This is a genomic window from Candidatus Sungiibacteriota bacterium (assembly GCA_016432465.1).
GTDB lineage: Bacteria > Patescibacteriota > Minisyncoccia > Sungbacterales > HO2-52-23.
On the sequence record CP066690.1, the window covers coordinates 575,957 to 630,462 of the forward strand.

Here is a 54,506-nt window from a genome sequence, read left to right on the forward strand (position 1 = left end):
CGCGCATGTATGTCAAGAAAGGATATGTGCTCTTCAATGAGGACACCAGCTAGTTTTGGTTTGACCCCTCTTACGTAATTGTCCCAGTCCTCGTATTTTTCTTTGGTGGCTTTCATTAGCCATTCGTATTCTTTAGGGTAAACGTAAGGAAAAGCCAAGTCTTCTAGTTTTCCTGAAAGTTCTTTGATACCTAGCCTATAGGCAAGCGGCGCATAGATCTCCATGGTTTCTAAAGCAATACGTCGTTGTTTTTCCGGCGCCATAGAATTTAAGGTTTCCACGTTGTGGAGGCGGTCAAGTAATTTGATTAGTACAACGCGTATATCTTCAGCCACCGCAAGAAACATTTTTCTTAAAGACTCGGCCGATCTTTCTGTGCCTTTATAGCGTATTTTGTCAAGTTTGGTGACGCCCTCCACTAAAAACGCAACATCTTCACCAAAACTTTTCCGGATGACTTCTTTGCTGCAGGTGGTATCTTCACAAACATCATGCAGTAGTGCTGCAACAATAGTGGTTGTGTCAAGTTTCAACTCCGCAAGATACAAAGCCACGACCAAGGGATGAGTAATATAAGGCTCACCAGATTTCCGGGTTTGTCCTTGGTGGGCTTGGTAGGCTAACTCATAAGCCTTTTTGACGGTTTCCAAACTTTCGTCCGACTGCGCCTGAATCTTTATTTTTTCCAGGAGATTATTGATCGTCATCTTGCGCATATTTTAGCCCAAAAACTTAATTTTTTCAAGTTTCGTTACGAAGGCGTATTTCGCAACAAGCCCTTAGTTATAAAAAACCGGTTCTGCTGAAGGACCAGTCAATCGCTCTTGGCTTATTGCTCTTTGTCCGGGACTGCCCGATGAATTGTGATATATTCGTCAGGTTCCAAAAGACGGCCCCCGATGACCTCCTTCAAAAAAGCGCATTTTCCAAGACGTTCGGGCGTATACTTTCCGCCGACCTCTGGGCCGCGCGCCTTTTCAATGGCCTGCTGGATAAAAGTAATCATAGCCTCTACAGACTCCACAAACCAAGGGCATGTTATTTCTACCTGCACGTATTTCCCCCTTTTTACTTATTACAACATTTATATCGATCGTTTTAGATGTTGTAATAAACTTTTTCTCTCTAAATTGTGCCAGTCGCACTGAGCGATACGATATGGATATATTTGCTCATACGGCGGGCGTCAATACTTTTAATAAGCGTTTCGGGCAGGGGGCGTTTCCCAATGTAAACGCTTTTTTGAAGCGGCTCGAATCCGCAGGCTAGAAGTTCCTTACGCAGCCACGAGCGTTTTTCTTTCTCGTCCTCGGGGATATCAAAGGTAACAAGACGCGTCAGGCCGTCAGCGGGTGGGAGTATATGCGTCATCCTTGGTTCTGCCGGTTTTGTATCTTTTAACTTGTGCAGCCCTTTCTTGGTGATGCGCCACCTTGCTTTTTTCTTAGGACCCGCACATACCACCAAACCTTCTCTTTTGAGGCGATTTAGAATACTTGAAAGCGAGTGTTTGGCTTCGGGGACGGAGGAGTATCGTACGTGGTCGAGTCCGAACAAACCGCGGATTAATCCCGTACCCGGGTAGTATTTAGGGAAGAAGGCGTCGATCATAAGCGGTCCAGCTTCTGCCAGCTGATCAAGAAGAGCGCGTGTTATGGATTTTAACACCTTTTTCATGATATTTCCCCAGCATATTTTATTACAACATTATAAACGATCGCTAGGAATGTTGTAATAAAATTATAATGGGCGTGGCACGGAATGTAAATAGCAAGGAAGGCAAGTTTGGATTTTTTATCCAGACGCGGGTCTACCCAGGAGGCATGATCATACTCGGGCGAGCCTCGCTGCCCCCTTGTATATATTAAGAAGTTTTCTCCTCGTTACTTTTTCTAGGGTCTTTCCAAGATGCGTACTCACAGGCGGGATACCGCGAACAGCCGTAAAAAACTTTTCCACGTTTTGTCCGTCGTATAACCATGTCGCCAACGCTGCACTTGGGGCACTTCAGGTCAAGTTTTTCCGGCTCCGCATTGGTTTTTAGCGATTTTGTATTTTTGCATTCCGGAAAACCGGAACAGGCCAAAAATTTTCCAAAGCGCGAGAGTTTTACCACCATGGCTTTTCCACAGCGTTCGCAAACCTCATCAGTGGTTTCCTGCACCTCGTGTTTTTTAACTGTTTTGTATTTTTCTTCCAAGTGTTTAGCAAATGGATCATAAAACTCTTGCACCACCGGTCGCCATTCTTTTTCACCAGTAGCAACTTCGTCCAGTTCTTCTTCCATTTTGGCCGTAAATTGCACATCAACAATTTCGGGAAAGTGCTCGACCAGGAGATCGTTTACCAAAAAGCCGGTGTCAGTCGGTCTAAGATATCTTTTTTCATGGCGCTCCACATATCCGCGTTCCTGTATGGTAGAGATAATGGGCGCATAAGTTGAAGGACGGCCAATGCCGTATTTTTCCAGAGTTTTGACGAGTGAAGCTTCAGTAAAACGAGCAGGCGGCTGGGTGAAATGCTGTAGTGGCTTTAGTTCCACCAAGCCAAGTCTCTCTTCCGGTTTTAGTTCGGGCAGTGTTACCTCGGCGAATTTTATCGGATATATTTTAAGAAATCCGTCAAACCTCATTACTTGACCAGTCGTGCGGAAAAAATGTTCCAGTGCGGCCTCTACATCTATAGTCGTGCTGTCAAAAACCGCGGGAGGCATCTGGCTGGCCACAAATCTTCTCCAGATAAGGCCGTAAAGTTTATACTGCCGTACGTCCAGAAAATTATTTACTGACTCGGGTGTCCGCCAAGGGTCTGTGGGGCGTATGGCTTCATGCGCCTCCTGCGCCCCCTTGGTTTTGGTTAGAAAGCGCCGCGGAGAGGGCGTGGTGTAGCTTTCCCCGACTTCTTTTTTAAGAAAATCGTGGGCCGCGTTAAGAGATTCTTCAGAAAGATTTACAGAGTCAGTTCTCATGTAGGTTATCAGACCAACCGCTCCTTCTCCCAGCTCTACTCCTTCGTAAAGCTGTTGGGCAACACGCATGGTTTGTTTAGCGGAAAATCCAAGCCTTCGGAAAGCATCTTGCTGTAGGGTAGAAGTGGTGAAGGGCGGCATGGGGTTTCTGGAGACAGCGCGTTTCTCCACATTTTTTACTACCCATTCTCCATTCTCCAGACTTTTAACAATTTTTTCTGCCGCCTCCTTATTTTTTACGGCAAATTTTTGCAGAGTTTCATCTTTGATTTTAAAAAGTGCGGCACTGAAGCGTTCTTTATTTCCGGTTTCAAGCAGTGCTTCAACCGACCAGTACTCGTCCGGCTTAAAGTTATGGATCTCCCGCTCTCGTTCAGCAATGAAGCGTACCGCCACCGACTGCACCCTGCCGGCTGAAAGTCCCCGGTATACCTTTTTCCACAAAAAAGGAGAAAGTTTATAACCCACCAGCCGGTCAAGAACCCTGCGTGCCTGTTGTGCATCAACCAACTTCATATTAATATTTCCCGGTTTTTTTAATGCGTCTTCAATGGCTCGCTTGGTAATTTCATGGAACACTATACGTTCAGTTTTTAGGTTTTTATTTTTTATTTTTAATTTAGCAAGTTCAAGCGCTTGTGTAAGGTGCCAGGCAATGGCTTCTCCTTCGCGGTCTTCGTCGGTTGCCAAGATAATTTTTTCTGCTTCAGCGGCCTCTGTTTTTAATTTTTTCACGTTGGGGGCCGCTTTTCTCGGAATCACATACTGCGGTTCAAAGTTGTGGTCTACGTCTACGCCAAGTTTTGAAACTGGCAGGTCGCGGACATGACCAAAACTTGATTCAACTACAAAATCGCTCCCGAGAAAGCGGGAGATGGTATGAGCCTTGGTGGGGGACTCTACTATGACAAGCTTATTGGCCATCAAACCATTTTTTGGTAAGTGTCGCCGCCGAGATTTTTTATAAACCCTTTAAGTTCCAGTAGAGAAAGCGAGGCCACAATGGCGGCGGTATCTAAACCGATTTTTTCTTTTATAAAATCTACGCTCTGCGGCTCTTCCAAAAGTTCAAGAATAATACTTTCGCGTTCTTCCAGCAAACCCCGCGGTTTGCCTTCTTTATTATCATTATACCCCATTCCGTACTCTTCCAAAATATCTTGGGCCGAGGCGACAATTTTGGCCCCCTCTTTAATAAGCGCATGCGGACCCGCAGAGGTTAAAGAAAAAACAGATCCGGGTACAGCAAAGACGTCACGGTTTTGCTCAAGCGCGAGTCTGGCCGTGATCAGTGCCCCCGATTTTTCACGCGCTTCCACCACCACTACCCCCCGGGAAAGGCCGGAGATTATGCGGTTGCGCATAGGGAAATGTTCTTTTACAGCAGGCGTGCCGGGAGAGTACTCGCTAATAACCGCTCCTCCGGCCTCTGCTATTCTTCGTGCCAGCCCAATGTTTTCCGGAGGGAATATGGAGTTGGGGTCAAGACCAGAGCCAAGCACCGCAATAGTAACGCCTCTGGCATCTAAGGTTGCCTCGTGGGCCCTGGAGTCAATTCCCGTAGCAAGTCCGCTGACAGTCACAACACCCGAAACCGCAAGTTCATGCACGATTTTTTCTGTCGCTTCTAATCCGTAGGTAGTGGGACGCCTGGTGCCGACCACCGCCAAATAAAGACTTTCTTTTTTAAGGATGTTTGGTACGCCGCGTCCGTAAAGCATTACTGGAGGATTTGGTATCTCTTTTAATATTGAGGGGTACTCTGGCTGGTCATCGGTAAAAACCCAGATTTCTTCCTTGACCAATCGCTCCATTTCTTTATCCGGGTTTATAGAGGGACGCTTCCAGGGAATAGAGCGTAAAGCCAACGTCGGCAGACCTGCGGATTCTAGGTCCTTTCCCTCCGCCCGCCAAGCCGCTTCGTAAGAGCCGAACTTATTTTTTAGCATACGTAAAGTTGCCGCCCCAATGTTGGGTATGGAATTTAGGGCATTCAAAAACTTTAAGTCGCGGCTGTTGGGCATAATATTTTTCTACAATACTTTTCTTTGCAAAGCAAATAGGTTAAAGTAAAAGCCAAACCACAGAGGAGGAAACGTCGTGTCCGTGAAAGAGCGAAACCCCCTTTATGATGCCGCACGGAGGGGACCGCCAGTAGCAATAGCTCTTTTCATTTTACTACTATTTGTAATCGCACTGGCCTCAATTGGGTTTCAGTATTATAAGTATTGGCCTCGCCACGGAACCTCCTACTACGTTCATCCTGTCGGCATACCCATTTATAATATGAGCAATGTTAAGATTAGTTGGGAAGAATGGACCAGCATGGTTAAAACCGTAGATAAGTCTTTGGAAACTCTTAAATCGTGTCTTGGGGTCGCAGATATGCTGGACGAAGACAAACTTCTTAGCGTTTCTATTATAGTACTGCCCCCGGAGACCATAACCCATTTTAAAGAAGCAGTAGAAGGATTTATCGGCCTAAAGTATATTTTTATTCGTCGGGATCTTTTTGACGAGTCTCGTTTGGTCCACGAATGGCTGCATGCTTATTTTTTCCTGGCCTATCGCTGGAGAAGCAATTTATTTCATCAGAGTCCTTTATTTAAAAAGTGTGGTCAATAATATATGTCCCGCCTTGACGGGGCATTTGATTTCTTGCGTTAAAAAGCGTAAGGTCAGATAAGATCGTTACCACTTTTTAGTGAGGCGAATCTCATGGCAGGAAAGAAGGGGTATGCCTATTATCGTAGTCTTGAAGAGGATCCCTCTTTGCACGAAAGGCATCGGGAAGTCATCAGGGTGGTTAATCTGTTATTAAACGGCTTGAGGGCGGTGATTGTAGGAAGGGAACTAGAGCGTGTTGCCACTTCTGTGGTGGTTGGTCTTTTTTCAGTCAGCGACTCCAAACCGGCGATGACTCACGTTAAACTTCGGCAGGAAGGGGATGAGCTTGTAAAAGAAACAGTTTTCTCCGAAGGTATCGTAGTTTCCGGAAATATCCTTTTGACTGGTCCTCCGGGTGGCGGTAAAACTTATCTGGCAGAGACTCTGGCTTCGTTAAGCGGTCTCTCCCTTGCTTTTGTGCAGATGACACCAGACCTTACGCCGCAGGACCTTATTGTTACTGATGTGCTGGAGGGAGATAAGGTATTCACGTACTATGGCCCTGTTTTCAGACACATACTTCTGGCTGATGAAATTAACCGCGCTACCCCCAAAACCCAGTCGGCTTTAATTCAGCGTATGTCAAGCGGCGCAGTAACTTTCAACAAGGATGGTAAAAATATTACCAAAGTACTTCCTACACCCTGTTTTACCATAGCTAGCCGGAACCCCATTGAACAGGAAGGGACCTATCCTTTGCCCGAAGCACAGCTTGATCGATTTCTTTATCACGTTTACTTTTCTCTTCCTTCGCGTCAAACCCTGGAGGATGTTGCCCGCTTTGTTCCGGGACAGCGCGATATGGCCCTGCAGCCAGTGACAGAGGAGGACGACATTTTAAAATCCAGAGATTTTATTGCGCGAGAAATAGAAGTTCCGGAGAAAATGATAAAGTATATGGCGCGGCTTATAGAAGCAACCTACAGTCCGTTGGATCATGGACTTTTTCCGGAGTTAAAGGAGAAGTTGGCCGGAGAGCCGTTGCTGTCACTTCCCCCGAACTCCAGAGCCATTTTGCATCTTCGCAACTCTTCGCAGACCCTGGCTTGTATTGCCGGAGAACGCGTGGTCGGGCCGTATAACATCAAGAAGCGTTTTTACGAAGCCGTAAACCATCGTTTTGTAATTAACCCCCGGGTGCGGGGACTGCTCATGGAGTATGGCGGGCCAGAGCGCTTTTTAAGGATTTTGATAAAAGGTGATCCGGATAAGCGCCAGCACGGTCTTTTGGATGTTATACCCATTGAGGAGTAAGAGGAACCATGAACGGTTTTTGCCGTGAGATGTTTTTGCGCTCACTGCAGGAATTTGAGTTAAGCGAACCAGCCTTTCGCGTCTGGACCCTTACTTTTGGTGAACACCGCAGCAAGCAAATTGGAGAAGGAATAGAATTTAAAGAGTACCGACCCTACGAGCCCGGACACGATGTACGCGCAATTGATATTGCAGCCACCTTAAGAACCGGTAAGACTCTGATGCGGATTAATTTAACCGAAGAAAAAGTTCGTTATGTTATAGTTTTTGATGATTCTCCGTCTCTTAATTATTATGGAATGCGCGAGGCGGCTCTGCTGGCTCTTGGATGCTATGCCCTCTCGGCCGTAAAAGAACGTGATCCGTTGCGCTTGGCCGTGGTAAACGGCGATAAACAAAAAATTTTTTCCGAGCCGCTTTACACCGCAGAAGAAGTAATACCTTTTCTTTTACGCCTCTGGGATGAACCCGGCAGAATTTCAGGACAAGCAACTTCCCTGACAAGATTTTCCGGGGAAGTCATGCGTCTGCCGCAGCTTGTCAACACCCGCGTTTTATTTGTTTCAGATTTTCTTTTCTCCGACGCCGGAGTCAAGTTTACGCGCAGGGGCGAGGCGCACCTTGAGGGCTATGGAGCGTTAAAACAGTTTACGGCCAGTGTTATTTCTTCGGGTGAGTCAACCGATCTTGCGTTTCTTGGAGTTGCCCCCTGTTGGAAAGAGTTTTTGGACCTGCGCGGGTTTGTGCCATTTACAGATTCGGAGGACCAAAGCAGGGGTCTGGTGCGGTTTACCAGAAAAAATACTAAGAAGTTTACGGATCGCGGCCGGAAGTTGGAAGAGCTCTGGAAAAGGACCGCGCTTGCGCTTAACATACCCATGGTCTGGATTCACGCCGGTGGTCCAGATGTGATTTTAAACGAACTGGCAAGACTATATACACCATAAATTTACTCCGCCACGAGGTGGAGTATTTTTGTTAAAGCGTGTGTATACTTGACAATATGGTGCTTTCTGTGCTAAGATGCTAACAGTTCCATCGTCGCTTCACAAGGAGAAGCAATGCCGCCTGAAAAAGAGCTTGTTTGCGGAGAGTTTGATAGAGTTGAATATCTTGAAAATCATACCATCTTTTATTTCAAAGAGGGTCAAACTTTTGTTTTTAAGGGTCTTATAAGTTCGTCGTACGTACGGGGAGAGATTTTGTCGGTGGTTGGTAATCCAGATAATCCTAGAATAGTATCTAATGGAATGGGCTGTATGATCTTCGGTGGAGGTTGTATATAGTGGCACGGTATATCTAGCCTGTGTTCTCGTTCTTCTTTTCCAGCATAGCCATCAAGATAGGATGGCTATTTTTTATTCTTACGCCCCATGACCCATGACACTTTTGCTTTTTCAATAACCAACCGCAGGGATTTTCCCCCGGCCTCCGTAGCTTTATGCGAAGGAGGCTTTATTTTAAGCCGTTTTTCAATCTGTGAATACTTCGAATTGGTCATTTTATAGAAAATGTCATGGTGATTCAAAAACTTGACAAATGCTATACTTTCATGCTATACTTTAGGCAGTATTCCAGTTAGTACAACCTTAACAGGAGGTGGGCCATGGCCAGCGAGATGACGGAGCACGGAGAGGTGTTCAAGTGCGAATCGGGGAACTTCGTGGGGTTCGGCGGATCCTCATCGCTTGCCAAGATTCTCTTGGCCGCAGAGAAGGAATTTCCTGGCGTACTCCCTGAAAACCTGGAAGTCTACTGCACTGATGACCGCGACCTCTACCTCGCTCCCAAGAGCAAGTCCAAGTGACTTGCTCTTCTTTTTTATTCCTCTACGCCCCATGACATCTCTTATACTTATTCCAGTGACAAAAATACCCTGCGGATTTGTCGCATTGATTTTTATGTTCAAGTATTGTACTATAAATTAGGTTGTCTTACCGAAGTGTGGCTTATGCGTAAATCCGTTCTGGTCTGGAGTATGGCAACTGTAATACTGATTGTGTTTCAGGCGTCGGCCCACGAAGATCACGTCTCTCCACTACCGAAAAGAGCCAACGAAACACTTAGCTGCACCGGGGGAGTCGCATTTGTTCCGGATACTGCCCGCGGCGAGGGAACAATCTTAGTGATCATCACAAATCGCGCTGACTACCGTCTTCGTTTGATGGGATCGGGAATCTTTAAAGAATCTCCATCCCTTGATCCGCGTCACTGCTTAAAGCGCTTTATACATTTCGGTAAGCATAGGATTGCCCTTTCTGCTTTCCGACTTAAAACCTACCCCTGGTTTAAATCGCTTGAGGAATGGTTTGACGTTGGCGGAGGGTTGGTTAGTCTCGCCACGCCTAATGTAGCGCAGGCAGTCGTATATGCCGAGATCACGAACGAAGATATAGTTCTTTATTCCGTTGGTGAGCATCTGCGGAAAAACTGGTTCAAATATTTCAGCATTGCAAGCCTGTATTTACTTACGCTTCTCACGTTAGCCGGATTACTCGTAGTGACCCGGATCGTACTCAAACTTAAAGGATAGACCAATTTTACCCCGTGATTCTTCACGTGGTATTTTAATAAGGTTCGTTTACCAAGACGGCATCAAAAAAGAACGGAAAACCCGTTCTTTTTTGATGGAAAAAACACTGATTGACAAGAGTACAAGATCAGGCTATACCATAGAGTAAGAACGTTGACATAAGAAAGGCAAGTCATGCAGCATATCAGAAGTCCGGTTCGGATGCTGGTTTTGCTTTTTTTGCTTCTTCTTGTCCCCGGTATTGGTTTTGGTCAGGATGGTTCTGATTATGGCATGGCGGCCCCGTCCCCACCAACCCCGCCGTCCTACTACACGCCGGCTGACTTTTACTATCTTGATAAAGAAGGCCGCCGGGTAACATTGGAAGTTCACCCCGGTGCGGTTATGCTTTGGTTTCCGGATGGGAAAAGTGAATCTGATATTACAAAATCTCTCTCCGAGATCGCTAACATGTTTCCACAAACGCAGATTGGGGTAGAGAAAATTCTTTTGCCGTTGGGGGTAAAGGAACTCAAGCGGATTTTTTTCAGTCGCACAGTATATGTTCTGCAGTTTTCGTCTCCGGTAAACATTATTTCGGCGTTGAATCTTCTTGCGACCCGGCAGGAGTTGATAGACGTTGCCCCTATAGTTTATCACGAGGATAGCTGGACTTTTCCGTCAGGTGTGTGGGCGCGTACTAAACCTCTGGCCAAGAAACAACTGGATGCTTTGCTAGTGCAAATTAGTGCTTTTGGTTACTCATCGCTACGTGCTACTAGGCCCGTTGATTCCGGTTGGCCAAACCGTCTTGAATACTTTAGCCGCGCTTTTTACTTCAAGGGAGAACCAATAAATCCCCTGCGTTTTAGCCGGTTGCTGGCCGAAGATATTAAGATTCTTTGGTCCGTGCCTGATTTTACTCCGCTTGTTCCGTGGATACGGATACGCTGCGAGGTTACGCGGCCCTCCGGAACCATTAACGACCCCTTTGTTTTTGGATGCGGAATTAAGTTTGATCCCAAGCGCATCAAGATAGATGTAGATCAGTTGAAGAAACTTAGCGGTATAAATCTTAAACCCGAATCAGTGCTGCCGGGTCTTTTCCGTACCGAGGCACCAGTAGTTATTGAAAGTCCGGGCGAAATAACCCTGAAAATTTCTTTCCGCGTATATCAGCCCAGCGAAAAACGTGTAGGAAATTTAAGCATCACTACTTTTGACTTGGGAAGTTTGCCCATTTACTACGCCATGGTGGGCGCGCCCCCCAACCTTCCTCCGCAGATAATCAACACCACCATGCTGCCTATTAGGATCTCGGCGTTGGTTCCGCGCGATAACGACGGTAATCCAACGGTGACCGATATTCTTGGTTGGAAGCGGATACCGGTAAGTGAGGCATTGTTACCCATCAAGCCGGAAAAATCAGTTTATTCCCAAACCGATCTGCGTTACTGGGCCTCACTTTTTAAGGAGTATAGTCCCAAGGCCTCTTTGAGGATGCGTCAAGCGGGCGGCGGAATCGTGATTTTGGTAGTTACGATGGTGCTCGCCACCGTGTCGCTAAAAACGATCAAGGCTAGTTTGCGGCGCAGGAAATATCCTTATCAACGGTTTCGTAGGGAGCTTGCAAGGATCCGTTCGGTATCTTATATCTGTTCATTAACCATTGAGGAACAGCATAAGGTGTTACTGTTGGCTAAATCTGTCCTGCGTTCACTCCTGAATCAGCCCCAAGGGAAAACCGATTCGGAACTGTTGCAGGAAAGTCCGGAGCCTGTTCGGGAACTGGTTGATAAAATCTTGTCTATACTCAACAACAGACACGAGGGGCAGGTTCTTCTTTCAGAAGAAATAGAGGAGATGGCGGGCCTCTTTAGAAAACTTCTCTGGGACATGCGGGTGGTTAGACTTTGGGGTAAATTATCTAAAATGGTCCGGAAGGGGGTCTGACATGTTTTCTGGCCTTGAGCTCTTTTTCTCCCGTTACTTTGAGACACCAGAGGTTCTTTTACTGATTCTTTTGTTGGTTTTATCACTGATAGTTAGCAGAAGGTCCAGAGTCAGCGTAAGTTCCCGGACACTTTTTCAGCTATTACCGCGCTCGTGTTTTACACGAGCTCTGTTTTTGCTAGGACCGCTGTTTTTGTTTCTGGGCACCTCCTCGGGTATTGTGGCTTTGGCCAAACCCCGCAGTGCTATAGTTGAGCGGATAAATCGTGAGGTCAGCGGGCAGATCGCTATTCTTATTGACGACATCTCCGGCAGTATGGGCATGCAGGCAAAAAGCGGAAAGTCTCGACTAGAAGTTCTCAAGGTTGCCAACGAAATTTTCCTGAACGAATTCTGTCGGGAAAAGATTAAAGGAGAAGGACTTGGTCTGAACATGGCGGGGCTTGTAGTTTTTGACTCTGATGCCCAAGTTTTAGTTAGACCTACCACTGATTGTAATTTGGTAAGAAGGGCGGTGCGGTCTTTAAAAGATACAACATCTACATCCGTTGAACAGGGCCTTTGGGCCGGGCTTAAACTTCTTTTGATTTTTGCTGATAAGGAACGAATCATACCCCTGACAGAGCTTACAGAAATTCAGACCTCGCTCAAAGAGCGGGCGGTTCGCATACCGCAGCGCCGCCAAGAGTTTTGTGAAAAAAATCAAGGTCTTTCCCTACTACTTTTTACTGATGGCGATTTCGCGATAGCCGGAAGCAGGCAAGCCTTATTACAGGAGCGCGAGACCACACGCGGAGGATACTTTAAAATAAATCCCTTCCACGTTCTTGACCTGGCCAAGGCTCTCTGTATAAAAACTTATTTTTGGAGCATGAATGAGATTTGGCCGGCTTTTGAGGAGGCGTTTTCCAACCCTCCCGGCACCGGAGAAGCAATGCTGGTCTCGGATCTTGACGAACGTACTCTGGGAGATTTGTACCGCAGAGTTGCAGAAAAGGAACGTGGAGGGTTTGTTATTCAGGAAGTAACGACTTATAATCCCCTAAGAAGATATTTTATAGCAGGTGCGCTGGTGGGTATACTTTGCGGGGCATTTCTTACGGGTCTGGGTCGGCTCCTTGTTCATAGCGGGAGGGCAAGAAAATGAAAAAAGTCCTGATTCTTTCTTTTCTTCTGCTTCTTGGTTTGGGACTATGGCTGGCCGGAAATCAGGTTGACGAGTGGGACGCCAAAAATAAACTGCAGCAGGAAAGGGCGGAAACTGCTTTTCAGGATCGGCTGCTGCAGCTTCGCGCCTTTCCGGATAAAGTGAAAAAGATTGATCAGTTTTTGGGTCGGGGGAAACTGAAGGAGGCGCAAAAAGAAACAGCGGAATTATTAAAAAACGCGCCGGTTGAGTTTGTCAGTTCCTTGAAATATCGCGAGGCTGAAATCAATTACCGTCTTTGCGAACAAAGGCTGATTAACTTTATCTTTTTTGTTTCCAGTCATACCGCCGAGAATCCCACTCAAGAGCAGGCAGCCGAGGAACGGGATAGGGCTCTTTCCTATTGCGACAAGGCGTTGGAAATTATAAAAAGTCTTAAACCCCAAACTAAAGAAGAGGAACTTTACTATCAATATGGACGCGGAAATTTGGAAGTGAGGCGTGCGGCTTTAGCGGCTTCCCAAGAAGAATTTACCGAAACCCTAAAAAGAGCCATGGAAGCCTATGTGCAGGCGTTGGTAGCCAAGGATGATTACCAAACCAAGTTTAACCTTGAACTTTTAATTTGGCAGTTTGAAAAATCAGGCGGAGGCGGATCTAATAATCAAACGCCGGCAGATTTACTGAAGCTGAAGCCAGTGCCGGGCGCGGGTCCGGGGAGACTTGGTAAAAGCAAACTATAACCTTACAGGGCAGCATTGCCCTGTTTTAATTTTTATGTTATAAATTCGGCAGACAACCATAAAGAGGCCAAGATGCAGCTTTTGGCTTCGTTCTTTGATACCATTGGTCCTACCCTGGCACGTATGGCCGGCGTAGATAAAATTTTATTTCACTTTCCGCAGGCTTGGTGGATGATCGGTGCTGTCCCCTTATTAGTACTTTGGTTTTTGCGGGCTCTGTATTTGCGAAGACGCGGCGCCTCCATATTGGGGGTCAGATCCGGGTTTGTTCGCCACGCCCCAAAGTACATTTTTCTGATAACAGCCATAGTTGGTCTTGTTGCCGCGTTTTCCGATCCTTACGGGATAAGTACTGTCCCGCGGCCGGTATACAAAGGCGAGGCGCTTGACTTTGTTTTTGATCTTTCGCCAAGTCAAAAGGCCACTGACGTATCTCCTAACCGTCTGGAAGCGGTGAAAATAAAAGTGGTTGGCGCCATAGACCTGCTAAGTAAAGAAGGCACGTGGATTATGTGCATAGGGTATTTTACCATGAGCTTTAACCGCTGGCGCAGCTGCGGGCCGGATCTGGCAGGAGTAAAATTTGATATCGCGCAGCTTGATACTTATTTTAGTTATGAAGAGGGAACCGACCTTATGGCTGCTTTCCCCACTGATTATAAAGAACTTCGCAAAGAAGGTTTAAGTCCGGGGACTCGTATTACACTTTTTATTTTTACTGACGGCGGAAAAGAAATGTGGTATGAGGCGGGTGGGGTGGTTAGGGTGCTTGAACCGGACTGGAACGAGGCCGAATTTAAAAAAAAGATAGCCGAATTTACCAAAGAGGGAATACGAGTTATTCCTGTGGGCATAGGCGGCGAGAAACCAGTTCCGGTGTATATTACTGACAACAAGGGGGTTAGCCGTCCTGCTACAAGACCCACGGGTGAAATAGTTTATACTATGCTGGACGAGGAGATTTTGCGAAAGATCGCAGAGTGGAGCGGTGCGCCGGGTAGATATTTTATTTTGCGCGAAGGCACCTCACTAGAGCGCTGGATTACGGATACCACTCTTTTGAGCCGGGAGGTTGACCACTACGTTAACGATAAAAAGGAAAAGGAACTTTGGCAGTATCCTTTGGTTGTCGGGATAATTTCAGGAGCATTAGCGCTGGGGGCATTAGGTTTTTTCCCGCGTATTTTTGAAATTTTAAGATTCAAATAATTCCCGCATATTTTGTTGCGGGGTTTTTTGTTACTTGATAACGATAAAATTACCCTTATACTGGTATTATTGAACCTTGACAGGGGTAGTTATGAAAATGTTGCTTTTGATTGGTATACTTTTGGCCGCCTTTTTGGGTGTTTCCCCAGAACCGCTTAATTCAGCCGAAGACGAGAGTAGTGACTTATCCGGCGCGAAACACGCTGTTGCTATCATAAAATATGCCGTCCAGCTTTCTGCTGTGGCTCAAAGCAGCGCCCAGGCGCCTTATTGTGTAGGCAGTAAAGAAGACAACGTACCTTCAGAAGTCGTAGCAAGTTGCGAGAATAGTTTTGTTACGATTTGGGTTGAAAATAAAAAAGTTGACGGTGTGGAGTATAGTGTTGGAAGCGGCGGATTTATTACTTCACGGCACATTCTTACCACCGATCACCTCTTGCTTCCATACCCAGCCATGATTCGCGACGCCAAAATTGTGGTTTATCACGGCAGTAGAGCATTAAAGGCTAAAGTCTTGGTTCATAGCTACGTATATCGCCTTGCTATTTTGACGCTGGTTGATTCAGATTATGATGCGATCCCGGTAACGATTTCCAGCGAGCCGACAATCAAGGGCTCAGAGGTATATATTGTAGGTAGCAGCCCTCTTGCTCAGCGCTATCAAAGGCCCGGAATTTTTTCCCTTGAACCGTCTATCTTAAAAAGAGTGGTGAACATGAGTGTTCCGTCTATGCTTAAAAAAGAGATTAATGGAAGTGTGACCTACTTGCCGGGGTACATGGCATTGATTGGAGGTGCAGAGTTTGGTTTTTCCGGCGGTCCGGGCTTGGATGAGAATGGCAGACTGCAGAGTATAACAGAAGCTCTTAGCACCAACAATAGATTCACCTTTGTTATAGGCGGCACCGCTGTCCTTGATTTTATAGAAGACGTTGCTCGTGAGTTAAGGAGTTCCGATACTGACAGTGAAGACGCCGCGTTTCTTGAAGACGCGCTGCTGAGTGCCTTGGAGCAAGGAAGATAAGGCGGACCAATGTCCGCTATTTTTATTTTTTGTTTCCACAATTAGTTATGGAAACAAAAAATAACCCCTCACCAATTTTGCCTATGTATAGATGTCATATATCTTTATTGGGTATGTGTATGAAAACACTTCACGAAGCGCGTGGCCGAATAGGCCAACCCTCAAGGGACGAAGCGCTTCGCCGCCTGCCCTCCCGCAAAATTGGTGATGGGGTATTCCACTAGACTTGACAGTCTTGGCGGCAGTGCTATACTGGAGATAACCTATAGAAAGAAAAGGGCAAGGGTGAAAACCCCCAGTCTATTCCTAGTAGGGATGGATTTTGGGTGTCGCTCTTGCTTTTTTTGTTCCTTGAAAAAGGAGAAAAAGATGAAACTAGGACGGGCAGGGCCAAGAGGTTTTGTCATATCGGTATTTATGCTTTTCATGCTCTCCGGATGCGCTACCATTTCTTTGCCGCGTGATAACGAGCCTATGGGGTATGACTACACTAACGTCCTGATAAATCGTAGTAATTTTTCTCTTGAGCGCATGGCCGATTCCATAATTTCTTTGAGGACAGTGGCGGAGTTTAAAAAGGGAAACGGCGAGATCGTAAAACGGGAGAGTTTTGGATCGGGGATTGCTGTTTTGGATAAGTATATCATTACTTTGCATCATGTTGCCTTTATCAAGGCCTTAGAGTACAACACGCCGTTTGGTGTATTAACTGAACCAGCCGAGAAGGTTTCAGAAAACTTGGTCTTAATAATTAATGGAAAGGAGTGGCCGTTGCAAAGGGCAATAATTTCCGAGAAAGAAGACGTCGCAATCTTTCTCTTGCCGCACGGAGTCAGTGTGCCGCAGTTTCCGCAACGGATTGGAAATAGTGATGACTTACGGATGGGCAACTTTATTTACCTCATAGGAAATCCAATGAACGGTGGTATAAATGTGCGTGAAGGTATCGTGTCGGGTTTAAAACCCCCTGAAGCTTTGAAAGATGTGGCGCAACTTGAGAATATTTTTATGGTTTCTAACGGTCTTAATCCGGGGGACTCGGGCACGCCAATTATCGCTCTGCGTGATGGCAGCCCCGAGATTGTTGGCCTTGCACAGGGTACGGTTATGAATTCTCAGCGTATCGGATGGGCCATAAAGATTAATGTAATTAAAAAACTGATCAGAGAGTACGAAAATAAAAAATAAGTTTCAGTTCGGTACGGCCGCGTGAGCGGCCGATTTTTCTTGCTCAACTGACTCGGCAAGCATCTGGCAGTAAAGATTAAGGCCAACTTTATTAATGGCGCCCGACTGTTCACGTCCAAGAATATTGCCAGCCCCCCTGATCTCTAAATCCTTTAAAGCGATCTCATAACCAGCTCCAAGTTCGGAATATTCTTTTAGCGCCTCCAGCCGCTCGGCCGCTTTTTCAGTCCCTAGGCTTTCAGCCGGGATCCCGGCCCCGTTGGGCTTAGGGGTAAGGTGACGCGCCCGGTAAAGAAAATAGGCATAGGCTTTAGTGTCGCTCCTGCCTATTCTGCCCCGCAGCTGGTGCGCTTCGGCAAGGCCGAGGCGCGTGGCGTCATCCACTATAAGAGTGTTGGCTGAAGAGATATCCAGACCGTTTTCAATGATGGTTGTTGCGAGTAAAATAAGGATTTCTTTGTTTCTAAATTTATCCATCACACGCATAATTTCTTTTTCTTTCAGACGGCCGTGTACAACCCCGATTAGGGCGTCATTCTTACCTTTAAAGGCGATGCCCCGACGACAACTTGATGACAGAAGCCGTTTCAGTCTATCTCTGACCACGTTGATCGTTTCTATTCTATTATGAAGAAAATACACCTGTCCTCCGCGGCCCAGTTCAAATTCAATTGCTCTTTTGATTGGGTTTTTAGAGTAAGGGAGGACAAACGTTTCAACCGGCAGACGCTCGGGCGGCGGTGTTGCAATTAGCGAAAGATCGCGGAGTTTAGCCAGTGCGAGAGAGAGCGTCCGTGGGATGGGAGTTGCGGAAAGCGATAATATATCTACTTCGGCGCGAAGTTCTTTGAAGCGTTCTTTTTGTTTTACACCAAAGCGCTGCTCCTCGTCTATAATTACCAGCCCCAAATTTTTAAATACCGTGTCTTTGGAAAGAATTCGGTGGGTACCTATAACACAATCAACCCGCCCCTCTTTAACTTCCTGCAAAATTTTTTTCTCGTCACAGCTTGGCGTTATTCTGGATAGCATTTCACACTCAACAGCCAGATCTTTAAACCGTTCACAGAAAGTTTTTTTGTGCTGTGCTGCCAACACAGTGGTAGGCGCAAGAAGCGCCACCTGTTTGCCGGAGCAGACTACGCGCAGTGCTGCGCGCAGCGCAAGTTCTGTTTTTCCAAAACCAACATCTCCGCACAAAATTCTGTCCATGGGCCGTGATTTTTCAAGGTCATGCAGAATTTCTCCCTCTGCTTTTAGTTGATCTTCTGTTTCTTGATAGGGAAAGGTGTATTTTAGTTCTTTTTCAAGCAGCGGATCGCCATAATAAGGGGGTCGCTCGGCGTGTTGGCGCGTGGTGTAGAGCTTCAAAAGTTCCTGTGCAAGTTTTTGGGCGTCCTCCCGGGCCTTGCGTTTGGTGGTCTCCCACAGCGTTCCACCCAGACGGTGTATGCGGGGTGTTTCAAAACCAACGTAAGGCGAAAGGCGGTTTTTTTGATCCACGGATACCAGCAAACGGTCTGGTGCAGACCTCATAGAAGGAGGGGCGTACTCTATTACAAAAAATTTTTCAGCGCCTTCCTCTTGGATTCCTTGAAAAATTCCAATGCCGTGGTCAACATGCACCACAAAGTTTCCCGGCAGTAATTTTTCTAGGGATCTTGAAGCTGAAAACCTCGGTTTAATTTTTTCTTGCGATTCTTCCCGCTCCTTGAGGGCGGTGATGCAGTTTCCGTGAAATTCCACGAGATATGGTTTGTTGGTATTGACCGGCCAAATTTCAATAACACCTCCGCGCACCGCAAATAAACCTCTGCCTGCCACCGAGGCGCTGCGCTCGTACCCAAAATTAGCCACTTGTCTTATAAATTCTCCCGGACGGAGTACAAGATCTTTCTCTAAAATTACAGCATTTTCACGCCACCACGGATTTATCAGGCGCGCTTTTTTTATGGCCGCGAAGTTTTCTTCAAACCACAAAGCGCCCCGTTCCAAATTCAGGGGGGTAAGGGAAACGATCAAAAGTTCTTCAGCGTTCTTTTCGGTGCGGTCGTTTGACATTTTGTATATAAAAATAATACTCTAATTCCAGAGATCTTTTCAAGGGACCAAAGGGTGGACACCAAAAAGCCGGGTAAGGAAATTTATATTTCGATTGATGTGGAAACCGCCGGCAGAATTCCGCCTGATTTTAGTATGTTGTCGCTTGGAGCCTGCGTGGTTTACGAAACCTCAAAAATTTTTATAGAGAGCTTGCGCCGTTGAATAATAATTACGTGCCCGAGGCTTTGGCTGTCTGCGGCCTTGATTTTGCAAAATTAAAAGCAACAGGGCAGGATCCTTGTTGGGCAATGTTCGCTGCCATTGAGCAGGCCCAGCTTTTTGCCGCTCTGCTGGAGTTTCAGAAAAAAATCCGCGCCAAAGATTGAATCGTTGACAAAGTCCACCAGTAATCTTATACTGCCTTTACACCCTAAAGAAGGGTAAGGAGGACAGGCCAAGTGAAAAAATGGGCAGGTGTGGCATTCTTAACTTTGATAATTGCTCTTTTCGCAGCTGGCGCGTATGCGTCTGGCCCACCACTACCGGATTATGAGAATTGGCCGAGCGCAAATATGGTCGTAGTCGCCGAAGATCCGGTAGTCATAGGCATTTTCTATTATGATAGTTTTGATAAAGCTTTACTGAAAAATCTTATTTTTGAGGTTCAGGCAGAAAAAGACGATCAACCCTTCGTCATTGGGTGGCTTGAGATTCTTGAGAAAGACGGAAAGGGAGAACCAACCGTTGGTGTTATACGACAATACTGGTTGAGGGATGGGGACTATGTTCTTGAAGAAGAAAGGTTTGTCAGTTGGTAATAAGATAAGTCCGCTCACCAGAGCGGATTTTATAATTTTAAGCACCTAATTTGTTAGTGGTTATAATTATTCATGGCCTGCTCCGGCCCTCTTGTCAGAGCCTCTTCCAAAGCGCTGGCCGTCTTTTTTATAATTTTTCTGACCAGCCGCACCTCCTCCGGCGCCCATTTTTTTAAAACCAGTTTTTCCGCCGGGATATCGCGTCTAGCCGCAATGCCGATTCTAAAACGCCAAAAATCGCGGGTTTTGAGAACGCGCATCACGGATTCTACACCTTTATGTCCGGCCGAATGTTTTCCGAAAGAAAGTTTGGCATGTCCCAGAGGCAAATCCGCATCGTCATGCACCACGAAAATCTGTTTTGTTTTTACTTTAAAAAGTCTGGCGGCCGGCCCAACTGCGTTTCCGGACTTATTCATAAAAGTTTCAGGAAGCAGCAGGACCGCTTTTTTATTTTTGGAGACAAGCGCCTTAAATTTTTTGTTTAATTCAAAATCAGCCAGACCCGCCTTTTTCTGCCAGTCCGCTACAATTTCGCGTCCAACATTATGGCGCGTGTTTTTAAATTGTTCTCCCGGGTTTCCGAGACCAACAATAAGAATCATGTGCTTGCCAAACGCTTAAAAATAACTATAATATATGTATGACCGAAACACAAGAAAACCCTAACAACCGTTGGGGACGTGAAATTTTGGAAATTATTAAGGTGCTCGTGATTTCGCTTGCGATTGTCCTACCCATCCGTTACTACATTGCCCAGCCCTTTATTGTGCGCGGCGCCTCCATGGAGCCGAATTTCCACGACAAGGAATATCTGATAGTTGACGAAGTGTCCTATCTTCTGCAAGAACCAAAACGCGGAGAAGCCATAGTATTTCGTTATCCTCTGGGCCCAAGACAGTTTTTCATTAAAAGAATCATCGGTCTTCCCGGAGAAGGGGTAGATATTAAAAACGGCAGGGTAAGGGTTATAAATAATGCTTACCCCGAGGGATTTGTGCTGGAGGAACCGTATCTGACACCACCGGGTCGGGCGACGCGGCCTGATTTGCGTATAAAACTTGCCCAAGGGGAGTATTTTGTTATGGGAGACAACCGCGACTTCAGTTCTGACTCCCGAGTGTGGGGAACTCTAAACAAAAAATTTATTGTGGGGCGTGCCCTCTTCCGCGCCCTGCCCGTTACGAGTCTTGGGTTTGTTGCTAACTACGCGGTTGATTACTAAAGATATTTAAATATGCCCAAAACAAAACTGGTTCTAAAAGAATTAATAGCCAACCTTGATAGCGTTCCGCAGTATGAACAGTTTCTGGAAAAGTTGCGCAAGTCTCTCCGGTCCTTGGCTGAATTTTACGGATTTGAGCCCATGGCCACTGCCCCGTTTGAGGATGTGCGGGTTTTTTATCCTCTGATGAAGGCCGGTTTTTTTGAGGAACGTATCCCGGTAATTTGTAAAATGCGTACCGGATCGGAGGTTTTACTGCGCCCCTCCGGGGCGTTGGGCGCTGTCCGCGCCTATACCACCCATAAACTATCAGAACTACCCAGTCCTTTAAAAGTTAGTTTTTCCGGTGATAGTTTTTTTCAAGCACAGAAGCGTGACGAAAAAATAACCAGTTTAAAGGAGTGCGGATTAGTTATGATTGGCGAGGAGGGACCCGTAGCCGAGGCCGAAATAATACAAGTAATTTGGAAATCTTTGGGGGGTATAGGTATGGACATGAAAAATCTTCAGGTCCGGCTTAATGCCACGGGTTGTCAGATCTGCCGGCCCTATTTCCGCTCTGCCTTTGGGACATACTTTCGGAGCCGGGCCCAGCGTCTTTGTAAAAACTGTAAGCGTTTTTTCAAAAGAACGCCAACCAAAATTCTTGTTTGTGAAGACGAGAAATGCAAAATAGTTTCGCGCAGCGCTCCGCCGGTACTTGATTTTCTGTGTGCTTTGTGCAAAAAACACCTGAAGGGGCTTCTGGAGTTCTTGGATGAAGTTAGTGTTCCATATTTCCTTGACCCCAAGTTATTTAGGGAGGGATCGTGGTTTAACTCTTTTATTTTTGAGGTGGTGGCGGTTAAAGACCTGAACGAATTAAATAAAAACGGAGGTGATGCGGGGTGGGTGTTGGCTGAAGGGGGGCTGCTGTCGCGTGCAGCCGAAGCACTTTCTGGTAAAAAACTTGATGTCGCAGCAGGAGTCATTAGTCTTGAGGCTGTTTACGGGTTACTTTCTGCCGAATCCGGTCTGGTTGGCATAGAAAAGCCAAAAGTTTTTCTTGCGCACTTGGGAGAGCTTGCTAAACGACGGGGTCTGTTTCTGCTTGAGGGATTGCGGGCCGGAGGTATTGAGGTTCGCGAGTCGCTGGGACGAGACGCCATAAAATCACAACTGAAAGTTGCTGAACGTCTGGAGGCAGAGATTGCTTTAATTCTTGGACAAAAGGAAGCTTTAGACAACACTATTATTGTGCGTGAGGTTGCTTCTGGGGCCCAGGAGACAATCCCACAAGAGAAACTTGTAGAGTTTTTGAAAAAGAAGTTAAAGAAGTGAACCCGTATGGACTGTATCTTTTGTAAAATCTCAAAAGGTGAAGTAAGCTCCGAAGTTGTCTTTGAGGATGACGATGTTAAGGTTTTTAAAGATATTCATCCCAAGGCTCCGGTGCATCTTTTGGTCATCCCCAAAATTCATATCCAGTCCATCGCGCATCTTGAGGCAGACCACAGTGACGTAATTACGAAGTTGATATATACTGCCAAAAAAATTGCCGGAGACCTGGGTCTTAAGGGGTATAAACTGATTTTTAATGTGGGGCGCGAGGGCGGGCAGGTAGTTGACCATCTGCACCTGCATATTTTGGGTGGCTGGTCGAACATAGAAGACCCGGATAAGTTTAGAGTTTAAAGTTAAATTAACAGGTTATGGTAGAAGTCAGAAAAAGAGAACACGAAACCACCGGAGCAATGCTCCGAAGATTCACCCGAAGGGTACAGCGCTCGGGGGTTTTGATAAATGCCCGTAAGACAAGATTTTATGTGCCCAAGCCCAAGAGGCGTTTTATTAGAGAACGGGCCCTCCGGCGCATACAGACCGCAAAAGAGCGCGAGCGTTTGGAGAAATTAGGAAAGTTAAAAGAAGGAGAGAGGTAAGATGACGTGGCCTCCCGTCTACGGGCAGGCCTCGCTAATATAATTTGGTCTCGTCATGAATCTCAAGCAAAAAATTGAACAGGATATAAAAGAGGCTATGCGTTCCAAAGACGAGCTTCGTTTATCGGTTTTACGGATGCTATCCTCCGCGATTCACAATAAAGAGCTTGAAAAGCGCGCGAAAAGCGGAAAAGTAGAAGAGTTGATGGAAGAGGAAGTCGTGGCGGTTTTGCGCTCCGAAGTTAAAAAACGGCGTGATGCCATAAGCGAGTTTGAAAAAGGCGGCCGGAAAGATTTGGTTGAAAAAGAAACTGCTGAATTAAAAATTTTGGAGGAATATTTGCCCTCCGAACTTCCCGACGAGGAAATAGAAAAAATTGTAAAAGAGGTAATTGCGGGAATTGGCGAGGTTGCTCCAAAAGATTTCGGCCGCGTAATGGGAGAGGTAATGAAGAGAGTTAAGGGTCAGGCGAGCGGGGAGCGAGTAAGCGAGGCCGTCCGTCAACTACTCGGTATCCAACCTTGAATTATATGTAAGGATATGCTATCTTTGAGCTATGAGCGTAATTACTATTCCCAAAAAAGAATATCGGATACTGCTTGACGCGAAGTTAAGATATGAGTATTTGCGGCAGGTTATGGAAAAGGATATTTTTTCGCCTCCACCGACTAAAAAAATAACGGAAGTATTGGGGGCGTTTCGCGCGACCAAGAAATACAACCAGAAGTTTTTGAAGAGCTTGGGGCGAGGACTCCGGCGTTCCTCATATTTTAGAACATGAATATTCTCCAAATTCATCAGGGGATTTTGGAGTATGTGAGAAAGAGGGGGTTTGAAGCGAAGTTTCGAAAACAGTGCTTGATATTTGCGCAAAATCCCTTTCATCCGGGCCTTGATACTAAACTGCTGGAGCCGTCCAAGATGCGGATTTGGAGTTTCCGAATTGACCGGAAGTACCGGGCAATTTTTATTTTCCGGGGAAAAGATACGATTGAGATTATTGATGTAAATAATCACTATCAATAAGGTAGAAATAAAAAAGTGCGCAGAGCGCACGACGATGTTTATCCGCAAGGAAAGTAATTAATAAAACTGCTTGAACCCCGGATGACGACAGATAGGGTTTGAACTTTGGTTTTTCCTCCGTCGCATAATACCTGCGTAGCGCGAATTCTCCATTTTCCTGGAGGCACGAGGCGCTTAAAATAGATTTTGCCGCTTCTGTCGGTAACGTACTGTATCGACGTGGTGCCATCTTCTGTCTCAAGCCTGATGCTTTCCCTGGAGATAGGAACTGGAGGATTGTCGGAGCTTAGAACCTGAATTGTTACTTTTTCTGCAACACGTTCTTCTGTTTTAAATAACGAGTTAATAACGATTGGGCCAAAAGCGGCTATAATAAGAAACCCCAGGATCCATATAAAAACCCGAGCCATGTCTTTCATTTGTCCACCTTTGTCCAATGAGCCAAATTTATGGTAGTTTTATTTAGAAAATTTGTCAACCTACTACCAGAATCTATTCGTGGGAAGTTGCCAAGAAAGGTAGTTGTTGAAGAGATTTCATTGCAGGAGGCGCAGAGGCTTAATCGTTTATACCGCCGGAAAAACAAGCCCGCCAACGTCCTTTCTTTTCGTTACGCCGACGATTATGGTGAAATCCTCGTATGTTCTGCGGTTATTCGCCGCGAGGCCAAAAAGCAAGGGAATTCCTATAAATACCAGATGACATGGATGATAGTTCATGGTATGTTACATTTGGCGGGGTTGCATCACGAAAAGTCAAAGATCATTGCTGAGAGAACGAAGGCGCTTGAAGAAAAAATCTTGAAGAAAGTATGGCTAGAAACCTAATCGCGGCTTTAGATGTCGGCACCTCCACGGTTCAGACCGTAGTGGCCGAAAAGAAAAAAGGAGAAGAAACCCTCCGTATTTTAGGTATAGGAATGGTCCCATCAGTCGGCATCAGACGCGGGGTGGTGGTTGATCTTGAGGATGCTGCCTCTTCCATCCGAAAATCCGTGGCCGAAGCCCAGCGGGCCGCTGGTGTTCCTGTCAGGTCGGTTTGGCTAAATGTGGGCGGCTCCCACATTTCTGTATCATCTTCACGCGGGGTGGTGGCAGTATCGCGGGCTGACGGCGAAATTTCTCCGGAAGATGTTAGACGGGCCATTGCCGCTGCGGAAACCTTTATCCCCAAAAATCCCAATAAAGAGATTTTGCATATGATTCCCCGTGATTTTAAAGTTGATCACGAAGCAGGGATTAAGGATCCGGTGGGCATGCATGGAGTGCGCTTGGAAGTGGACACTCTGATTATTGAATGTTCGGCCCCATTTTTAAAAAATCTTTTCAAATGTGTAGAAGGAGCGGGTCTGCGGGTAGAGGATTACGTGTTTTCACCCTTGGCCGCGGCTGACGCCGTTCTAACTAAAAGGCAGAAAGAGTTGGGGGTTATGCTTCTTGATTTGGGGGGCGGCACGGCAAGTTTTATGATCTTTGAAGAAGGAGTGCCTATTCATGCCGGGGTGATTCCTATCGGAGGAAACCACATTACCAACGACGTTGCCATTGGTTTTAGAACACATGTAGACGTTGCAGAAAGAATTAAAACTACTCATGGATCTTGTTTGCCGTCAGAACTTCCCAAACGGGATACTATTCGTTTGGCCGAATTTATACCCGATGAAGCCGGTCAGTATTCACGCAAAGAACTCGCCGAAATAATAGAGGCCCGACTAAGAGACATTTTTGAACTCTTACAAAAAGAATTAAAAAAAGTTGACAGAGCCCAACTTTTACCTGCCGGTATAGTTTTAGTTGGCGGTTCGGTCCTTATGCCGGGCATTGTGGAATTAACCAAACGGGAACTTAAACTACCGACAGAAATAGGGTGTCCCGAGGAGTTTCTAAATTCTATTGACGACAAGGTGGCGCCTGCTTTTGTTCCGGTTCTGGGTCTGGCTAAATGGGCAGGTACAAGGGTTGCGGAGTCTCGCTCTATTTTAGGAGGGCACAGATCGTCTGGCGGCGAGGGGACTTTTATCCGTTGGCTGCGGTCGCTTCTGCCCTAAGATCCAAGCCTACCCGCGCACCAGAGGGCCATGGGCTTTACCCGTGGGTGAATGACCCTCGGTGCGGGGTTCCGCCCCACGCGCGAGCGTGGGAGGAACCCCGTAACACGGGGTGCCACGCGCTCTGCGCGTGGGGCTCCACAAATTTTTTGGCGCCTTCCTTCAAGTGCTACACTTTGTCCCATAGAATAAACTGTGGGTTTTTTGTGAATAACCGGTGGAGAGAAAAACTATTGCATTACCAGAGGCTACGTGCTACATATACCATTGCGAAAGAAGGTTATTATTATGCCCCAGCTTAAACCAGACATTGAAACATACGCACGGATTAAGGTGGTGGGAATCGGCGGAGGCGGCGGCAAGGCAGTAACTCGCATGATTGACCATAAAATAAATGGGGTTGATTTTATTACTATAAATACAGATGCGCAGGATCTTCATTTCACCAAGGCCCGCCAAAAAATTCATATAGGAAAAAATTTGACCAAAGGACTTGGCGCCGGTATGAATCCGGAGATCGGTAGACAGGCGGCAGAAGAAAATCGCGATGAAATTCACGAGGCGCTGAAGGGTGCGGACATGGTATTTTTAACTTGCGGTCTTGGCGGAGGTACGGGATCCGGTGCCTCTCCGATCATTGCTGAAGTTGCCAGAGATTCCGGGGCGCTTACCATTGGTGTTATTACCAAACCGTTTACTTTTGAGGGTGCACAGAGGGCTCGTATTGCGGAAGAGGCTTGGTTTCAGTTGAAAGACAGAGTGGACGCACTGATCACAATTCAAAATGATCGTTTACTCAACGTGATTACCAAGGATACATCCTTGTTGCAGGCTTTCACTATTTGCGACGACGTTTTAAGGCAGGCAGTTCAGGGCATCTCGGATTTAATTATTACTCCCGGCATAATCAATGTAGATTTTGCCGATGTTCGTGCCGTTATGCAAGATGCCGGTTCCGCCCTTATGGGTGTGGGAGTGGGAAGTGGCGAGGATCGAGCCGCGGCCGCGGCTAAAGCCGCCGTCAGCTCGCCGCTTCTTGATATTTCTGTTGATGGTGCGCGGGGCGTGCTATTTAACGTTTCTGGAGGACCGGATATGACGATGTACGAAATCAACGAGGCGGCCAAGGTGATTACGGAGTCAATTGATCGTGAGGCCAAGGTTATTTTCGGCGCGGTGCACGACGAGAGGTTAAAGAAGGGCGAATTAAAAATTACAGTGATTGCTACCGGCTTTAATTCTACGGGGGGTACGCTTAAGTTGCCTTTAAACAGGGAAGAAAGGCAAGATCCTAAAAAGCAGAGTGATAAGGCAATTGTGGCTGGTGAGGAGTCCGAGTGGGATTCGGTGCCGGCTTTTCTGCGAAGGAAGGGTAAATAAGAGCCTCTTACGTAGGTTTCAACGGCTTTGGCTAGGCCGTTTTTTGTTTCCTTTGTCAATATTTTATTATTTATCCACAGAAAAATTTTGATTGGTGCTTTTAAGATGATAATATGAAAATACACATTAAAATATTTAATATTTTACAAAAGTTCTCTTTCGCCCGGACGGCCTTGTCCCCCACCTATTTTGAACTAGCGCCAGCATAGATTAAACCTTCTATTGCCTGCGGCAGTGATCAGCCCGGGCTGGAAGTTTACTAATTTAGCAATTTACGACTTTGAGTTGTTCAAAATAGGTGGGGGATGAACCGAGGAGGGGTGAAAGAGAATTTTTGTCTCAAAAATAATATGCCTAAAGCCATCGTGCATCGTGATATTGTTCAGGGTCGCATTCCAACCAAAAAAATTCCGCTCCGGCGTATCTTAACAAAAGAAGGCACGCATCCTTTTGCCGAGGTTGAGTGGAAAAAAGTGACCATAACGGTGCGCGGCATAAATGGTCATGTTGAAGAACGGGAACTGGAGTTTCCGGCATTTTGGTCGGAGAATGCAACCGCCATTGCCGGCTCCAAATATTTTCGCGGCCGTATCGGTTCTCCGGAACGCGAGTCGTCCGCCCGGTCCATGGTTGCACGCGTTGCTCACACAATTCGGGAGTGGGGCATGCAGTTTGGATATTTTGACGAAGACCAAGAAGCCAACATATTTGAAGACGAACTAACTCATATTTTGTTGCATCAGAAAGCCGCGTTTAATTCTCCGGTATGGTTTAATGTCGGTGTAGAATCGCCTGCGCAGTGCTCTGCTTGTTTTATACTTTCCGTAGATGACAACATGGAGTCAATTCTCACCTGGATTTACAACGAAGGCATGATTTTCAAACGCGGCTCCGGAACCGGAGTGAATTTATCACCGTTGCGTTCGTGTCTGGAAACCCTTTCCAAGGGCGGACATTCTTCGGGCCCCGTTTCTTTCATGCGCGGAGCGGATGCGGTGGCAGGAATGATTGCCTCGGGCGGGTCAACAAGACGAGCCGCCAAAATGGTGGTTCTAAACATTGACCACCCGGACATAATGAGGTTTATACGCTGCAAGGCGGAAGAAGAAAAAAAGGCGCGAGCCCTGATACAGGCAGGCTACAACATGTATGACTTAAATAACGAGGCTTGGCATTCTATCCAGTATCAAAATGCCAATAATTCGGTCCGGGTCACGGACGAATTTATGACTGCGGTGGAAAATGACGAGAAGTTTGCCACGCGGCTGGTTCAAACAGGAAAAGTTGCGCAGGAGTACCGAGCGAGAGACCTTATGCAGCAGATCGCGCAGGCCGCATGGGAATCTGGAGATCCGGGAATGCAATACGATACCACGATTAATAAATGGCACACTTGTCCTAACAGCGGAAGGATTAATGCCTCTAACCCCTGCGCCGAATATATGCACTTAGACGATTCTGCCTGTAACCTTGCCTCCATTAACGTTTTAAAATATTTGAATTCTGACGGTAGTTTTAATGTACATGATTTTATACATACAGTTGACGTTGTTATCTTGGCGCAAGATATTATTGTGGGCGCTTCAAGTTATCCGACGGAACGAATCACCAAAAACGCCCACAATTTTCGTCAGCTAGGTCTGGGGTACGCAAACCTTGGAGCGCTTCTGATGACTTGGGGTTTTCCTTATAGCTCCGACGAAGCGCGGCATAGCGCCGCGGCCATAACTGCACTTATGTGCGGAGAAGCGTATCGCTATTCGGCTGAGATTGCACGCCGTATGGGTCCCTATGCTGGTTACAAAATCAACAAGGAGTCGCAGATGAATGTGGTTGCCATGCACCGCGAAGCCACGAGTCGTGTACGTGAGAGTAAGGTGGCGGATAGAAACATTTATACTGCCGCTAAAAGATCTTGGGACGAGGCCTTGGTTCTTGGAAAGAAATATGGAGTGCGCAATTCGCAAGTTACGGTCATTGCGCCGACCGGAACCATCGCTTTAATGATGGACTGCGCCACCACGGGGGTGGAGCCGGAATTTGCGCTGATAAAGACTAAAAATTTGGTAGGCGGCGGCACTATGAAATTTGTAAACACTGCGGTTCCGGAAGCTCTGAAGCGATTGGGGTACAGCGAGGAAGAAGTACGGGTCATTGTTGAGTATCTGGAGAAGCAGGGGACTATTGAGGGTGCGCCTAGTCTGAAAGAAGAACATCTGGCGGTTTTTGATTGTGCTGTCAAACCAACTAACGGTAAAAGATCAATTCCTTGGCAGGGACATGTGAAGATGGTTGCGGCAGTCCAGCCCTTTATTTCCGGCGCGATTTCCAAAACATTTAATATGCCCAACGAAACCACTGCTGAAGAAATCATGCAGGCCTATATTATGGGTTGGAAACTGGGGCTTAAGGCCTTTGCAGTGTATCGCGATGGTTCCAAGGCGGCCCAACCGTTGATTACCTCAACTTCCGGCGCAAGCAAGAAGCTGGTAAAACCAGTACGTCGTAGGCTTCCCGCAACTCGTCCTTCCGAAACTCACAAGTTTTCCATTGCCGGACACGAGGGTTACCTGACCTATAGCACTTATGAAAATGGCGACTTGGCAGAAATTTTTATCCGGATGTCAAAACAGGGATCTACCTTGGCCGGGCTTCTGGACTCTTTTGCTATTTCAATTTCCATTGCGCTTCAGCACGGAGTGCCGCTGAAAACTCTCGCGCGGAAATTTGTGTACGGAAGGTTTGAGCCGGCAGGATACACGGAAAATCCGGCTATTCAGGTTGCCACCTCCATCACTGATTACATTTTCAGGTACCTTGCGCTCCGCTTTCTTGGACAAGATGATCTGGATGAGTTGGGAGTTAAGGCGCCGCCCAAAGAAATGGAAGCTATGACCAAGCAAGTGATTGGCGCCCAGAAGGCCCTGCCCGAGGAAAAAACCGTGGTCTATGCAGACAGCATGTGTCGCGAATGCGGCGGTATGATGATTCAGACCGGATCCTGCAAAACCTGTTTTCAATGCGGGGCGACTTCAGGGGGATGTTAATTTCGCTTCGGAAATATGCTTTGAAAAACTTCGCGCCGCCCCACCGAGGCGGCGCTCATCACGGGTCGGCCTCGCTCGCTCACTTCGTTCGCACCGTGGCCGCTCGTCCTCCCAGTGTTTTCAAAACATATTTCCTCGCTTTACAGTTTTTCCCCACTGTCTCGAAAACGCACAGGCTCGTTTTATAAACCCAAATGTTCAAACTTTAAATATTGAAATTTTGCAGCGATCCTTGTTTTTGGATTTGTTTTTTTAAAAAAGAAAACCGGCGAAAGGGATAGAACCCTTGATGCCGGTTCAATTGTTCAGGATCTATTCCTTTATGAGGATTCCTAGGCCTATAACCATACATGCAACCCCTCCCAATGCAGTTGTAAACATGTAGTCTCTCGCCCACCAGAAGAGGCTTAGGAAGACTTTATCTCCTGCAGCAAATCCAAACGGCGCTAGAACAAACGCGACCCCGATGCCCAACAATAACGTGACTAGTATCTTTCTCATACAGACCCCCTTGGCTCTATGGTTCTATTTATATATTACCATAGATTTAAGTTAAAAGTCAAATGCTCTACATATTCACAGGTAACGGCAAGGGCAAGACAACGGCGGCTCTCGGACAAGCCATGCGAGCGGTTGGTGAAGGAAAACGAGTACTGATGGTTCAATTTATCAAGGGCCCCTGGAAATCAGGGGAGGATTTTTTAGCTAAGGGGCTTGAGCCCCATTTTAAGTTGGTGAAGATGGGCAAAGGGTTTGTCGGAATTATGGGTGATAAACTTCCGCGCGAAGAGCATGAGAAAGCGGCCGAGGAGGCGCTTGAGTATGCGCGAAAAGAAATAGAATCCGGCAACTGGGACATTGTAGTTTTGGATGAAATAAATAATGCAGTTTCACTAAATTTAATTTCCAAAGAAAAAGTTTTAGAACTCCTACAAGCTATAAGCTATAAGCTACAAGCTATAATTCTAACCGGCCGTGATGCCCCTAAAGAATTTATTGATAGAGCCGACCTTGTTACCGAGATGAGGGATATTAAACATCCATACCACAAGGGGGTTAAAGGAAAACGAGGACTTGAGTATTAGTTGACAGGATTTATTGAAGGTAATATAATATATTGCAGTTCTGTACCCTTTAATGGAGATTGGTTATGGCGTGTCACGTAGAGCTCCATGAGGACCTTCCTGCGCCGTTATGTTTTGCAAGGCTTGCCAGCAGTGTTCTTTCCGTCCTTCGTGATCTTCCCGAACGTAGATTTGACCTAAAATGGAGCGAGATCCTGACTCTTCAAGCTGGACAGGAATTTCTTGAGATGGTTTTTGAATATATGTCAGGGAGACGACAGTTGTTTCATGAGCCTCAAGAGGAGCGAGATCGCATTTTATTAGCACATAGGCTGGTGCTAAAAACACTTGGTGCTAAGGAAGGAGACTCAGCAGACTGTGGTGAATGTGAACGAGCCACCGTTAACTACATAGACGTACTCGTCTCTTACTCTCTGCGCCTATATGTTGCTGAGGTGAGAATCATCAGAGAAATGGAGGGTTTTTTCTGGCATGTTAGACAGTTGGCATTAGAAGAGGTGAGTAAAGATAAAGTAATTGAGCGTGTGCAGATGGAATCGTCAGGCCAGCACCACTGTTAGCCGTTCGGCATCAGCCGGCGGTTTTTAAATTATTGTCCGGAACCCCAACCCCTAAAATTTTATCTTAACACTTTTTGACGATCGTCAAAAAGTGTTAAGATAAAATTTTGGTTGAAAGATCTGCCCAATTTGTTAAGGTGCCACCATGACCAAATCCCGTATTTTTCTATTTTTGCTGCTGGCGTTCGTTGCGGGGGTTGCCGTCCGATCATTTATTTCCGTTTCAGTTTTTATGATCTGGTTTGGTATACTGTTGGCGGTAGTCGTCGTTATTTTGGGAATTTTTAAAAAACAAAAAGCCGCAACCCTGTACGGCTTTTTGTTTTTGGCGTTTCTTGCCGGAATTTTTAGGTTTATGGCGGCTGAACATTCCCCGCCGGATCTTACGGCTCTTTACGGCAATCCGATAACAATACAAGGAATCGTAGTTGAGGAGCCGGAGCAGAAAGAAACCACTCAGCATCTGAAAGTTAAGATAGGGTCGTTTGCGCCGAATTTTTATACTCTAGCAACTACCCGAAAATATCCGGAGTACAAAATGGGGGATGAGCTGAAAATTGCCGGTCTGTTGCAGAAACCAGAGAATTATGACGACTTTGATTATATATCTTATCTTGCCAAAGAAGATATTTATAGCACCATGTCGTTTCCCCTTATAGAAAAAGTTGGAGAAAGGCGCGGCAACAAATTAAGAATTTCTCTCTCCGAAATTAAAAAATCGTTTGAGGAGAAAATTGATCGGGTGCTACCCGAACCGCACGCCTCGTTTTTAAAAGGACTTTTGTTGGGAGAACGCGGGTCTTTGCCCAAAGATTTGGTGGAAAATTTTAATCGCACCGGCACTACACATATTGTTGCACTCTCCGGCTACAACATTACTCTGGTGGGCAGGTTTTTTGTTAACCTGCTCTTGTTTCTTACGATTCCTTTCCAGATTTCTTTTTGGGTTGCTTCAGTTGCCATAATGCTTTTTGTAATTCTTACCGGTGCTTCCCCCAGTGTCGTGCGGGCGGGGATTATGGGAATTTTGGTACTGGTTGCCAACCGTGAAGGTAGGTCCTATCACATGACTAATGCCCTTGTTTTGGCCGGCGCCGTGATGATTTTTCAAAATCCCAAAATTTTGCGTTTTGACACCGCATTTCAGTTGTCTTTTCTTGCAACCATCGGATTAGTTTACCTTTCGCCATATGTTGAAAACTATATTGATCGCATACGTTTCAGATTAAGTCAGGCGCGCGCCAGATTTATTTTGGAACGTAAAAAGAGCTTCAAGAGTAAACAGATTCTTACAGAGACCCTCTCGGCACAGCTTATGGTACTACCTTTATTAATTTATCTTTTCGGCCGGGTATCATTTATAAGTCCCATAACTAATGTTTTGATTCTACTCGCGGTTCCTTACTCCATGGCCGTGGGTTTTGCGGCCGGCGCGCTGGGATTTTTGTGGGAGCCGTTGAGCCTGGTCGCGGGTTATGCGGTATGGTTTTTGCTTGAGTATAAAATTCGCACCATAGAACTTTTTGGATCTCTGCCCTATGCTTCACTACAGCTGGGAGAGTGGTTTTTGGTGCCGTTGGTGCTTGGTTACGGCTATGTGGCTTTTAGGCTATGGAAAAAAGCAGCAAAAACGCAAAATTAATATCGTTAATAATTCTTGCTACAGTTTCGGTCACGATTTGGTATGCGGTTTTTTACTTTGAAGCGCGCCAAAACCTTATCGTGAACTTTTTTGATGTGGGACAGGGTGATGCGATTTTTATAGAGGTTCCTGACGGAAATCAGATTTTAATAGACGGGGGACCAAACGACAAAATCCTTTCCAGGCTTGGCGGTGTTATGCCTTTTTGGGACCGCGATATTGATCTTCTGGTTTTAACCCACCCGCACGCCGACCACCTAGACGGACTTTTAGAAGTTTTGAAACGTTACAACATAGGTCAGGTGCTGGAGTCGGGGGCAGAACACTCAATTCCTGAATATCAAGAGTGGCGCGATCTTTTGAGAACAAAAAACGTCCCCGTATTTGTGGCCCAACGCGGGCAAAAAGTTAAGGCCGGCGGAGCAGTTTTTGTCGTCCTTGCCCCGTTTGAAAATTACGGCGGCAAAACCCTAAAAAATATTCATGACGCCACAGTTATTTTAAAAATGAATTACGGTTCAACCACGGCCCTTTTTACGGGAGACGCCGAGAAGCAGCTTGAATATAGACTGTTGTGGAGTAACTCGGATATAAAATCAGATATTCTTAAGGTTGGTCACCATGGTTCTAAAACTTCAACTTCGGAAGAATTTTTAAAAGCAGTGTCACCGAAATTTGCCGTAGTACAAGTTGGCCGCAAAAATCGTTACGGCCATCCGGCGCAGGAGGTACTGGATCGTATAGCCGGCGCGGGCGTAGCCCTTTTTAGGGTTGACCTTGATCGTGATACTGAATTTGTCAGTAATGGTTTACAGTTTTGGCAAAAATAGTTAGGATAGAAATCATGGAAGTAAAAAAACATCCCAAAGAAGAACGGACGTTTCTCTTGATAAAGCCCGATGGCGTAAAGCGCGGACTGGTTGGTGAGTGTATAAAACGAATTGAGCAACGAGGACTTAAAATTATTGCGTTTAAAATGGTCAGGGCGGGCGAGGAACATGCGCGTACCCACTATCCCGGAACTGAAAAGTGGCTGCGGGGAATGGGCGAGAAAACACTTGAGACTTATGCCAAATACGGAAAAGACCCCAAAAACGAATTAGGCACTGATGACCCGTTTAAAATAGGGGAGCAGATTTATAAATGGAATACGGATTTTCTTACTTCGGGGCCAGTAGTGGCCACGATTATTTCCGGGATCCATGCGATTGATATGGTTCGTAAAATAGTGGGTAAAACCGTACCGGCTCTGGCGGAGATGGGAACAATACGAGGCGACTTTTCGGTTGATTCTCCGGTGCTGGCCAATGGCGGCAAGCGGGCTATCCACAATGTTGTGCATGCTTCAGGAGATCCGGAGGAGGCGGAGCATGAAATTGAACACTGGTTTTCGCCAGAAGAAATACACGACTACAAGAGAGCGGAGGAAGACATAATGTTTTGAAATCAAAAAACCGCGCAGACGCGGTTTTTTGATACCCCACCGTTTCAAGAACAAAAGGCATTTAGCATAAATCCAAGTGGGTCGCCGCAACCCTCGGTCCAAAGACCTAGGTACTATAAGCGTCCCAAGTAAAAACAATTGTCCTAAAGCCTAAATTCTTGAGCAGTGAGGCTAACCTTAATATAACAAATTAAAAACCTGCTTGCTACTAAAATATCCCCAGTCGGGTTATATTATTTGAGTACCTTGAAAAAGGGTTTTTATGAAAATTCTGGTTGTGGGACTCGGAACTATCGGGGAGCCCTTGGCCCGGCTTTTTCTTAAGGTTAAGGACAGACTGGGCATTGAGGAACTTATGGTGCATAAAAACACCCCCGAACTTAAATATCGTGGAATGCTTAGCCGTTTTCGTCAGTTTGGGGCAAAACAGGTTGTCTATGTAGAAAAGAAAGAGGAGTTCTCCAAGCTTCTGGCGCCGAGCTCTTTTGATGCAGACTATACTTTTGAGGAGGCAATTATGCGGGCCGACGTTATTGTGGATTGTACGGTTAAGGGCGTGGGCCGGATGCTAAAAGAGAAGTACTATCGTCACTTGCCCAACCCCAAAGTAATTTTTCAGGGGTCGGAAAAGGGCACCGGTAAGCCCTATGCTTTTTCGATTAACGACAAGGCCCTGATCCCCAACGAAGATAAGTTTATCCAGGTTGTAAGCTGTAACACCCATCAGATTCTTTGTATTTTGCAGACATTGGTATTTGCCTATGGCGGGGTGGAGAATCTTGGACAGGCCCGTTTCTATATTGCGCGACGTGCCAACGATATTTCCCAGACCGAATCAACCGTGGGAGTAGAAGTTGAGGGTCCGGTTCATTCGTGTTTTGGTTCGCATCAGGCCGAAGACGCGGCGCGCGTTTTTGCGACTCTGGGCATTAAGGATTTAGACATTCATGCTGCTGCTGATACTTTCAACAACCCCTTTATGCATGTGATCCACTTCAATATCACGCTGCGTACAGCAGTAACTTTGGAGGAAGTTGAGCGGCGCTTTCGTCAAAACCCCCTTACTGCCGTTACTTATTGGCAGACCAACAATGAAGTTTTTGCCGAAGGGCGCGACTGGGGACATTTTGGAAGAATCCTTAATCAGACCGTAGTTTGTTTGCCCTCGCTGCAGGTGATTGGTGGTGGCCACGAAGTGGTGGGACGGTGTTTTACACCGCAGGACGGCAACGCCATTTTATCTTCTGTGGCCGCTGCGCTTTGGTTTCGGGATCCTATAAAGTACCGTGAAGAACTTCAGGAAAACTTTTTTAAGCTCCCCTTTATTTTTGATGAAGTCTAAAAAACAAAACAGACCGTACGGTCTGTTTTTATCTTTCAGGTCGGGTATTTTGATCCTAGTATTGATTAATCAATTTGTTTACCAAAATCCGTCTCCGTATTGAGGGAAAATAAACCGGCCGACCGTAGAGAGTTGTCTTGGCCTTATGGCCAACTCTTGCTAAAAACTTATCTAAGGACAGCTTTTTAGAATACGGGTTGTAAATAGAGTTTTTTAATCTTTCATCAAGGTCACGCTCATTTCGAATTTCAGGATTTTTACCAGTGGTCTTTCTTACTACCCCGGTTACATAATCTACAATGGATCCGCAGCCGGGCACAATCGCATAAGACTCTTCAAGTCTTGGTAACCCCAATTTTGCAGCCAGCCCCCTTACTTCAAATCTAAGAAGTCCGCCAAGCGGCAAAAAATCGCCAGCAAATAAATCCTTGGGGTAAAACCCAGTCAAAATCTCGGCTAAGTCCAGTGTTCCCACAACCAAACCGTGTTTTTCACGAGCTATTTCCCGTAGGACTATATACATTAGGGAGTCATTCTGGGTGACATCGAAAGATTTTTCTGCGGGCATAAGTTTAATTTTTGCGATTTCTTTTTTCACAACACTCCTATAGTCTTTCGCCAGCCGTCTTAAGTCTATTTCAATTAAGCGGGTGCCTAAAAGGTTAGATACCCTCCGTGCGTTTTCAGTTTCTTTTTTTCGAAGCGTGGAGGCGCTGAAATGAATTCCTACTGTCCTTGATTTGCCAATTGCGTAAGAAGCAACAGCAAGACAAGTGGAGGAGTCAAGACCCCCACTTAATGGCAGATAAAGATATCTCCCGCTTGGCACAAGGCTTCTAGTCCACTTTATGATTTTCCAAAAATTTGACTTGTCTTGCATTGTCGGGGTACCGAGATTCGAACTCGGACTAAATCCACCCCATGGACTCGTGCTGCCGTTACACTATACCCCGCCTTCGTCCGCCGTAGCGGACTTCGGCGGGTAAAACCCGTTAGTCCGCGAAGGCGGATTACACCTTCTTTATCCATCTCATAATCGTCCGTGAAAGTTCCTTTTCTTTTTTCTGAAAGCCGTGCTTCGCGCCTTTAATTATAAATCCAGAAAAAGATTTTGTCCCGCGCGCATTTTTCTCAAAAATTTCAATTAAATTTTTGGCGGGGCGGTCAAGGTGTTCATCGCGAGAGCCGATAATTACGGCTAATGGCACCCGAACGCTTTTTAACTCTTTCCACTTGGCGCGTGGATTAAGATAGGGGAACACATCTTCGGGGCTTCCTTGGGTATGCAAACTAAGGTAGCGGCGGGCAGTTATTATTTCCGGCTTTAGCCCGCGTCTTGTAAAAATCTCCATAGGAAACAGCTGGTCAAGCCGTTTTTTATTGCGGGCTATTTTCTGTACCTCTTTGAGTATTGGCTCAAACGCTTTGCCAAGTTTCTTTTTTTCTGCAGCAATGTCGTTAATTCCTCCCAAAAGAAGCAGTCCCCGTACGCGGCGGTCGCGCGCTTTATACATATAGTATAGAACCTTGTTTGTGCCGGTGGAATGTCCGGCCAGAAAAATATGTTTGTATCCAAATCTCTGTGCCGTGTTGACGATGGCCCGGATGTCGTGGACGCAATCCTCAAATTTTTCAAAGGCTGAACCGCCAAGTCCGGCAGGCGGGAGCGCCTCATAATTTATAATATCGTGCCCGCGGTTATTAAATTTAAAGTATCCGATTCCATTTTTTCTGCAGCGCGATGCGAGCTCGTTGACGAGCGTTTGTCCCGAATAAAATCGTGAAGAAAAACCATGTATCCAGACAAGGGCGATTTTTGATTTCTTTTTTGGCCGGACATAGATGCCGTCCAGCGTAACTCCGTCACGGGTTTTTATTTTGGTGAGAAGAACGGGGATCAAGTTAGTTCAATGTTTTAGGTTCCATGTTTACGTTATTCGTTTTAGGTTAAGGTTAACAAAAACTAATAACTTTAAACTTTAACTTACAACTTTTAACTTAAAACTAAGGAGGGGTATTCTTTTGCCAGCTCCACAATATACCGTACTCCAACACCCGATGCGCCTTTGGCAAGAAACTCCGATTCCGTTGTGGTCATGCGCGGCGCGATATCAAGATGGGCCCAACGCGTTTTCCCCACAAATTGTTCAAGGAATTTTGCTCCGTGAATTGCTCCGCCCCGGCGATCTCCTTTGCCGATATTGGCAACGTCGCCGAAAGTTCCCTGGATTTCCGGTAAGTACTCATCCCATAAAGGCAGAGGCCAGACGTAGTCACCCGATATTTTTCCTACTTCTATCAGTTTTTCCTGCAGAGCTTCTCTATTCGTAAAAAGTGCGGATGCGTAATTCCCCAAGGCAACATGTGCCGAGCCAGTGAGTGTTGCTAAATCAACCATAAGTCCGGGCTGGTAGCGCGTGCCGTAATGTAGGGCATCAGAGAGAATCACGCGGCCTTCGGCATCAGTATTTAAAACCTCAATTGTTTTTCCGGACATAGTTTTAAGTAAATCTCCGGGGTGATAACTTGAGCCGGAGGGCATATTTTCCACTGCCGGAATAAGGCCGATGACATTAATGGGAAGTTTGAGCCGCGCAAGGGCAGCCATTCCGTGTATTACTGCCGCGCCTCCCGACATATCCATATGCATTTCATAAATAGAGGTTTCCGGTTTTAAGTTTAGTCCACCAGTATCAAATGTTACCCCTTTGCCGACAAGCACCAATGGTTTTTGCCGCCCAGCTTTGCTGGGCGAGCCTCGTCCCGCTTTTAGCGAGGCGGGTTCTTTTGACCCGTGCCGATACTCTAAAATAATAAATTTTGGTTTCTCATCCGACCCTCTGGCAACCCCGAGCACCCCTCCCATTCCGAGCCGCCTCATTTCTTTTTCTTCCAAAATTTTGACTCGCAGGCCGGTTCTTTTGGCCGTATGTGTAGCAGCTTCGGCGAGTCGGGCAGGCGTCATATCATCCCCGGGAGTATTGGTAAGTTCCCGGGCCGCATTTGTTTCTTCTCCTATAATAGTTCCCTCTTTTATGCCTTTTTGAATTTCAGGAAAATCTTTTTTGTCCGCAGCAAGATAAATAGTTTTTACTTCCGGCCATCCGCCCATAGGCCGCTCTTTATATTTCACAAATTCAAAATTGGCCATGAGAGCGTTCGCCGTAAATACGGCAGCTCCATCTTTTTTATTCGTCCCTAGGTATGAACCGAAAGGAGTGGTGAATTCCGTTATTCTTTCGCTCCTTGCGTATTGCACATAGCGTCGTGCTACGAGCGGCGTTTTGCGATAATTCCATTTTGCTTGCCCCGCACCGTCGCGAAGCGTCTGGCGCGGGGATTTTCCCCCGAAACCAAAAAGCACAATTCTCTCCGGGCGCCCTTTAGCAAGCCAGAGCGATTTTGTTTCTTTCTCGTCTGCGCGGAATTCTTTTTTGGCAAAACCCGACAAAGGTTTCCGCGTTGACTCCGGCAGGTATGAAAAAAACTCCTCTTTGGCGAGAGGCTCTTTTTGAAATAGGCCCAGAAAAACATTTTTTGTTCGGGCAGCTTCTCTATGGGTTAGGGGCGTGATTTTCATGTTTTGTGGAGTTTTTTCAGGCAGTCCATGCACACTTTAGCCCTTTTTCCAGAAGCTAATTTTGCCCACTGCAAATTAGGGTATTTTCGTACGGTTGTTGTTGGGTTATAATGGCTGCGGAGGAAAGAACGTCTGCCTCCTTTCGCAGACCCTTTGTGACAAATAGCGCACGATCGCATAAATTAAACTTTAACATTTTTAAATGGAAAACGCAATTGGCGCCATTTTTTATATTGCTGTTCTTGTATTTTCCGTAGTAATCCATGAGGTATCGCATGGATATACCGCGCGTAGACTTGGGGACCGCACCGCCGAAGACGCAGGACGTCTTACCTTAAATCCGATTCCACACCTTGATCCCTTTGGGTCAATTTTATTGCCGGCTTTTTTATTGCTTATCGGCAGTCCCATACTAATAGGTTGGGCCAAGCCTGTTCCGTATAATCCTTATAATTTACGAAATCAAAAATGGGGGCCGGCGTTGGTGGGCGCGGCAGGGCCGCTTGCCAATATCTCGCTTGCGGTTATCTTCGGGCTTTTGGTTAGATTTCTGCCAAGTCTTAGCGTCGGCCTCTCCGGCATTTTTATTTTAAACTTCATTACCATTGCAAGCACCATCGCGCTTCTTAACTTGGCGTTGGCCTTTTTTAATCTTGTTCCCATTCCGCCGCTGGACGGCTCCAAAGTACTTTTTGGAATTTTGCCGTATCAATGGAGGGGAGTTCAATACTTTCTGGAGCAGTACGGCACTTTTTTGCTTTTGATTTTTATTTTCTTTTTCGCGCGTCTTTTATTTCCGATTGTGCTCTTTTTCTTCAGGTTAATTACTGGCACATCCCCGTTCTTTTAGAGTGCTTGACAAAATACCAGTTTGTCTGGTACTATAATAGCACGAGGCTCTTTACAATGGGGGATAACAATGAAGCGGTTCCTTACGGTCGCGGCCATTTTTGTTTTACTTTTTGGTTTGACCGCGCTAAGTGAAGCGCAAACAACGACGTGTACTGGAACATCAGTAAACTGTAGCAGTAATGCCGGTGGAGCTGGTGGTCAAGGTGGTAATGCGACAGGTGGGAATGCGACTGCCACAACCGGGAACCAGACTAACCAGCAGACCAATGACCAAACAAACCAACAGACTAACCAGCAGACCAATGACCAAACAAACCAACAGACTAATCAGCAGACAACTACCCAGACCCAGAGTCAGGGTGATCAAAGTCAGTCAAATAAGCAGGAGACTAAGGTGAGTACTCCAGTACAACCAGTTCCAGTTCCGTCCCCGAACATCACAATGCCCAATGCCACTCAGCCGATTAAACCCGAGGGTTGGGTCAATAATTTTGCATTTAAGCCTTCAAAGATGACGTATGAGCAGGCCGAACGTTGTGCTGGGGGAAATGTGGAGAGTTCTTGGGATGGAGGTAAGGTGAAGATGTCGCGTAGTATCATACTATTTTGGCTAGACAATATGAAATTTCCTACTGCTGATTCCATGGATAATTACGTTGGAACAGCCAAGGCTTCGGATTACGAGCGATCTTCAAGTATGGCAGTACTTTGTTCGGCAGCACTAAAAGCAATGAGAAATGGTGCTGAAGTAGGGTTTGTGGACTACGTTCATCGTCCCGAGAATCATACCTCAAGTCGTGGCATTGGCGGAACATTCGGCTTTTCCGGGGTTCCCGGAGGCGGCGGAAACCCGTATGCTATTGCCGGCGGAGGCGGGCCAATGTTTGGAAGTTCTGATACCCATGTTCGTGGAAGACTCATCGTGCATATCCAGGGTTTTTGCGGTGACCCCTGCCAGGATCAGACAACAAAGAAAGACCCAGGTGATTATAAATTCACGTCGGACCTCTACTCGTCAAACTAAAATAGTCAGTAGTGACAGCCCATAATCGAGTTCTCGATTATGGGCCTTTTTAATGCGAGCGGTTGACCGCTAAGCAGTCTTCTGCTAAAATTTCTTTTATGCCGACTATTACGCAGTTAATTAAACACGGGCGCTCGGCCCGCCGCTATAAAGCAAAAGCGCCTGCTCTTTTGCGCGGATTTAATGTTTTGAAAAATCGCCCCGAATTTTATCCTTCGCCGTTCAAGCGCGGAGTCTGCATCAAAGTAACAACCGTAACACCAAAGAAACCAAATTCCGCCCTGCGCAAGGTGGCGCGTGTTAGACTTACGAACGGCATGGAAGTTACGGCCTACATCCCGGGAGAAGGGCATAAACTTCAGGAGCATTCGGTGGTTTTAATCCGTGGGGGAAGAGTCAAAGATTTGCCGGGAGTTCGGTATCATATTGTGCGTGGTATACTTGATACCACGGGAGTGGAGGGCAGAAAACAACAACGTTCCAAATATGGAGCAAAAAGGCCAAAACAATAGTTATGAGAAGGAAAAAGAAATTTCAACGAGAAATAACCTCCGATCAAAAATACAGCAACGTACAGGTTGCTAAATTTATTAACTACGTTATGCGTAAGGGGAAAAAATCTACCGCCCAGAGGGTTGTTTATAAAACTTTTGATTTGATTGAAAAAAAATATAAACAGGATCCGCTTGGTGTATTTACCACGGCAGTGCAAAATGCGGGGCCAACTCTTGAAGTACGTTCGCGCCGCATCGGCGGCGCAACTTATCAGGTGCCGCGCGAAGTGAGGGGAGATAGAAGGCAAGCCTTGGCGTTTCGTTGGATTCTGGGTGCAGCGCGTTCCAAAAAAGGAAAACCCATGCACGAGAAATTAGCCGAAGAGTTGGTGGCCGCCACAAAGAATGAAGGTGTGGCAATAAAGAAAAAACTGGACACCCATCGTATGGCCGAGGCAAACAAAGCATTTGCGCATTTCGCGTGGTAAGAACCCGAGAATGCGAAGCGCCAACCTTCAAAATTATATAAAAGGCGCGGAGTCCCGCACCGAACGAAGTTCTGGTGCGGGAGCAGAGGCCAATAAGGCGTTTGCTCACTTCGCGTGGTAGATTGCTCGCTAAAGCGGTTCCCTCGCCCCGCTCTTTTGTAAACACGCTCGTTTCGCTCCTGCGGCGAAACTCGCTAATAGTCGGCCGAAGTTTTCTCTGCCTATGGCAGAGAACCAAGCAAACTCCGTCCTCCATTGTTTACAAAAGGGCGGGGCTCGACCGCTTTACGCTCGCTTATAGAATTTTATTAACGGCCTCGGCCGCATTCTTACTCGCAGTGGGCATTTTTATTTTGTAAAGTATAATTTTATGCCCCGTGACTATCCAATAGAAAGAACAAGAGATATAGGTATTATAGCTCATATAGATGCTGGGAAAACGACAGTCACCGAGCGCGTTTTGTTTTACACTGGCGTATCGCATAAAATCGGCGAAGTGCATGAGGGAACAACTGTGATGGACTGGATGGAACAGGAGCGGGAACGGGGAATTACTATTACGGCCGCAGCCACCACTTGTTTTTGGACGCCGACCTATCTCACAACCAACAACCAACAACCAACAACCAACGACGAAAAAAATGAATACCGTATAAACATAATTGATACCCCGGGGCACATTGATTTTACGGTGGAGGTTCAGCGCTCATTGCGAGTTTTGGACGGCGCCGTAGTGGTTTTTGACGGCGTGGCCGGAGTGGAGCCGCAATCAGAAACCGTCTGGCGGCAAGCCGATAAATTTCACGTGCCGCGCATTTGTTTTATCAACAAACTTGACCGCATGGGCGCATCTTTTGAAAAATCTCTTGCTTCAATTTATGAACGGCTTACACCCAATGCCGTTGCCGTAACAATTCCGATTGGACACGAGCAAGAGCATGAGGGAGTGATTGATTTGATGCGTATGAGAGCAGTGCGTTTTTTGGGAGAGCACGGCGAGCAAATAGAGCTTTCCGATATTCCGGAAAATTTAAAATCTTCAGCCGAGGAATGGCGCCACAAAATGGTTGAGAAAATTTCCGAGTCGGACGAGGCGCTTACGGAAAAATATCTTGAGGGTAAGGAAATTTCCATAGAGGAATTGCGTCGGGCTCTACGTAAAGCAACTCTTGCATATAAACTCGTTCCGGTTTTCTGCGGCTCGGCCCTAAAAAATAAAGGAGTACAGCTTGTTCTGGACGGTGTTATTGATTATCTGCCTTCACCCCTTGATCTTCCTCCGGTAAAAGGCATCAATCCCAAAAGCGGCGCGGAAGAGTCACGTGAGGCCAAAGACGATGCCCCTTTTGCCGCGCTTGCTTTTAAACTTCAGTCCGATCCGTATGTGGGACAGCTTACTTATTTTCGTGTTTATTCGGGAACGTTGAATGCCGGCTCTTATGTTTTAAATTCTGTGAAAGGAGAGCAAGAACGTGTGGGCAGAATTTTGCGGATGCATGCCAACTCCCGCGAAGAGCTAAAAGAAATTAACGCCGGAAATATCGGCGCCATTGTTGGTTTGAAAAATACCCATACCGGAGATACCCTCTGCGACCCCGAGCACCCTATTGTGCTGGAAAAAATTATTTTTCCGGAGCCGGTGGTGTCCCTTAAAATTGAACCTAAAACCAAAGCCGATCAGGAAAAAATGGGGATTGCTCTGCATCGTCTTGGTGAGGAAGACCCCACCTTCCGGATTAAGGGTGATCTGGAAACAGGAGAGACCATTATCTCCGGAATGGGCGAGCTGCATTTGGAAATTATCGTGGACAGAATGAAGCGTGAGTTTTCGGTTGCGGCCAATGTGGGCCGGCCGCAGGTTGCCTACAAGGAAACAATTAAAAAACTGGCCACTGCCGAAGGGAAATATATTCGTCAGTCAGGAGGCCGCGGACAGTACGGACATGTATGGCTTCGGGTGGAGCCGCGGGAGCGCGGCAAGGGCTTTGAGTTTGTTGATGAAATTAAGGGTGGTATAATTCCCAAAGAGTTTATACCGGCAGTTGAGAAAGGAATTAAGGAAGCAATGGAAAAGGGAGTGCTGGCAGGATATCCGATGGTGGATATGGAGGTTGCTCTTTATGACGGTTCGTACCACGAAGTTGACTCTTCGGAAGCTGCTTTTAAAATCGCGGGGTCAATTGCTCTGCAGGAGGCATCTCGCAGAGCAGGGCTTGTGATGCTTGAGCCTATTATGAGAATAGAGGCCGTTCTGCCCGAACAATTTTTGGGAGAGGTGACGGGAGACTTAAATTCTAAGCGCGGCCGGATTGAGGAAATGTCAGAGCGGGGGCTTGGAATTAAAGTAATTGATGCCAAAGTTCCTTTATCCGAGATGTTTGGATATGTTACGACCCTGCGGTCGTTGACACAGGGAAGGGCCTCCTTCACAATGGAGTTTGATCATTATGAAGAAGTGCCGAACAATATAGCCCAATTGATTATTGAAGGAAAAAAGTAATTTCACAATGTCCCGACGATCGCTTTGCGATGTCGGGATCCCGACTTCCTTATTGATGAATATAAAACGGAGCGTCGGGAGAATCTGACCACTATGAGGAGGTGCCGCAGAATATAGCGCAGTTAATTATTGAAGGAAAAAAATAGGCGCCGTAGGGCGCCAGTTAGGACTTTTTTCTCCGACTTAAGGGGGAAGACATGTGGAGTGTGAACTTTACAACAATACGGGGTCTACCCCTAAGTGTTTCCCCCCGTTGTTTAAAGCGTATAGAAGCCGAAATATACGGGTCCGCTTTTCTGATACGCTCGTTTAGCATGTCTAGTAGCACGTCTGTCGTAAGGTGGGGGGAGATTGAGTCGTTGATCAGTTCACGGATTTGTTTCAAGCTCAGAGTAGCATATGCGTTAATTTTCATGTAGTCACCCCTCATTTTGCACCACAACCATTAGTAGCAAAACCGGTAAATTTAGTCAAGTACGTTTATGAATTTGGATAAAATCAAAAATTTATCAAGGCCTTGATAGCAGGTACTCTATAGAGTAAAATAAGAAGTATAATGCCCACTTTGATAGAAAAAAAATAAATTTATGGAGGGACAAGAAAAGATCCCAAAACTAACCAAAGAGGAACTCGCCCGAGATCCTAGGGAGGCTTTTAGAAACTTAGATGCGCATGAGATCTCCCTTGATTTGTCCAGATTGACCTTAATTGATAAAGGCGTGGAGGAAATCCACCGTTGGTATACAGCTGAGCTGGTAGAGCAAAAACTAGAAGATCCCGAGGGGTGGTTTAGAAGTCCGAAACACTTCGGTTTATACCACGAGCTTGTAGAAAGGTTAGTTAGGGATACTAAGATTCTTCAAAATGCAACAGGACGGGCTGTCTTGGAGGAGATGGTTGATAAAATACAAAAGCATGTGGGTGCATATATAGACCCTGTTTCTGCTGTTAACTTCCGGATATTTTTTAAGGAAGCAATAGAGTTTCTGGGACATAAATAGGGTTTTTGATATGGATTTCTCTAAACTTAAAAACTTAGTAAAGCACAATGGGGATAAATTTGTATTTGTTGAAAATGGGGAGCCGGAGATGGTGATGATGTCGTTTAAGGAATACGAGAAACTTGCGACCAACGGCAAATATGAAGGGCTGTACCCAACAGATCACGGGTTTCGCCCCCACAACGCTGAATTTGCCGACCTTGGGTTTGGGCATTTTAAGGAGACAGAGGTTGTGTTGCCCGGCGGAGGAGAAGGGGCGGGGCTGCCCGTTAGATTAGAAGATATTCGTCTTGAAGATTTGCCTATTTAGCATCTTGACTAACCAATTACGTTAAGTTAGGATTAATTTTGTTATCAAAAACATTAAAGTAAGCGAATTTTTCAAGTTGCATGTCCTCGGGAAATGTAATTTGCGATATATACGCTAAATTTTAGACAAATATGGCAGAAAAATTTGAGCGAACCAAGCCGCATATAAACGTCGGAACCATTGGGCACGTTGACCATGGAAAGACGACCCTAACAGCGGCCATAACCAAAATCCTTAGTTTAAAAGGGCTTCCTTCACGCGTAGAGTCAGTGGATCAGATTGACAATGCGCCCGAAGAAAAAGCGCGCGGAATTACTATTGCGCTTCATCACTCCGAGTACGAGACCGAGAAGAGGCACTACGCCCACATTGACGCTCCGGGACACGCCGACTACATCAAAAATATGATTACTGGCGCAGCCCAGATGGATGGCGCGATTTTGGTTGTTTCCGCATCTGATGGCCCTATGCCGCAGACTCGGGAGCATATACTTCTGGCGCGGCAAGTCGGGGTACCGGCAGTTGTGGTGTTTTTGAATAAAGTGGATATGGTGGACGATCCGGAGCTAATTGACTTAGTGGAAGCAGAAGTGCGGGAGCTCCTTAAAAAGTATGAATTTCCCGGAGACGAAATTCCCGTGATCCGGGGATCAGCCCTCAAGGCGCTTGACGCCAAATCTGTGGATGACGAATGGGCCAAGAAAATTTTGGAGCTTGTAGGAGCCCTTGATACTTATATTCCCGAACCCGTGCGCGATGTGGACAAGCCTTTCCTGATGCCTATTGAGGACGTTTTTTCCATTGAGGGCCGAGGTACGGTTGTAACCGGAAGGATTGAAAGAGGTAAAGTAAAACTAAACGATGAGGTTGGGGTTATTGGCCTTCGCGATACCCAAAAAACTATTGTTACGGGAATTGAGATGTTTAACAAGTCCCTTGATGAAGGAATGGCCGGGGACAATGCGGGTATCCTTCTACGCGGTCTTAAAAAAGAGGACGTGGAGCGTGGACAGGTAATTGCCAAGCCCGGGTCAGTAACGCCCCATACAGAATTTGAATCAGAGGTTTATATTCTGACCAAAGAAGAGGGTGGACGCCACACGCCGTTTTTCACCGGCTACAAGCCGCAGTTTTATATCCGCACCACTGATGTGACCGGCGATGTGACGCTTCCGCAGGGAACGGAAATGGTTATGCCCGGAGACACCATAAAGTTTACGGTAAAACTTATTGTTCCGGTTGCGCTTGAGGAAAAACAGAGGTTTGCAATCAGAGAGGGGGGTAAAACGGTCGGGGCAGGAGTGGTTACGAAAATTATGAAATAGCTTATAGCTTATAGCTTATAGCTTATAGAGGCGACTAAAAGCTAAAAGCTAAAGTCTAAAAGCTAGTATGGTTCTTTGGCAGCAAAAAAAGAAGCAGAAATTAAGCCCAAACTGCGCATTAAAGTTCGAGCCTACGACTCGAAGATTATTGATAATTCGGTCAAACAGATTGTGGATACGGCAGTACGAAACGGAGCGGAAGTGGTGGGGCCGGTGCCTTTGCCAACAGAAATGCATAAATATACTGTCAACCGCTCCAGTTTTGTCCACAAAAACGCCCGGGAACAATTTGAGATGCGGGTGCATAAGCGCCTGATTGATATTTTAAATCCAACCCCAAAAACTATTGATGCGCTGACAAATCTAAATCTGCCGGCGGGAGTAGATATAGAGATTAAAATGATGTGATTTAATTTCGGTGGAGCACTGAATTCTATTTCGTTTATAACGCGAGATAGAATTGAGTGATTCAATCACTCATCGGTTGTCATTATGGTAATCAATATTTTTACATTTTAGGAAATAAAAACCCGCCGTGTTTTGCTACGCCGGGAAACCGGCTTTTTTGTTACCATGAAATTCGTATTAGGAGAAAAATTAGGAATGAGTCAGATTTTTGATAAAGAAGGCAATGTCATTCCGGTGACGCTTGTTAAGGCAACACCAAATGTAGTTTTGCAAATAAAAACCAAGGAAAAAGACGGGTATGAAGCAATTCAGATTGGGGCAGGAGAGCGGAAAGCCAAAAATATAAAAAAGCCGCAGAGGGGGCATTTTTCCGCCGGAGGCGGGTCCGCCTTTGGCGGAAAAAATTTGGGGAATTTTCGCTACGTGCGTGAGTTTAAGACAGCAGACAAACCGGAACGAGGTCAAAAAATTGATGTATCAGTTTTTCAAGAGGGCGACAAGGTAAAAGTAAGCGGAATTTCCAAAGGAAAAGGGTTTCAGGGCGTGGTAAAACGTCACGGATTTCACGGGGCGCCCGCAACGCACGGCACCAAGCACGCCCATCGCCAGCCGGGGTCCATTGGCGCCACTTGGCCGCAAAGAGTGATAAAAGGAATGCGAATGGCAGGAAGAATGGGTGGCGATAGGGTGAGCGTGAGAAATTTAAAAATAGCGAAGGTGGATTTAGAGAATAATATATTAGCGATAAAAGGAGCAGTACCGGGGAGACGAGGGACGTTACTTGAGATTAGAGGATAGTGCGGGTTTTCTCGGAGATTTCTTTTGTAAACACGATTCGGTCGCTCCAGTGCCTAGGCCCTTCGGGCCGGCATCCCGGCAGCAAAGCTGCCTAGGGACGGCGACCTCACTAAGGGTCGGACGAAGTTTTCCGCCTTCGGCAGAAACCAAGCAACTCCGTCCTCCCATTGTTTCCAAAAGAAATCTCCGAGGCCCGCGTGGAGATAATAATCTCCACCCATTAGAGAAGAGGGGTGGAATATGAAAAGAGCGACCGCGAGGGTCGCAACTACTGGCGGTTGCGAAACAAAATATGAAGTAGTCCTAAGACAATGCAAAATGGTCCTGTGAGGAATAAAAACCGTACTATCAGGATCGTGTGCCATTGGGGCCCTGTAATATCTTCAATGGTGACAGGTGAGAAGAATAGTCTCACAAACCAGGAACTAATTGACCAAACCAGAAGCAAGAACACCACACTTAGTACAAGGTTGAGATGTTTACCATGTCGCGAGCGCCAAAAAAATAGACCGCTTGCGCCTATCACGCCATAAACTGTACTTTCAAGCAAAATAGTCATAAAAAGTGGATCCATCGCAACCTCCGGTTTAGGTGCTAAATCTATTGTATAGGATAATTGCATGATTGTCAATCTCTACAACCAATCAGCCAAAAAAGTAGGAACGGTAGATTTACCCGAGGCAGTGTTTGGTTTGAAGTGGAATGCTGACTTGGTGCATCAGGTGGTGACTTCACAGGCCGCGAATCTGCGAAGTCCTGTTGCGCACGCCAAAGGCAGGAGCGAGGTTCGCGGCGGAGGAAGAAAGCCGTGGCGGCAGAAAGGTACGGGTAGAGCGCGGCACGGGTCTATCCGATCCCCGCTTTGGAAAGGAGGCGGAGTGACCCACGGTCCGCTGACCGAGAAAAATTACAAAAAGAAAATCAACAAGAAAATGGCGCGGCGCGCCCTGTATACAGTACTTTCTGCCAAAGCGCGCGATAACGAAATTATAGTTCTTGACGACTTGAAGTTTAAAGAAGCCAAAACCAAATACGCCGCCCAAATGTTTGCAAAATTTGTAAAAGAAAAAGAGTTTAGCCGCATCACCAAGGGCCGCGGCGTGCTAATTGCGCTTCCGGAAAAAAATGAAATCCTGCGCCGTGCCATGCGCAATCTTCCTTATATAGAAATTGACGAGGCGCGAAATTTAAATGCGCATGAGGTTTTGCAGTATAAGTTTTTACTGCTGCCTCAAAAGACGCTTGAAGTGTTTACATAGTCCATGTCCATATTAAACAAAATTTTAAAAAAGAAAGAGTCAGAGAAGAAAGTTGTTGAAAAGGTTGAGAAAAAAGAAACCGTGATCACAGAAAAGAAACAAGTTTCTGAAAAGAGGCCGCTTCCTCAGGGAAAAATTGTTCTGGGAGTTCTTGTCGCCCCGCACATAACAGAAAAAAGTACGGCGTTATCAAAATATAACAAGTATATTTTTAAAGTGACGCTAAGGGCCAACAAAATTCTTACTAAACAGGCGGTGGAAGCAAAATATGGTGTTAGGGTTGAGAGCGTCCGAGTTTTAAACACGTCTGGCAAAGAACGAAGACGCGGCCGCATTATTGGACACAAGCCCGGATTTAAAAAGGCGGTAGTAACCTTGGCGGAGGGGTACAACATTGAACTTACATGAAAAAGTTTAAACCAACATCACCAGCGCGGCGCCAGATGGAGATCGTTGACCTGAAAAGTATTGTTGCTAAAACCAAACCCGAGAGGCAGTTAACCTGGGGTCGGAAACGTCATGTCGGCCGCAACGCTTTTGGCCGTATAACCACTCGCCACAAAGGCGGTGGAGTAAAAAGGTTATGGCGTGAGATTGATTTTCGCTACAATAAAAAGGATATTCCTGCAAAAGTAATGTCCTTAGAGTACGATCCCAACCGCACCAGTTTTATTGCCCTTCTTCAATACCGGGATGGAGAGAAAAGATATGTTCTTGCGCCGCAGCAATTAAGGGTTGGGGTTGAGGTCGTTACATCAGAAAATGCGCCCCTAGAGGTGGGTAATCGCCTGCCTTTGAAGAAGATTCCTGTAGGAACAATGGTGTATAATGTAGAGCTTAGTCCGGGCCGGGGCGCGCAATTAGTGCGTTCCGCCGGCGTTGGAGCAATAGTGCTCGCACAAGAAGGAAGATTTACTAATATCCAGTTGCCTTCCAAAGAGGTTCGTATGGTGCTTTCGGAAAATTGGGCATCCATTGGCGCGCTTTCCAACCCAGAACATGGTTTTATGACCATTGGTAAAGCGGGTCGGGCGCGGAGGCTTGGCATCAGACCAACGGTACGAGGTACGGCCATGAATCCGGTAGATCACCCGCATGGCGGCGGCGAAGGGCGCACACTTCTGGGACGAAGACGGGGCCCTTCCACGCCTTGGGGCAAACCGGCGCGCGGCGTGAAAACAAGGAAGAGAAATAAAAGGTCGGATAAATATATTTTATCCCGACGCCCCATTTAATTAGCTTAGTTAAGGAAGTCAGGACCCCGATCGCCGACTTTCGGCGCATCGGGACAGCTAAGAAATAAATAAACATGGCGCGCAGTCTTAAAAAAGGTCCCTACGTTCATCCCTCAATATTAAAACACATGTCCCGTATAAGAACGGGGTCAAAGACCGTGATTAAAACTTGGTCTCGGGATTCTACCATTACGCCGGAGATGATTGGTTATACTTTCGGCGTGCATAACGGAAGGAATTTTATAGAGATCAAGGTTATGGAAGATATGGTGGGACATAAACTGGGTGAATTTGCGCCAACGCGTAAATTTGTACGACATGGCGGCAGGATGCAGCGCGAGCTTGAGCAGAAAACAGAAGGGGCGGCCAAAGAAAAAGAGTCTGCGCCCAAACCAGCCGCTAAATAATTTTTACTTATGGAAGTGCGAGCAGAACTTAATTATCTTCATATCGCGCCCCGAAAAGTTCGGCTTCTGGCCCGCTTAATTAAAGGCATGGATACAGGACGGGCAGAGTTGGAACTGCGTAATCTGTCCAAGCGAGCCGCGGGGCCGCTGTTAAAGCTTTTAAAATCAGCCATAGCCAACGCTGCTAATAATTTTCATCTGGAAGAGAAGGGACTTTATATAAAAGATGTCATTGTAAATCCGGGGCCAGTAGCAAAACGCCAAATGCCCCGTGCTTTGGGCAGGGCCGCGCCAATACGCAAACGCACCAGTCATGTATTACTGGTGTTGGACACCAGAGTAGCCGTTGCCCCGATAAAGAGACGCATAAAAAAAGAAGGACCCGAGGTGCGCGAAGCAACCCGCGAAGATTTAAAAGAGGGGGCATCTCCAAAATCCAAGGAGTTTAAACGTGAAGAGAAAAAAACGTATACTAAAACCACTGATTTTGTAAGAAGAGTTTTTAGGAGAAAAGCAATATGACCCACAGAGTTCATCCATACATTTTTAGACTAGGGCAAATAACCGTTTGGAAATCACGGTGGTTTAACCAAAAAAAATTTCAGGAGTATCTAAGAGAAGACACGCTTCTTAGGGCGTGGCTGGAGCGTCACCTGCGTCAAAGCCATATTGAGTCTATAGAAGTTGAGCGTTCGCCCAATACCCTGCATATTATTGTTAAAACCTCGCGTCCCGGAATCTTAATAGGACGTGGGGGGGAGGGGGCGGAGAGGTTGAAAGATGAAATAAAGAAACGTATTATAAAAATTTGGAAACAGCGTGGCAAGCTGCCGGACAAACGCGAAATTAAACTCACTATAGAAGAGGTACGTTTTCCGGAAACCCACGCTGCGATCGCGGCCCAAATGATTGTTGAAGACATTGAGAGGCGAATATCGTTTCGCCGCGCCCTGAAGCAAGCCATTGAAAAAATCTCTGCATCCAAAGACGTGAAGGGCGTAAAGATAGCGTTAAAAGGCCGTCTTGACGGGGCGGAGATGGCACGTTACGAGTGGTTAAAAAGGGGCCGAATCCCCCTGCAGACACTGCGCGCCAATGTTGATTATGCGGAAAAGCGGGCCGAAACTACTTATGGGACTATTGGGGTGAAGGTTTGGATTTATAAAGGAGATGTTTTTGAGAAAAAGGAAAGTAAAAAAACATGAGAACCATAACCAAGAAAACTTGGCCGGAGTATTTTAAAAAAGTACGGGCGCGAAAAAAGAACGTTGAACTTAGGCTTGCCGACTTCAAAATTTCTAAAGGCGATATATTACTGCTTCAGGAGTGGGACCCAAAGAAGAAGATTTTTACCGGAAGGAGTGTAAAAAGAAGAGTGGCGGCCGTACATAAGGTCAATATGGCCAAGTTCCATTCGCAAAAAAAGCTAACAAAATACGGTCTATACGCTATTGAGATGAAATAAATCCCCCCACCTTCCCAGCGGGGTATTGGACCCCGCTGGGAAGGATTTCTACGGCGCCCATTCATCCCCGCAGCAAGCTGCGGAGTATTCTGGGAAGGTGGGGGGATAAAAGACATAATTTATGTTACAGCCCAAAAAAGTAAAACACCGCAAGTGGCAAAAAGGACGTCGGGGCGGCAAGGAAACGCGCGGCACTGAACTTGCCTTTGGCTCCTATGGGTTAAAGGCGCTGGAGGCACGCTGGATTACGGCGCGTCAAGTTGAAGCCGCTCGTCGGGCGATGACGCATTACGTTCAGCGCGGTGGTAAAATATGGATCCGTATTTTTCCTGATAAACCAGTAACCAAAAAACCGCCTGAAGTGACGCTAGGCGGCGGTAAGGGGTCAGTAGATCACTATGTGGTTCCGGTAAAACCGGGCAGAATACTTTTTGAAATGGATGGTGTCAGCGAAGAAGTGGCGGAAGAAGCCATGAGGCTGGCTGGCCATAAACTACCCATTAAGACCAAGTTTGTTAAAAGGTCATGAGTCCCGTTAGAGAGGAGGGTCGTCTCTGACGGGGGTTACAATATGTATAGGAACCATAGAACCAAGTTAGTTATCAAGATTAACCATAAATCCCGTTAGAGATATGGAACTAAATGCGGTTTGTAGGATATCAATGTATGCGGAACGCGTCTTACTGCATGTTTCCATACGTAATAAATCTCTAACGGGATAAATCTCTAACGGGATGAAAGTTAATGAATTAATAAAAAAATCCCAAGAGGAGCTAGAGGTACTGCTTGAGGAAAAGAGGCAAAAACAGGAAGAAATGGGGCGGTTGCTTCATCAGAAAAAGATAAAAAATGTAAAGGAGCTCTGGGCTATTAAAAAAGACATTGCCCGCATATTAACTATTTTAAAATCCTATGAGGCATCTTAAGGGTATTGTAGTTTCAAATAAAATGCAAAAAACGGTCATAGTAAGAGTTGACCGTCTTAAAAAGCACCCCCGTTATCATAAGTACTACCGTATCTCTAAGCGTTTCAAAGCGCATGACGAGGCTGGTGAATACAAGACGGGCGACGTTGTGATTATTGAAGAAACAAGGCCTTATTCTAGAGGTAAACGT

66 protein-coding genes and 1 tRNA gene (2 of these 67 running past the window's edge) are annotated in these 54,506 nt (G+C 46.3%); 52 read left to right on the forward strand and 15 right to left on the reverse strand.

All coding sequences use genetic code 11. From position 1 onward, the window contains the following. The 5 genes from HYW89_03120 to dprA form a co-directional block, all read right to left on the reverse strand. Positions 1–716, reverse strand: partial view of a bifunctional (p)ppGpp synthetase/guanosine-3',5'-bis(diphosphate) 3'-pyrophosphohydrolase gene (locus tag HYW89_03120; GenBank protein ID QQG44970.1) — the beginning only. Its footprint begins 1,024 nt before the window's first position; only the first 716 of its 1,740 coding nucleotides appear in the window; it begins with the start codon at positions 714–716; the stop codon falls past the left edge of the window. Between the two features lie 113 nt (positions 717–829). After that, positions 830–1,054: a hypothetical protein gene (locus tag HYW89_03125; protein ID QQG44971.1), complete on the reverse strand. Its 225-nt coding sequence runs from the start codon at positions 1,052–1,054 to the stop codon at positions 830–832. 71 nt (positions 1,055–1,125) lie between these two features. Continuing rightward, positions 1,126–1,677: a CRISPR-associated endonuclease Cas2 gene (gene cas2, locus HYW89_03130; GenBank protein QQG44972.1), complete on the reverse strand. Its 552-nt coding sequence runs from the start codon at positions 1,675–1,677 to the stop codon at positions 1,126–1,128. A 187-nt stretch (positions 1,678–1,864) separates the two neighbouring features. Continuing rightward, positions 1,865–3,892 carry a type I DNA topoisomerase gene (topA, locus tag HYW89_03135; GenBank protein QQG44973.1) on the reverse strand — a complete coding sequence of 676 codons (2,028 nt, stop codon included), beginning with the start codon at positions 3,890–3,892 and terminating at the stop codon, positions 1,865–1,867. After that, positions 3,892–4,992, reverse strand: coding sequence for a DNA-protecting protein DprA (gene dprA / locus HYW89_03140; GenBank protein ID QQG44974.1), 1,101 nt, complete (start codon positions 4,990–4,992; stop codon positions 3,892–3,894). Before dprA ends, topA begins: the two co-directional genes overlap by 1 nt. A gap of 76 nt (positions 4,993–5,068) precedes the next feature. Here dprA and HYW89_03145 point away from each other — a divergent pair, with 76 nt between their 5' ends. The 12 genes from HYW89_03145 (at position 5,069) to HYW89_03200 (ending at position 16,665) form a co-directional block, all read left to right on the forward strand. Beyond that, positions 5,069–5,593, forward strand: coding sequence for a hypothetical protein (locus HYW89_03145; GenBank protein QQG44975.1), 525 nt, complete (start codon positions 5,069–5,071; stop codon positions 5,591–5,593). Between the two features lie 93 nt (positions 5,594–5,686). Then, positions 5,687–6,889 carry an AAA family ATPase gene (locus tag HYW89_03150; protein ID QQG44976.1) on the forward strand — a complete coding sequence of 401 codons (1,203 nt, stop codon included), beginning with the start codon at positions 5,687–5,689 and terminating at the stop codon, positions 6,887–6,889. 8 nt (positions 6,890–6,897) lie between these two features. After that, entirely contained in the window at positions 6,898–7,836 is a 939-nt protein-coding gene (locus tag HYW89_03155) for a DUF58 domain-containing protein (GenBank protein ID QQG44977.1), read from the forward strand. Positions 7,837–7,950: 114 nt separating this feature from the next. Beyond that, positions 7,951–8,175 (forward strand): hypothetical protein, encoded by a 225-nt coding sequence (locus HYW89_03160; GenBank protein ID QQG44978.1) that lies wholly within the window; start codon positions 7,951–7,953, stop codon positions 8,173–8,175. Between the two features lie 320 nt (positions 8,176–8,495). Beyond that, the gene (locus tag HYW89_03165; protein ID QQG44979.1) at positions 8,496–8,696 is read left to right on the forward strand and encodes a hypothetical protein; all 201 of its coding nucleotides are present in this window, start codon (positions 8,496–8,498) and stop codon (positions 8,694–8,696) included. A gap of 144 nt (positions 8,697–8,840) precedes the next feature. Continuing rightward, complete coding sequence (locus HYW89_03170) at positions 8,841–9,422, forward strand: hypothetical protein (protein ID QQG44980.1); 582 nt, start codon at positions 8,841–8,843, stop codon at positions 9,420–9,422. 174 nt (positions 9,423–9,596) lie between these two features. Further along, complete coding sequence (locus tag HYW89_03175) at positions 9,597–11,354, forward strand: hypothetical protein (protein ID QQG44981.1); 1,758 nt, start codon at positions 9,597–9,599, stop codon at positions 11,352–11,354. A gap of 1 nt (position 11,355) precedes the next feature. Continuing rightward, the gene (locus HYW89_03180) at positions 11,356–12,501 is read left to right on the forward strand and encodes a VWA domain-containing protein (protein ID QQG44982.1); all 1,146 of its coding nucleotides are present in this window, start codon (positions 11,356–11,358) and stop codon (positions 12,499–12,501) included. Then, on the forward strand, positions 12,498–13,244 hold the full coding sequence (locus HYW89_03185) for a hypothetical protein (GenBank protein ID QQG44983.1): 747 nt from the start codon (positions 12,498–12,500) through the stop codon (positions 13,242–13,244). The genes HYW89_03180 and HYW89_03185 overlap by 4 nt, the downstream gene beginning before the upstream one ends. Before the next feature lie 72 nt (positions 13,245–13,316). After that, entirely contained in the window at positions 13,317–14,453 is a 1,137-nt protein-coding gene (locus HYW89_03190) for a hypothetical protein (protein QQG44984.1), read from the forward strand. Between the two features lie 91 nt (positions 14,454–14,544). Continuing rightward, on the forward strand, positions 14,545–15,477 hold the full coding sequence (locus tag HYW89_03195; protein ID QQG44985.1) for a trypsin-like peptidase domain-containing protein: 933 nt from the start codon (positions 14,545–14,547) through the stop codon (positions 15,475–15,477). Positions 15,478–15,846: 369 nt separating this feature from the next. Beyond that, positions 15,847–16,665, forward strand: a complete 819-nt coding sequence (locus HYW89_03200) for a serine protease (GenBank protein QQG44986.1) — start codon at positions 15,847–15,849, stop codon at positions 16,663–16,665. 3 nt (positions 16,666–16,668) lie between these two features. On the opposite strand, the gene HYW89_03205 is transcribed toward HYW89_03200, so the two are convergent. Continuing rightward, complete coding sequence (locus HYW89_03205; protein QQG44987.1) at positions 16,669–18,726, reverse strand: DEAD/DEAH box helicase; 2,058 nt, start codon at positions 18,724–18,726, stop codon at positions 16,669–16,671. A gap of 54 nt (positions 18,727–18,780) precedes the next feature. On the opposite strand from HYW89_03205, the gene HYW89_03210 reads away from it, so the two are divergent. The 3 genes from HYW89_03210 to HYW89_03220 all read left to right on the forward strand — a co-directional run bounded on the left by HYW89_03210 (position 18,781) and on the right by HYW89_03220 (position 19,526). Then, positions 18,781–18,930 carry a hypothetical protein gene (locus HYW89_03210; GenBank protein QQG44988.1) on the forward strand — a complete coding sequence of 50 codons (150 nt, stop codon included), beginning with the start codon at positions 18,781–18,783 and terminating at the stop codon, positions 18,928–18,930. 11 nt (positions 18,931–18,941) lie between these two features. Beyond that, a complete protein-coding gene (locus HYW89_03215; GenBank protein QQG44989.1) occupies positions 18,942–19,094 on the forward strand; it encodes a hypothetical protein in 153 nt (50 codons plus the stop codon). Between the two features lie 90 nt (positions 19,095–19,184). Beyond that, positions 19,185–19,526, forward strand: a complete 342-nt coding sequence (locus HYW89_03220; protein ID QQG44990.1) for a hypothetical protein — start codon at positions 19,185–19,187, stop codon at positions 19,524–19,526. A gap of 53 nt (positions 19,527–19,579) precedes the next feature. On the opposite strand, the gene HYW89_03225 is transcribed toward HYW89_03220, so the two are convergent. Then, a complete protein-coding gene (locus tag HYW89_03225) occupies positions 19,580–20,131 on the reverse strand; it encodes an aminoacyl-tRNA hydrolase (protein ID QQG44991.1) in 552 nt (183 codons plus the stop codon). A 38-nt stretch (positions 20,132–20,169) separates the two neighbouring features. Here HYW89_03225 and lepB point away from each other — a divergent pair, with 38 nt between their 5' ends. From lepB to HYW89_03260, 7 genes are read left to right on the forward strand one after another with little or no spacing between them, the layout of a single operon-like run. Beyond that, the gene (lepB, locus tag HYW89_03230) at positions 20,170–20,751 is read left to right on the forward strand and encodes a signal peptidase I (protein ID QQG44992.1); all 582 of its coding nucleotides are present in this window, start codon (positions 20,170–20,172) and stop codon (positions 20,749–20,751) included. A 12-nt stretch (positions 20,752–20,763) separates the two neighbouring features. Continuing rightward, on the forward strand, positions 20,764–22,071 hold the full coding sequence (locus tag HYW89_03235; protein QQG44993.1) for an ATP phosphoribosyltransferase regulatory subunit: 1,308 nt from the start codon (positions 20,764–20,766) through the stop codon (positions 22,069–22,071). A 6-nt stretch (positions 22,072–22,077) separates the two neighbouring features. Further along, positions 22,078–22,425 carry a histidine triad nucleotide-binding protein gene (locus HYW89_03240; GenBank protein ID QQG44994.1) on the forward strand — a complete coding sequence of 116 codons (348 nt, stop codon included), beginning with the start codon at positions 22,078–22,080 and terminating at the stop codon, positions 22,423–22,425. Positions 22,426–22,442: 17 nt separating this feature from the next. After that, positions 22,443–22,670 carry a 30S ribosomal protein S21 gene (locus HYW89_03245; protein ID QQG44995.1) on the forward strand — a complete coding sequence of 76 codons (228 nt, stop codon included), beginning with the start codon at positions 22,443–22,445 and terminating at the stop codon, positions 22,668–22,670. Between the two features lie 55 nt (positions 22,671–22,725). Continuing rightward, positions 22,726–23,196 (forward strand): GatB/YqeY domain-containing protein, encoded by a 471-nt coding sequence (locus tag HYW89_03250; protein QQG44996.1) that lies wholly within the window; start codon positions 22,726–22,728, stop codon positions 23,194–23,196. Positions 23,197–23,227: 31 nt separating this feature from the next. Beyond that, positions 23,228–23,452 (forward strand): hypothetical protein, encoded by a 225-nt coding sequence (locus HYW89_03255; protein ID QQG44997.1) that lies wholly within the window; start codon positions 23,228–23,230, stop codon positions 23,450–23,452. Further along, a complete protein-coding gene (locus tag HYW89_03260) occupies positions 23,449–23,697 on the forward strand; it encodes a hypothetical protein (GenBank protein ID QQG44998.1) in 249 nt (82 codons plus the stop codon). The genes HYW89_03255 and HYW89_03260 overlap by 4 nt, the downstream gene beginning before the upstream one ends. 38 nt (positions 23,698–23,735) lie before the next feature. Here the strand turns inward: HYW89_03260 and HYW89_03265 are convergent, their stop codons facing one another. Next, on the reverse strand, positions 23,736–24,116 hold the full coding sequence (locus HYW89_03265) for a hypothetical protein (protein QQG44999.1): 381 nt from the start codon (positions 24,114–24,116) through the stop codon (positions 23,736–23,738). Between the two features lie 30 nt (positions 24,117–24,146). Here HYW89_03265 and ybeY point away from each other — a divergent pair, with 30 nt between their 5' ends. The 4 genes from ybeY (at position 24,147) to HYW89_03285 (ending at position 30,171) form a co-directional block, all read left to right on the forward strand. After that, positions 24,147–24,524, forward strand: coding sequence for an rRNA maturation RNase YbeY (ybeY, locus tag HYW89_03270; protein QQG45000.1), 378 nt, complete (start codon positions 24,147–24,149; stop codon positions 24,522–24,524). Next, on the forward strand, positions 24,509–25,744 hold the full coding sequence (gene ftsA / locus HYW89_03275; protein QQG45001.1) for a cell division protein FtsA: 1,236 nt from the start codon (positions 24,509–24,511) through the stop codon (positions 25,742–25,744). The genes ybeY and ftsA overlap by 16 nt, the downstream gene beginning before the upstream one ends. A 288-nt stretch (positions 25,745–26,032) precedes the next feature. Next, entirely contained in the window at positions 26,033–27,124 is a 1,092-nt protein-coding gene (gene ftsZ, locus HYW89_03280) for a cell division protein FtsZ (protein QQG45765.1), read from the forward strand. Positions 27,125–27,474: 350 nt separating this feature from the next. Next, positions 27,475–30,171, forward strand: coding sequence for a vitamin B12-dependent ribonucleotide reductase (locus HYW89_03285; protein ID QQG45766.1), 2,697 nt, complete (start codon positions 27,475–27,477; stop codon positions 30,169–30,171). Between the two features lie 312 nt (positions 30,172–30,483). Here the strand turns inward: HYW89_03285 and HYW89_03290 are convergent, their stop codons facing one another. After that, on the reverse strand, positions 30,484–30,672 hold the full coding sequence (locus HYW89_03290; protein QQG45002.1) for a hypothetical protein: 189 nt from the start codon (positions 30,670–30,672) through the stop codon (positions 30,484–30,486). A gap of 62 nt (positions 30,673–30,734) precedes the next feature. Between HYW89_03290 and cobO the strand changes: the two genes are divergently transcribed. The 6 genes from cobO (at position 30,735) to HYW89_03320 (ending at position 36,244) form a co-directional block, all read left to right on the forward strand. Further along, a complete protein-coding gene (gene cobO, locus HYW89_03295) occupies positions 30,735–31,256 on the forward strand; it encodes a cob(I)yrinic acid a,c-diamide adenosyltransferase (protein ID QQG45003.1) in 522 nt (173 codons plus the stop codon). Positions 31,257–31,321: 65 nt separating this feature from the next. Further along, a complete protein-coding gene (locus HYW89_03300) occupies positions 31,322–31,816 on the forward strand; it encodes a hypothetical protein (protein QQG45004.1) in 495 nt (164 codons plus the stop codon). Positions 31,817–31,961: 145 nt separating this feature from the next. Further along, complete coding sequence (locus tag HYW89_03305) at positions 31,962–33,458, forward strand: ComEC family competence protein (GenBank protein QQG45005.1); 1,497 nt, start codon at positions 31,962–31,964, stop codon at positions 33,456–33,458. Further along, positions 33,428–34,288, forward strand: coding sequence for an MBL fold metallo-hydrolase (locus tag HYW89_03310; protein ID QQG45006.1), 861 nt, complete (start codon positions 33,428–33,430; stop codon positions 34,286–34,288). The genes HYW89_03305 and HYW89_03310 overlap by 31 nt, the downstream gene beginning before the upstream one ends. Positions 34,289–34,302: 14 nt before the next feature. Further along, the gene (locus HYW89_03315; GenBank protein ID QQG45007.1) at positions 34,303–34,902 is read left to right on the forward strand and encodes a nucleoside-diphosphate kinase; all 600 of its coding nucleotides are present in this window, start codon (positions 34,303–34,305) and stop codon (positions 34,900–34,902) included. 262 nt (positions 34,903–35,164) lie between these two features. After that, complete coding sequence (locus HYW89_03320; GenBank protein QQG45008.1) at positions 35,165–36,244, forward strand: hypothetical protein; 1,080 nt, start codon at positions 35,165–35,167, stop codon at positions 36,242–36,244. A 55-nt stretch (positions 36,245–36,299) separates the two neighbouring features. Here the strand turns inward: HYW89_03320 and HYW89_03325 are convergent, their stop codons facing one another. The 5 genes from HYW89_03325 to HYW89_03345 all read right to left on the reverse strand — a co-directional run bounded on the left by HYW89_03325 (position 36,300) and on the right by HYW89_03345 (position 40,003). Beyond that, positions 36,300–37,124 (reverse strand): 7-cyano-7-deazaguanine synthase, encoded by an 825-nt coding sequence (locus HYW89_03325; GenBank protein QQG45009.1) that lies wholly within the window; start codon positions 37,122–37,124, stop codon positions 36,300–36,302. Positions 37,125–37,126: 2 nt separating this feature from the next. After that, positions 37,127–37,197 (reverse strand) — tRNA-Pro (locus tag HYW89_03330). Between the two features lie 57 nt (positions 37,198–37,254). Beyond that, positions 37,255–38,145: a DUF1749 domain-containing protein gene (locus HYW89_03335; GenBank protein QQG45010.1), complete on the reverse strand. Its 891-nt coding sequence runs from the start codon at positions 38,143–38,145 to the stop codon at positions 37,255–37,257. 92 nt (positions 38,146–38,237) lie between these two features. Next, complete coding sequence (locus tag HYW89_03340) at positions 38,238–39,857, reverse strand: leucyl aminopeptidase (protein QQG45011.1); 1,620 nt, start codon at positions 39,855–39,857, stop codon at positions 38,238–38,240. Continuing rightward, on the reverse strand, positions 39,821–40,003 hold the full coding sequence (locus HYW89_03345) for a hypothetical protein (GenBank protein ID QQG45012.1): 183 nt from the start codon (positions 40,001–40,003) through the stop codon (positions 39,821–39,823). Before HYW89_03345 ends, HYW89_03340 begins: the two co-directional genes overlap by 37 nt. Before the next feature lie 23 nt (positions 40,004–40,026). Here HYW89_03345 and HYW89_03350 point away from each other — a divergent pair, with 23 nt between their 5' ends. The 10 genes from HYW89_03350 to rplC all read left to right on the forward strand — a co-directional run bounded on the left by HYW89_03350 (position 40,027) and on the right by rplC (position 49,024). Continuing rightward, complete coding sequence (locus tag HYW89_03350; protein QQG45013.1) at positions 40,027–40,674, forward strand: site-2 protease family protein; 648 nt, start codon at positions 40,027–40,029, stop codon at positions 40,672–40,674. A gap of 69 nt (positions 40,675–40,743) precedes the next feature. Then, positions 40,744–41,700, forward strand: a complete 957-nt coding sequence (locus tag HYW89_03355) for a hypothetical protein (GenBank protein ID QQG45014.1) — start codon at positions 40,744–40,746, stop codon at positions 41,698–41,700. A gap of 98 nt (positions 41,701–41,798) precedes the next feature. Then, a complete protein-coding gene (gene rpsL, locus HYW89_03360) occupies positions 41,799–42,212 on the forward strand; it encodes a 30S ribosomal protein S12 (protein ID QQG45015.1) in 414 nt (137 codons plus the stop codon). 2 nt (positions 42,213–42,214) lie between these two features. Beyond that, positions 42,215–42,682: a 30S ribosomal protein S7 gene (rpsG, locus tag HYW89_03365; GenBank protein QQG45016.1), complete on the forward strand. Its 468-nt coding sequence runs from the start codon at positions 42,215–42,217 to the stop codon at positions 42,680–42,682. A 370-nt stretch (positions 42,683–43,052) separates the two neighbouring features. Continuing rightward, a complete protein-coding gene (gene fusA / locus HYW89_03370) occupies positions 43,053–45,182 on the forward strand; it encodes an elongation factor G (protein ID QQG45017.1) in 2,130 nt (709 codons plus the stop codon). A gap of 587 nt (positions 45,183–45,769) precedes the next feature. Beyond that, positions 45,770–46,183 carry a hypothetical protein gene (locus HYW89_03375; protein QQG45018.1) on the forward strand — a complete coding sequence of 138 codons (414 nt, stop codon included), beginning with the start codon at positions 45,770–45,772 and terminating at the stop codon, positions 46,181–46,183. A 10-nt stretch (positions 46,184–46,193) separates the two neighbouring features. Then, a complete protein-coding gene (locus HYW89_03380) occupies positions 46,194–46,493 on the forward strand; it encodes a hypothetical protein (protein ID QQG45019.1) in 300 nt (99 codons plus the stop codon). Positions 46,494–46,624: 131 nt separating this feature from the next. Beyond that, positions 46,625–47,818, forward strand: coding sequence for an elongation factor Tu (gene tuf / locus HYW89_03385; protein ID QQG45020.1), 1,194 nt, complete (start codon positions 46,625–46,627; stop codon positions 47,816–47,818). A 99-nt stretch (positions 47,819–47,917) separates the two neighbouring features. After that, positions 47,918–48,226 (forward strand): 30S ribosomal protein S10, encoded by a 309-nt coding sequence (rpsJ, locus tag HYW89_03390; GenBank protein ID QQG45767.1) that lies wholly within the window; start codon positions 47,918–47,920, stop codon positions 48,224–48,226. A gap of 165 nt (positions 48,227–48,391) precedes the next feature. After that, a complete protein-coding gene (rplC, locus tag HYW89_03395) occupies positions 48,392–49,024 on the forward strand; it encodes a 50S ribosomal protein L3 (protein ID QQG45021.1) in 633 nt (210 codons plus the stop codon). A 268-nt stretch (positions 49,025–49,292) separates the two neighbouring features. Here the strand turns inward: rplC and HYW89_03400 are convergent, their stop codons facing one another. Further along, positions 49,293–49,598 (reverse strand): hypothetical protein, encoded by a 306-nt coding sequence (locus tag HYW89_03400; protein QQG45022.1) that lies wholly within the window; start codon positions 49,596–49,598, stop codon positions 49,293–49,295. Between the two features lie 46 nt (positions 49,599–49,644). Between HYW89_03400 and rplD the strand changes: the two genes are divergently transcribed. From rplD to rpsQ, 10 genes are all read left to right on the forward strand, one after another. Next, entirely contained in the window at positions 49,645–50,283 is a 639-nt protein-coding gene (gene rplD / locus HYW89_03405) for a 50S ribosomal protein L4 (protein ID QQG45023.1), read from the forward strand. Positions 50,284–50,286: 3 nt separating this feature from the next. Beyond that, the gene (gene rplW / locus HYW89_03410) at positions 50,287–50,691 is read left to right on the forward strand and encodes a 50S ribosomal protein L23 (GenBank protein QQG45024.1); all 405 of its coding nucleotides are present in this window, start codon (positions 50,287–50,289) and stop codon (positions 50,689–50,691) included. Continuing rightward, the gene (gene rplB, locus HYW89_03415; protein ID QQG45025.1) at positions 50,688–51,518 is read left to right on the forward strand and encodes a 50S ribosomal protein L2; all 831 of its coding nucleotides are present in this window, start codon (positions 50,688–50,690) and stop codon (positions 51,516–51,518) included. Before rplW ends, rplB begins: the two co-directional genes overlap by 4 nt. A 74-nt stretch (positions 51,519–51,592) precedes the next feature. After that, positions 51,593–51,925, forward strand: coding sequence for a 30S ribosomal protein S19 (gene rpsS, locus HYW89_03420; GenBank protein QQG45026.1), 333 nt, complete (start codon positions 51,593–51,595; stop codon positions 51,923–51,925). Between the two features lie 9 nt (positions 51,926–51,934). Then, entirely contained in the window at positions 51,935–52,447 is a 513-nt protein-coding gene (gene rplV, locus HYW89_03425) for a 50S ribosomal protein L22 (protein QQG45027.1), read from the forward strand. Beyond that, entirely contained in the window at positions 52,444–53,130 is a 687-nt protein-coding gene (gene rpsC / locus HYW89_03430) for a 30S ribosomal protein S3 (protein ID QQG45028.1), read from the forward strand. Before rplV ends, rpsC begins: the two co-directional genes overlap by 4 nt. After that, entirely contained in the window at positions 53,127–53,390 is a 264-nt protein-coding gene (locus HYW89_03435; protein QQG45029.1) for a DUF3850 domain-containing protein, read from the forward strand. Before rpsC ends, HYW89_03435 begins: the two co-directional genes overlap by 4 nt. Before the next feature lie 121 nt (positions 53,391–53,511). Next, a complete protein-coding gene (gene rplP / locus HYW89_03440; protein QQG45030.1) occupies positions 53,512–53,919 on the forward strand; it encodes a 50S ribosomal protein L16 in 408 nt (135 codons plus the stop codon). A 205-nt stretch (positions 53,920–54,124) separates the two neighbouring features. Beyond that, positions 54,125–54,316 (forward strand): 50S ribosomal protein L29, encoded by a 192-nt coding sequence (gene rpmC, locus HYW89_03445; GenBank protein ID QQG45031.1) that lies wholly within the window; start codon positions 54,125–54,127, stop codon positions 54,314–54,316. Beyond that, on the forward strand, positions 54,303–54,506 hold the 5' portion of the coding sequence (gene rpsQ, locus HYW89_03450) for a 30S ribosomal protein S17 (GenBank protein QQG45032.1). Its footprint extends 69 nt past the window's final position; 204 of the gene's 273 nt are visible here — the first part of the coding sequence; the start codon lies at positions 54,303–54,305; the stop codon falls past the right edge of the window. Before rpmC ends, rpsQ begins: the two co-directional genes overlap by 14 nt.

Bases quoted from the DNA above. Each gene is read 5' to 3' on its own strand.
- cas2 (QQG44972.1), bottom strand. From the start codon at position 1,677: ATGAAAAAGGTGTTAAAATCCATAACACGCGCTCTTCTTGATCAGCTG.
- topA (QQG44973.1), bottom strand. From the start codon at position 3,892: ATGGCCAATAAGCTTGTCATAGTAGAGTCCCCCACCAAGGCTCATACC.
- dprA (QQG44974.1), bottom strand. From the start codon at position 4,992: ATGCCCAACAGCCGCGACTTAAAGTTTTTGAATGCCCTAAATTCCATA.
- HYW89_03150 (QQG44976.1), top strand. From the start codon at position 5,687: ATGGCAGGAAAGAAGGGGTATGCCTATTATCGTAGTCTTGAAGAGGAT.
- HYW89_03155 (QQG44977.1), top strand. From the start codon at position 6,898: ATGAACGGTTTTTGCCGTGAGATGTTTTTGCGCTCACTGCAGGAATTT.
- HYW89_03160 (QQG44978.1), top strand. From the start codon at position 7,951: ATGCCGCCTGAAAAAGAGCTTGTTTGCGGAGAGTTTGATAGAGTTGAA.
- HYW89_03165 (QQG44979.1), top strand. From the start codon at position 8,496: ATGGCCAGCGAGATGACGGAGCACGGAGAGGTGTTCAAGTGCGAATCG.
- HYW89_03170 (QQG44980.1), top strand. From the start codon at position 8,841: ATGCGTAAATCCGTTCTGGTCTGGAGTATGGCAACTGTAATACTGATT.
- HYW89_03175 (QQG44981.1), top strand. From the start codon at position 9,597: ATGCAGCATATCAGAAGTCCGGTTCGGATGCTGGTTTTGCTTTTTTTG.
- HYW89_03180 (QQG44982.1), top strand. From the start codon at position 11,356: ATGTTTTCTGGCCTTGAGCTCTTTTTCTCCCGTTACTTTGAGACACCA.
- HYW89_03185 (QQG44983.1), top strand. From the start codon at position 12,498: ATGAAAAAAGTCCTGATTCTTTCTTTTCTTCTGCTTCTTGGTTTGGGA.
- HYW89_03190 (QQG44984.1), top strand. From the start codon at position 13,317: ATGCAGCTTTTGGCTTCGTTCTTTGATACCATTGGTCCTACCCTGGCA.
- HYW89_03195 (QQG44985.1), top strand. From the start codon at position 14,545: ATGAAAATGTTGCTTTTGATTGGTATACTTTTGGCCGCCTTTTTGGGT.
- HYW89_03200 (QQG44986.1), top strand. From the start codon at position 15,847: ATGAAACTAGGACGGGCAGGGCCAAGAGGTTTTGTCATATCGGTATTT.
- HYW89_03205 (QQG44987.1), bottom strand. From the start codon at position 18,726: ATGTCAAACGACCGCACCGAAAAGAACGCTGAAGAACTTTTGATCGTT.
- HYW89_03225 (QQG44991.1), bottom strand. From the start codon at position 20,131: ATGATTCTTATTGTTGGTCTCGGAAACCCGGGAGAACAATTTAAAAAC.
- lepB (QQG44992.1), top strand. From the start codon at position 20,170: ATGACCGAAACACAAGAAAACCCTAACAACCGTTGGGGACGTGAAATT.
- HYW89_03235 (QQG44993.1), top strand. From the start codon at position 20,764: ATGCCCAAAACAAAACTGGTTCTAAAAGAATTAATAGCCAACCTTGAT.
- HYW89_03240 (QQG44994.1), top strand. From the start codon at position 22,078: ATGGACTGTATCTTTTGTAAAATCTCAAAAGGTGAAGTAAGCTCCGAA.
- HYW89_03245 (QQG44995.1), top strand. From the start codon at position 22,443: ATGGTAGAAGTCAGAAAAAGAGAACACGAAACCACCGGAGCAATGCTC.
- HYW89_03250 (QQG44996.1), top strand. From the start codon at position 22,726: ATGAATCTCAAGCAAAAAATTGAACAGGATATAAAAGAGGCTATGCGT.
- HYW89_03255 (QQG44997.1), top strand. From the start codon at position 23,228: ATGAGCGTAATTACTATTCCCAAAAAAGAATATCGGATACTGCTTGAC.
- HYW89_03260 (QQG44998.1), top strand. From the start codon at position 23,449: ATGAATATTCTCCAAATTCATCAGGGGATTTTGGAGTATGTGAGAAAG.
- HYW89_03265 (QQG44999.1), bottom strand. From the start codon at position 24,116: ATGAAAGACATGGCTCGGGTTTTTATATGGATCCTGGGGTTTCTTATT.
- ybeY (QQG45000.1), top strand. From the start codon at position 24,147: ATGGTAGTTTTATTTAGAAAATTTGTCAACCTACTACCAGAATCTATT.
- ftsA (QQG45001.1), top strand. From the start codon at position 24,509: ATGGCTAGAAACCTAATCGCGGCTTTAGATGTCGGCACCTCCACGGTT.
- ftsZ (QQG45765.1), top strand. From the start codon at position 26,033: ATGCCCCAGCTTAAACCAGACATTGAAACATACGCACGGATTAAGGTG.
- HYW89_03285 (QQG45766.1), top strand. From the start codon at position 27,475: ATGCCTAAAGCCATCGTGCATCGTGATATTGTTCAGGGTCGCATTCCA.
- HYW89_03290 (QQG45002.1), bottom strand. From the start codon at position 30,672: ATGAGAAAGATACTAGTCACGTTATTGTTGGGCATCGGGGTCGCGTTT.
- cobO (QQG45003.1), top strand. From the start codon at position 30,735: ATGCTCTACATATTCACAGGTAACGGCAAGGGCAAGACAACGGCGGCT.
- HYW89_03300 (QQG45004.1), top strand. From the start codon at position 31,322: ATGGCGTGTCACGTAGAGCTCCATGAGGACCTTCCTGCGCCGTTATGT.
- HYW89_03305 (QQG45005.1), top strand. From the start codon at position 31,962: ATGACCAAATCCCGTATTTTTCTATTTTTGCTGCTGGCGTTCGTTGCG.
- HYW89_03310 (QQG45006.1), top strand. From the start codon at position 33,428: ATGGAAAAAAGCAGCAAAAACGCAAAATTAATATCGTTAATAATTCTT.
- HYW89_03315 (QQG45007.1), top strand. From the start codon at position 34,303: ATGGAAGTAAAAAAACATCCCAAAGAAGAACGGACGTTTCTCTTGATA.
- HYW89_03320 (QQG45008.1), top strand. From the start codon at position 35,165: ATGAAAATTCTGGTTGTGGGACTCGGAACTATCGGGGAGCCCTTGGCC.
- HYW89_03325 (QQG45009.1), bottom strand. From the start codon at position 37,124: ATGCAAGACAAGTCAAATTTTTGGAAAATCATAAAGTGGACTAGAAGC.
- HYW89_03345 (QQG45012.1), bottom strand. From the start codon at position 40,003: ATGCGATCGTGCGCTATTTGTCACAAAGGGTCTGCGAAAGGAGGCAGA.
- HYW89_03350 (QQG45013.1), top strand. From the start codon at position 40,027: ATGGAAAACGCAATTGGCGCCATTTTTTATATTGCTGTTCTTGTATTT.
- HYW89_03355 (QQG45014.1), top strand. From the start codon at position 40,744: ATGAAGCGGTTCCTTACGGTCGCGGCCATTTTTGTTTTACTTTTTGGT.
- rpsL (QQG45015.1), top strand. From the start codon at position 41,799: ATGCCGACTATTACGCAGTTAATTAAACACGGGCGCTCGGCCCGCCGC.
- rpsG (QQG45016.1), top strand. From the start codon at position 42,215: ATGAGAAGGAAAAAGAAATTTCAACGAGAAATAACCTCCGATCAAAAA.
- fusA (QQG45017.1), top strand. From the start codon at position 43,053: ATGCCCCGTGACTATCCAATAGAAAGAACAAGAGATATAGGTATTATA.
- HYW89_03375 (QQG45018.1), top strand. From the start codon at position 45,770: ATGGAGGGACAAGAAAAGATCCCAAAACTAACCAAAGAGGAACTCGCC.
- HYW89_03380 (QQG45019.1), top strand. From the start codon at position 46,194: ATGGATTTCTCTAAACTTAAAAACTTAGTAAAGCACAATGGGGATAAA.
- tuf (QQG45020.1), top strand. From the start codon at position 46,625: ATGGCAGAAAAATTTGAGCGAACCAAGCCGCATATAAACGTCGGAACC.
- rplC (QQG45021.1), top strand. From the start codon at position 48,392: ATGAAATTCGTATTAGGAGAAAAATTAGGAATGAGTCAGATTTTTGAT.
- HYW89_03400 (QQG45022.1), bottom strand. From the start codon at position 49,598: ATGGATCCACTTTTTATGACTATTTTGCTTGAAAGTACAGTTTATGGC.
- rplD (QQG45023.1), top strand. From the start codon at position 49,645: ATGATTGTCAATCTCTACAACCAATCAGCCAAAAAAGTAGGAACGGTA.
- rplW (QQG45024.1), top strand. From the start codon at position 50,287: ATGTCCATATTAAACAAAATTTTAAAAAAGAAAGAGTCAGAGAAGAAA.
- rplB (QQG45025.1), top strand. From the start codon at position 50,688: ATGAAAAAGTTTAAACCAACATCACCAGCGCGGCGCCAGATGGAGATC.
- rpsS (QQG45026.1), top strand. From the start codon at position 51,593: ATGGCGCGCAGTCTTAAAAAAGGTCCCTACGTTCATCCCTCAATATTA.
- rplV (QQG45027.1), top strand. From the start codon at position 51,935: ATGGAAGTGCGAGCAGAACTTAATTATCTTCATATCGCGCCCCGAAAA.
- rpsC (QQG45028.1), top strand. From the start codon at position 52,444: ATGACCCACAGAGTTCATCCATACATTTTTAGACTAGGGCAAATAACC.
- HYW89_03435 (QQG45029.1), top strand. From the start codon at position 53,127: ATGAGAACCATAACCAAGAAAACTTGGCCGGAGTATTTTAAAAAAGTA.
- rplP (QQG45030.1), top strand. From the start codon at position 53,512: ATGTTACAGCCCAAAAAAGTAAAACACCGCAAGTGGCAAAAAGGACGT.
- rpmC (QQG45031.1), top strand. From the start codon at position 54,125: ATGAAAGTTAATGAATTAATAAAAAAATCCCAAGAGGAGCTAGAGGTA.